The sequence below is a fragment of the Actinocrispum sp. NPDC049592 genome (assembly GCF_040675465.1).
In the GTDB taxonomy this organism is placed as follows: Bacteria; Actinomycetota; Actinomycetes; order Mycobacteriales; family Pseudonocardiaceae; genus Kibdelosporangium.
The window spans coordinates 115,173-172,843 of the sequence record NZ_JBFAPA010000011.1 but is presented as its reverse complement, the minus strand read 5'-3'; the positions used below and the strand labels follow the sequence as shown (position 1 = coordinate 172,843).

At 67.9% G+C, this 57,671-nt stretch carries 47 protein-coding genes (1 of these 47 only partly in view); 32 read left to right on the top strand and 15 right to left on the bottom strand.

Going from position 1 to position 57,671, the window contains the following annotated elements:
• Together AB0J95_RS26875 and AB0J95_RS26870 are read left to right on the top strand one after the other, a co-directional pair.
• Positions 1–7,600, top strand: the 3' portion of a protein-coding gene (locus AB0J95_RS26875) for a LamG-like jellyroll fold domain-containing protein (protein WP_364763312.1). It extends 1,679 nt beyond the left edge of the window; only the last 7,600 of its 9,279 coding nucleotides appear in the window; its start codon lies off the left edge, out of view; its stop codon occupies positions 7,598–7,600.
• 44 nt (positions 7,601–7,644) lie between these two features.
• Positions 7,645–9,885, top strand: coding sequence for a hypothetical protein (locus tag AB0J95_RS26870; protein ID WP_364763309.1), 2,241 nt, complete (start codon positions 7,645–7,647; stop codon positions 9,883–9,885).
• A gap of 439 nt (positions 9,886–10,324) precedes the next feature.
• On the opposite strand, the gene AB0J95_RS26865 is transcribed toward AB0J95_RS26870, so the two are convergent.
• Both AB0J95_RS26865 and AB0J95_RS26860 read right to left on the bottom strand, forming a co-directional pair.
• Positions 10,325–13,483: a LamG-like jellyroll fold domain-containing protein gene (locus AB0J95_RS26865; RefSeq protein WP_364763778.1), complete on the bottom strand. Its 3,159-nt coding sequence runs from the start codon at positions 13,481–13,483 to the stop codon at positions 10,325–10,327.
• 84 nt (positions 13,484–13,567) lie between these two features.
• Entirely contained in the window at positions 13,568–13,777 is a 210-nt protein-coding gene (locus tag AB0J95_RS26860) for a hypothetical protein (protein WP_364763306.1), read from the bottom strand.
• A 78-nt stretch (positions 13,778–13,855) separates the two neighbouring features.
• Here AB0J95_RS26860 and AB0J95_RS26855 point away from each other — a divergent pair, with 78 nt between their 5' ends.
• Positions 13,856–14,287 (top strand): Hsp20/alpha crystallin family protein, encoded by a 432-nt coding sequence (locus AB0J95_RS26855; protein ID WP_364763303.1) that lies wholly within the window; start codon positions 13,856–13,858, stop codon positions 14,285–14,287.
• A gap of 77 nt (positions 14,288–14,364) precedes the next feature.
• On the opposite strand, the gene AB0J95_RS26850 is transcribed toward AB0J95_RS26855, so the two are convergent.
• Genes AB0J95_RS26850 through AB0J95_RS26840 form a run of 3 tightly spaced genes read right to left on the bottom strand, consistent with a single transcriptional unit; the run spans position 14,365 to position 15,783 of the window.
• On the bottom strand, positions 14,365–15,024 hold the full coding sequence (locus AB0J95_RS26850; protein ID WP_364763300.1) for a DUF899 domain-containing protein: 660 nt from the start codon (positions 15,022–15,024) through the stop codon (positions 14,365–14,367).
• The gene (locus AB0J95_RS26845; protein ID WP_364763297.1) at positions 15,021–15,362 is read right to left on the bottom strand and encodes a metalloregulator ArsR/SmtB family transcription factor; all 342 of its coding nucleotides are present in this window, start codon (positions 15,360–15,362) and stop codon (positions 15,021–15,023) included. The genes AB0J95_RS26850 and AB0J95_RS26845 overlap by 4 nt, the downstream gene beginning before the upstream one ends.
• A complete protein-coding gene (locus AB0J95_RS26840; protein ID WP_364763294.1) occupies positions 15,352–15,783 on the bottom strand; it encodes an SRPBCC family protein in 432 nt (143 codons plus the stop codon). The genes AB0J95_RS26845 and AB0J95_RS26840 overlap by 11 nt, the downstream gene beginning before the upstream one ends.
• A 107-nt stretch (positions 15,784–15,890) precedes the next feature.
• On the opposite strand from AB0J95_RS26840, the gene AB0J95_RS26835 reads away from it, so the two are divergent.
• Complete coding sequence (locus AB0J95_RS26835) at positions 15,891–16,520, top strand: endonuclease (protein WP_364763291.1); 630 nt, start codon at positions 15,891–15,893, stop codon at positions 16,518–16,520.
• Here the strand turns inward: AB0J95_RS26835 and AB0J95_RS26830 are convergent.
• Complete coding sequence (locus AB0J95_RS26830; protein WP_364763288.1) at positions 16,504–17,085, bottom strand: TetR/AcrR family transcriptional regulator; 582 nt, start codon at positions 17,083–17,085, stop codon at positions 16,504–16,506. The two genes, AB0J95_RS26835 and AB0J95_RS26830, sit on opposite strands and share 17 nt — an antisense overlap.
• Before the next feature lie 195 nt (positions 17,086–17,280).
• Here AB0J95_RS26830 and AB0J95_RS26825 point away from each other — a divergent pair, with 195 nt between their 5' ends.
• From AB0J95_RS26825 to AB0J95_RS26810, 4 genes are all read left to right on the top strand, one after another.
• Positions 17,281–17,736 (top strand): (2Fe-2S)-binding protein, encoded by a 456-nt coding sequence (locus tag AB0J95_RS26825; protein ID WP_364763286.1) that lies wholly within the window; start codon positions 17,281–17,283, stop codon positions 17,734–17,736.
• Positions 17,723–18,673 (top strand): xanthine dehydrogenase family protein subunit M, encoded by a 951-nt coding sequence (locus tag AB0J95_RS26820; RefSeq protein ID WP_364763283.1) that lies wholly within the window; start codon positions 17,723–17,725, stop codon positions 18,671–18,673. The genes AB0J95_RS26825 and AB0J95_RS26820 overlap by 14 nt, the downstream gene beginning before the upstream one ends.
• Positions 18,673–20,847 carry a xanthine dehydrogenase family protein molybdopterin-binding subunit gene (locus AB0J95_RS26815; RefSeq protein ID WP_364763280.1) on the top strand — a complete coding sequence of 725 codons (2,175 nt, stop codon included), beginning with the start codon at positions 18,673–18,675 and terminating at the stop codon, positions 20,845–20,847. The genes AB0J95_RS26820 and AB0J95_RS26815 overlap by 1 nt, the downstream gene beginning before the upstream one ends.
• 132 nt (positions 20,848–20,979) lie before the next feature.
• Entirely contained in the window at positions 20,980–22,596 is a 1,617-nt protein-coding gene (locus AB0J95_RS26810; RefSeq protein WP_364763278.1) for a DUF3558 family protein, read from the top strand.
• Here AB0J95_RS26810 and AB0J95_RS26805 read toward each other — a convergent pair.
• On the bottom strand, positions 22,590–24,854 hold the full coding sequence (locus tag AB0J95_RS26805; RefSeq protein WP_364763275.1) for a N,N-dimethylformamidase beta subunit family domain-containing protein: 2,265 nt from the start codon (positions 24,852–24,854) through the stop codon (positions 22,590–22,592). The two genes, AB0J95_RS26810 and AB0J95_RS26805, sit on opposite strands and share 7 nt — an antisense overlap.
• A gap of 112 nt (positions 24,855–24,966) precedes the next feature.
• Here AB0J95_RS26805 and AB0J95_RS26800 point away from each other — a divergent pair, with 112 nt between their 5' ends.
• Positions 24,967–25,329, top strand: a complete 363-nt coding sequence (locus AB0J95_RS26800; protein ID WP_364763272.1) for a hypothetical protein — start codon at positions 24,967–24,969, stop codon at positions 25,327–25,329.
• A 94-nt stretch (positions 25,330–25,423) separates the two neighbouring features.
• On the opposite strand, the gene AB0J95_RS26795 is transcribed toward AB0J95_RS26800, so the two are convergent.
• The 3 genes from AB0J95_RS26795 to AB0J95_RS26785 form a co-directional block, all read right to left on the bottom strand.
• Entirely contained in the window at positions 25,424–27,439 is a 2,016-nt protein-coding gene (locus AB0J95_RS26795; protein WP_364763269.1) for a trypsin-like serine protease, read from the bottom strand.
• Positions 27,440–27,530: 91 nt separating this feature from the next.
• The gene (locus AB0J95_RS26790; RefSeq protein WP_364763266.1) at positions 27,531–29,030 is read right to left on the bottom strand and encodes a tachylectin-related carbohydrate-binding protein; all 1,500 of its coding nucleotides are present in this window, start codon (positions 29,028–29,030) and stop codon (positions 27,531–27,533) included.
• Positions 29,031–29,221: 191 nt separating this feature from the next.
• Positions 29,222–29,518, bottom strand: coding sequence for an antibiotic biosynthesis monooxygenase (locus tag AB0J95_RS26785; protein WP_364763263.1), 297 nt, complete (start codon positions 29,516–29,518; stop codon positions 29,222–29,224).
• Between the two features lie 144 nt (positions 29,519–29,662).
• Here AB0J95_RS26785 and AB0J95_RS26780 point away from each other — a divergent pair, with 144 nt between their 5' ends.
• Together AB0J95_RS26780 and AB0J95_RS26775 are read left to right on the top strand one after the other, a co-directional pair.
• The gene (locus AB0J95_RS26780) at positions 29,663–30,688 is read left to right on the top strand and encodes a helix-turn-helix domain-containing protein (protein ID WP_364763260.1); all 1,026 of its coding nucleotides are present in this window, start codon (positions 29,663–29,665) and stop codon (positions 30,686–30,688) included.
• Between the two features lie 136 nt (positions 30,689–30,824).
• Complete coding sequence (locus tag AB0J95_RS26775; protein WP_364763257.1) at positions 30,825–31,928, top strand: AIR synthase-related protein; 1,104 nt, start codon at positions 30,825–30,827, stop codon at positions 31,926–31,928.
• Here AB0J95_RS26775 and AB0J95_RS26770 read toward each other — a convergent pair.
• On the bottom strand, positions 31,925–32,257 hold the full coding sequence (locus tag AB0J95_RS26770; protein WP_364763254.1) for an ester cyclase: 333 nt from the start codon (positions 32,255–32,257) through the stop codon (positions 31,925–31,927). The two genes, AB0J95_RS26775 and AB0J95_RS26770, sit on opposite strands and share 4 nt — an antisense overlap.
• Positions 32,258–32,276: 19 nt before the next feature.
• On the opposite strand from AB0J95_RS26770, the gene AB0J95_RS26765 reads away from it, so the two are divergent.
• Complete coding sequence (locus tag AB0J95_RS26765; RefSeq protein WP_364763251.1) at positions 32,277–32,900, top strand: TetR/AcrR family transcriptional regulator; 624 nt, start codon at positions 32,277–32,279, stop codon at positions 32,898–32,900.
• A 237-nt stretch (positions 32,901–33,137) separates the two neighbouring features.
• Here the strand turns inward: AB0J95_RS26765 and AB0J95_RS26760 are convergent, their stop codons facing one another.
• The 3 genes from AB0J95_RS26760 to AB0J95_RS26750 all read right to left on the bottom strand — a co-directional run bounded on the left by AB0J95_RS26760 (position 33,138) and on the right by AB0J95_RS26750 (position 35,606).
• A complete protein-coding gene (locus AB0J95_RS26760) occupies positions 33,138–33,872 on the bottom strand; it encodes a DUF305 domain-containing protein (protein WP_364763248.1) in 735 nt (244 codons plus the stop codon).
• Entirely contained in the window at positions 33,869–34,795 is a 927-nt protein-coding gene (locus AB0J95_RS26755; RefSeq protein ID WP_364763246.1) for a DUF3105 domain-containing protein, read from the bottom strand. The genes AB0J95_RS26760 and AB0J95_RS26755 overlap by 4 nt, the downstream gene beginning before the upstream one ends.
• Positions 34,796–34,889: 94 nt before the next feature.
• The gene (locus tag AB0J95_RS26750; protein WP_364763243.1) at positions 34,890–35,606 is read right to left on the bottom strand and encodes a DUF3105 domain-containing protein; all 717 of its coding nucleotides are present in this window, start codon (positions 35,604–35,606) and stop codon (positions 34,890–34,892) included.
• A 78-nt stretch (positions 35,607–35,684) separates the two neighbouring features.
• Here AB0J95_RS26750 and argS point away from each other — a divergent pair, with 78 nt between their 5' ends.
• The 7 genes from argS (at position 35,685) to AB0J95_RS26715 (ending at position 45,240) form a co-directional block, all read left to right on the top strand.
• Complete coding sequence (argS, locus tag AB0J95_RS26745; protein WP_364763240.1) at positions 35,685–37,346, top strand: arginine--tRNA ligase; 1,662 nt, start codon at positions 35,685–35,687, stop codon at positions 37,344–37,346.
• 3 nt (positions 37,347–37,349) lie between these two features.
• Complete coding sequence (lysA, locus tag AB0J95_RS26740) at positions 37,350–38,783, top strand: diaminopimelate decarboxylase (protein WP_364763237.1); 1,434 nt, start codon at positions 37,350–37,352, stop codon at positions 38,781–38,783.
• Positions 38,784–40,061 carry a homoserine dehydrogenase gene (locus tag AB0J95_RS26735; protein ID WP_364763234.1) on the top strand — a complete coding sequence of 426 codons (1,278 nt, stop codon included), beginning with the start codon at positions 38,784–38,786 and terminating at the stop codon, positions 40,059–40,061.
• The gene (gene thrC, locus AB0J95_RS26730; protein ID WP_364763231.1) at positions 40,061–41,131 is read left to right on the top strand and encodes a threonine synthase; all 1,071 of its coding nucleotides are present in this window, start codon (positions 40,061–40,063) and stop codon (positions 41,129–41,131) included. The genes AB0J95_RS26735 and thrC overlap by 1 nt, the downstream gene beginning before the upstream one ends.
• Entirely contained in the window at positions 41,128–42,000 is an 873-nt protein-coding gene (gene thrB, locus AB0J95_RS26725) for a homoserine kinase (protein ID WP_364763229.1), read from the top strand. The genes thrC and thrB overlap by 4 nt, the downstream gene beginning before the upstream one ends.
• 361 nt (positions 42,001–42,361) lie before the next feature.
• A complete protein-coding gene (gene rho / locus AB0J95_RS26720; protein WP_364763226.1) occupies positions 42,362–44,386 on the top strand; it encodes a transcription termination factor Rho in 2,025 nt (674 codons plus the stop codon).
• A gap of 674 nt (positions 44,387–45,060) precedes the next feature.
• Positions 45,061–45,240: a hypothetical protein gene (locus AB0J95_RS26715; protein WP_364763223.1), complete on the top strand. Its 180-nt coding sequence runs from the start codon at positions 45,061–45,063 to the stop codon at positions 45,238–45,240.
• Positions 45,241–45,248: 8 nt separating this feature from the next.
• Here AB0J95_RS26715 and AB0J95_RS26710 read toward each other — a convergent pair whose 3' ends face one another.
• The gene (locus AB0J95_RS26710; RefSeq protein WP_364763220.1) at positions 45,249–45,638 is read right to left on the bottom strand and encodes a hypothetical protein; all 390 of its coding nucleotides are present in this window, start codon (positions 45,636–45,638) and stop codon (positions 45,249–45,251) included.
• 242 nt (positions 45,639–45,880) lie between these two features.
• Between AB0J95_RS26710 and rpmE the strand changes: the two genes are divergently transcribed.
• The 13 genes from rpmE to atpD all read left to right on the top strand — a co-directional run bounded on the left by rpmE (position 45,881) and on the right by atpD (position 57,265).
• Positions 45,881–46,093 carry a 50S ribosomal protein L31 gene (gene rpmE / locus AB0J95_RS26705; protein ID WP_364763217.1) on the top strand — a complete coding sequence of 71 codons (213 nt, stop codon included), beginning with the start codon at positions 45,881–45,883 and terminating at the stop codon, positions 46,091–46,093.
• 80 nt (positions 46,094–46,173) lie between these two features.
• On the top strand, positions 46,174–47,229 hold the full coding sequence (gene prfA / locus AB0J95_RS26700) for a peptide chain release factor 1 (RefSeq protein ID WP_364763214.1): 1,056 nt from the start codon (positions 46,174–46,176) through the stop codon (positions 47,227–47,229).
• Positions 47,230–47,251: 22 nt separating this feature from the next.
• Entirely contained in the window at positions 47,252–48,109 is an 858-nt protein-coding gene (gene prmC, locus AB0J95_RS26695; RefSeq protein ID WP_364763211.1) for a peptide chain release factor N(5)-glutamine methyltransferase, read from the top strand.
• Positions 48,110–48,190: 81 nt separating this feature from the next.
• On the top strand, positions 48,191–48,841 hold the full coding sequence (locus AB0J95_RS26690) for an L-threonylcarbamoyladenylate synthase (RefSeq protein WP_364763208.1): 651 nt from the start codon (positions 48,191–48,193) through the stop codon (positions 48,839–48,841).
• A gap of 60 nt (positions 48,842–48,901) precedes the next feature.
• Complete coding sequence (locus AB0J95_RS26685; RefSeq protein WP_364763205.1) at positions 48,902–50,056, top strand: MraY family glycosyltransferase; 1,155 nt, start codon at positions 48,902–48,904, stop codon at positions 50,054–50,056.
• Positions 50,053–50,487, top strand: coding sequence for a hypothetical protein (locus tag AB0J95_RS26680; RefSeq protein WP_364763202.1), 435 nt, complete (start codon positions 50,053–50,055; stop codon positions 50,485–50,487). The genes AB0J95_RS26685 and AB0J95_RS26680 overlap by 4 nt, the downstream gene beginning before the upstream one ends.
• A 185-nt stretch (positions 50,488–50,672) precedes the next feature.
• Positions 50,673–51,455 carry a F0F1 ATP synthase subunit A gene (gene atpB, locus AB0J95_RS26675; RefSeq protein WP_364763199.1) on the top strand — a complete coding sequence of 261 codons (783 nt, stop codon included), beginning with the start codon at positions 50,673–50,675 and terminating at the stop codon, positions 51,453–51,455.
• A gap of 68 nt (positions 51,456–51,523) precedes the next feature.
• Positions 51,524–51,790 (top strand): ATP F0F1 synthase subunit C, encoded by a 267-nt coding sequence (locus tag AB0J95_RS26670; RefSeq protein WP_364763196.1) that lies wholly within the window; start codon positions 51,524–51,526, stop codon positions 51,788–51,790.
• 32 nt (positions 51,791–51,822) lie between these two features.
• Entirely contained in the window at positions 51,823–52,368 is a 546-nt protein-coding gene (locus AB0J95_RS26665; protein ID WP_364763193.1) for a F0F1 ATP synthase subunit B, read from the top strand.
• A 12-nt stretch (positions 52,369–52,380) separates the two neighbouring features.
• Entirely contained in the window at positions 52,381–53,202 is an 822-nt protein-coding gene (locus AB0J95_RS26660) for a F0F1 ATP synthase subunit delta (protein ID WP_364763190.1), read from the top strand.
• A gap of 42 nt (positions 53,203–53,244) precedes the next feature.
• A complete protein-coding gene (gene atpA, locus AB0J95_RS26655; RefSeq protein ID WP_364763187.1) occupies positions 53,245–54,885 on the top strand; it encodes a F0F1 ATP synthase subunit alpha in 1,641 nt (546 codons plus the stop codon).
• An 11-nt stretch (positions 54,886–54,896) separates the two neighbouring features.
• The gene (locus tag AB0J95_RS26650) at positions 54,897–55,835 is read left to right on the top strand and encodes a F0F1 ATP synthase subunit gamma (RefSeq protein ID WP_364763184.1); all 939 of its coding nucleotides are present in this window, start codon (positions 54,897–54,899) and stop codon (positions 55,833–55,835) included.
• A 2-nt stretch (positions 55,836–55,837) separates the two neighbouring features.
• Entirely contained in the window at positions 55,838–57,265 is a 1,428-nt protein-coding gene (gene atpD / locus AB0J95_RS26645) for a F0F1 ATP synthase subunit beta (protein ID WP_364763181.1), read from the top strand.
• The last annotated feature ends 406 nt before the right edge of the window (positions 57,266–57,671 follow it).

The following is a 57,671-nucleotide window of genomic DNA, read 5'->3' as shown; positions in this document are numbered from 1 at the left end:
CGACGGCACTGCTGTGGGTCAGCAGCGTTCCGCGAGCCTTAGCGGGTCCGTGCCGCGCAACGGGAAAGTGACGCTGGACGCCACCATCAAGGCGATGCCGCCCGGCAAGTACTTCCTCGACTTCACCATGGTCCGAACGGGCGGCCCGGTGTTCACCGACCACCAGGTCCCACCTGCCCGGATCGTGCTGCAGGTGTTCGACATCCCGCCGGTCGTGCAGGAACTGTTCCCGCCCAATGGGTATCAGGCGCCGACGCTGACCCCGCAGCTGTGGGCACGTGCGTTGGACATCGACGCGCCGCCGAGCTCGTCGCTGCAGTTCAAGTACGAGATCTGTGAACGGGACGACGCCGGTAAGCCGGTCAACTGCGTCAACTCCGGCTACGGCACGAAGACCGCGTGGACAGTGGGCTCCGGCACACTGAGCTGGTCCAAGCAGTACATGTGGCGCGCGTTCGTGAAGGACGCGACGACCGAGGTGCCGTCGCCGTACTCGGTCCTGCTGACGAACGTGCCGCAGCCGGAGATCACCGCACACGTGTCGTCCGCGCCGGACGGCATGCGGGAGCAGGACTTCGACCCACAGACCGGTAACTACACCACAGCTGCCGTAGATGCGACGGTAGCCACAGTAGGCCCGCAGCTCACGTTGACGCGTACGTACAACAGCGTCGACCCCCGTCGTGACGGGCTGTTCGGCGCCGGCTGGACGAGTGCGTACGACATGAAGCTGGTCGCCGATGACGACGGCTCGGGTAATGCCGTGGTCACGTACTCCGACGGCCAGACCGTCCGATTCGGACGCAACGCCAACGGCACCTACTCCGCGCCTTCTGGCCGGTCAGCGTCGCTGACCACGGACAGCACGGGCTGGAAGCTGCTGGACAAGTCCGGCACGACGTACACGTTCGCGGTCACCGGCAAGCTGACCAAGATCACCGATATCTCCAACCGGTCGGTGAACCTGACCTACACCAATGGACTCCTGAGCAAGGCCCAAGTATCCACCAGCCAGTCCAACACCCAGGGCCGGTCGCTGTTCTTCACCTGGACTGGCAACCACGTCACCAACGTCAAGACCGACCCGGTCAACGGCACCCCGATCGCGTGGAACTACACCTACACGGGTGATCTGCTGAAGCAGGTCTGTGGTCCCACCACGGGGTGCACTAGCTATGACTACAGCCAAGGCTCGCACTACCGCAGCACTGTGCTCGACACGCGCCCCGAGTCGTATTGGCGCCTGGGCGAGAGCGAGGGCACACAGGCCGGTAGTGAGGTCGCGGTCAACCTCGGTAAGGACACGGGTACCTACAAGAACGTCATCCTCGCCCAGCCGGGGCAGCTCGCAGGCACTACAGACACTGCAGCCTCGTTTAACGGCACGACATCGTCCGTGGACCTGCCCAAGGGCACGGTGAAGAAGAGCCGCGACGGTGCGATTGAGCTGTGGTTCAAGAACTCCATCACCGGCACCGGCGGCCCGCTGATCGGGTACCAGGACAAGGCTCTCGGGTCCGCGTCCACTGTGGGCGTACCCGTGCTGTACGTCGGCACGGACGGCAAGCTGCACGGCCAGTTCGCCACGGGGTCGGCCGCGCCGATCAACTCGGTCGCGACGGTCAACGACGGTAAGTGGCACCACGCCGTGTTGTCGTCGATGGGCACAACGCAGACCCTGTACCTGGACGGCGTGAAAGCCGGTGAGTCGACCGGCAAAACCATTGACCACACCCTGTTGACGTTCAACCAGATCGGCGCGGCCTACGCGTCCACACCGGCGTCATGGCCGGGCTGGGGGAGCACGGCACAGCGGTCCTACGACGGCCTGATCGACGAGGTCGCGATCTACTCCGGCCCGCTCGGCGCGGCCTCGGTCGCGGCGCACTACAAGGCCGGCACCATCCAGGCGGACCAGATCAGCAAGGTCACGCTGCCCAGCGGCCGGGTCGACGCGGTCACAACGTACGACACCGCGCGCGACCGCGTGAAGGAGTACGTCGACAGCGACGGCGGCACGTGGAAGGTCGGCGCACCAACGGTGTACGGCGGTGACACGGACCTGCGGCGCAGCGTAGAGGTGCTCGACCCGGGCAACCGCACCAGCCTGTACGAGTTCGACGCCATTGGTGGTCAGTTGCTGCGGCTCGGTATGCCGTTGGGCATGGAGGCCCGGCCGGAGGACGCACCCGGTGAGCCCAAGGAGACCCCGCCAGACCCCGTGCGCACGTGTACCCAGCCCGACCCGAAGGACCCCGCGTTCTGCACGGTGATCCCTAACGACTCCGGCGGCCCCGTGTTCGTGCGGTACGGCGTGGACGGCGTGAGCATCCGGTCGTTCTTCTACGACGACAACGGGCAGCTGAACCAGGTCACCGACGAGAACGGCGACTCCACGTCGATGACGTACGACGCGCGCGGCAACGTGACGTCCACCAAGACGTGCCGCGTCAGCTCCACCAACGAGTGCTACACGTCCTACAAGACCTACCCGACAACGGTCACCAACGCGTTCGACCCACGCAACGACCTCCCCACGGAGTCGCGGGACGCGCGTTCGTCGAGCGCTACCGACACCACCTACCGGACCCAGTACACCTACCACTCCAGTGGTCAGTTGGCGTCGACAACGGCGCCTGACGGCAGCACTAGCTCGAACAAGTACACGACGGGCAGTGAAGCCGCGGTCGGCGGCGGCACCGAGCCCGCCGGCCTGCTCGACTCGACCACGAACGGCCGCGGCAAGGTCACTCGGTACGCGTACTACAGCAACGGCGACGTGGGCAGGGTGACGAGTCCGCTGGGGCTGGTAACCGAGTACACGTACGACGCCATCGGCCGCTTGGCTACGCGCAAGGACACCTCCGACAGCTTCCCGTCGGGTGTGGTCACCACGTACACGTACGACGGCATGTCCAGGCTGCGCACGACCACGTCGCCAGTGACTACCAATGCCGTGACGAACGTGCAGCACCAGCAGAAGATCACCAACAACTACGACCCCGACGGCAACGTGTTGTCCGTTGAGACCTCGGATGCGTTGGGCCACGACACGACGCGCACGACGTCCTCGCAGTACGACGAGCACGGCCGAGCGATCACCGTCACCGACCCTGAGGGCGGTGAGACCGGCTACGACTACGACGTGTTCGGCAACGTCATCTCGAAGACCGACCCGAACGGCAACCGCTACGACTTCGCCTACACCGCTCGCAATGACCTCGCCGAGGTGCGGCTGCGCAACTGGCACAGCGACCCCGAGGGTGTGCCGTCGCCGGGCGAGTACCTCGTGGTGGAGTCGCGTTCGTACGACTTCGGTGGCCGCCTGGCGAGCACGACCGACGCCATGGGCCGGCGCATCGAGTACGAGTACTACGACGATGGCCTGCTGCACCGGTCCGTGCTGAAGAAGTTCCACAACCCGGACGGCAGCACGCGCGACTTCGTGTTGGAGGACCACACTTACGACGCTGCCGGCAACGTGACCAAGAAGGTCACCGACAACGGCAAGACCGTCACCACCAGCAGTCCGGACAAGCTCGGCCGCGTCCAGACCGCGACCGGCGACCCGGGTGGGCTCACCCGTGTCACGTCGTTCACCTACGACGGCAACGGGAACGTCAAGTCCGTCACCAGTACGGGCAAGCCGTCGAACGTGCCGTGGGTGACCGGCAACAGCCAGGAACAGGTGTCGTACGACTACGACGACGGCGACAACCTGATCCAGGAGAGCATCACCAGCGGCTCGACCACTCGCGTCACCAAGACCAAGTTCGACCAGCGGGGCCTGGCAGTGGCCACAACGGACGCACGTGGCACGACGGACCCGACGGCGTACACGTCGAACATCGCGTACGACGAGCTGGGTCAGGTTGTGACGTCGACGGCACCGCCGGTGTCTGTGGAGAGCAACGGCAACCCCGCGAGCGTGCAGCGGCCGACGGCGTCGAGCGGCTACAACACGTTCGGCGAGCTGACCGACTACAAGGACGAACGCGGGTTCGTGTCCACCACGGCATACGACCGCAACGGCCGTGTGGTTTCGAAGGCAGCTCCGACGTACAACGGCCGTACGCCAACGGTGACCACCAAGTACGACGGCAACGGCAACGCCGTCGAGGTCAAGGACGCGCGCGACAACATCGTGCGCAACGCCTACGACCAGCTCGACCGGCTGGTATCGGTCGACGCGCCCGCGTCCACCAACGACGAGCGTGCGGTCACCAAGTACGCCTACACCCGCTCCGGTCAGTTGCTGTCCACAGTAGATCCGATGGGTGCGCGGGTAGAAACGACGTACGACGACTTCGACCGCCCGGTGACCGCGACTGAGATCGAGCGCAAGCCGACGGCGGGCGTATTCACCACGACCACGACGTACGACGACGCGGACAACGTCACGCTCGTGACAACGCCACAGGGCGCCGCCACCCGCAACACGTACGACAACCTCAATCAGCTCACGAAGACCATCGACCCGACCAACGTGACCACCGAGTTCGGCTACGACTACGCGGGCCGGCGGGTGCGGGTCATGGACGGCCTCGGCCGTACCAGCCAGACCGTGTACGACCAGTTCGGCCAGAAGGTCGCGGTGAACGACATCAAGGCCGACGGTTCGGTGCTGCGCACCACGTCGTACGGCTACGACATGGTCGGCAACCTGACCACGATCACCGACCCGAACAAGGCCGTGCGCACGTACGCGTACGACGCGGCGAACAACATGGTCCAGCAGGTCGACCCGGTGGATGCCACCAAGACCATCACCACCTCGTCGGGCTACGACGCCGCTGGCAACCGCACCAGGTACACCGACGGCCGCAACAACGCGACCATCACTACCTACAACAGCTTGGGCCTGCCGGAGTCGACGATCGACCCGAGCACCCAGGCGCATCCCAACGACCGCACGTTCACCGTCGGCTACGACCTCAACGGCAATGCTGTGTCGCTGGCTGCGCCCGGCGGTGTGTCCACGCAGCGCACGTTCGACGCGGCCAACCGGCCGACGCTCGAAACGGGCACCGGCGCGGAGTCCCCGACCGCGAACCGCAGTTGGGGTTACGACCTTGCCAACCACCTGATGTCGGTGAGCGCGGTCAACGGCACCAACACGTACACCTACGACGACCGTGGTCACCTGCTGTCCACAGCGGGGCCTGGTGGCACTGCGACCTACCGCTACGACAGCGACGGCAACCCGTCGAGCCGCACCGACGCGTCCGGCACGGCCACCTTCAGCTACCCGAAGGACCGGCTGGAGTCTGTTGCGGACGGCCTGACCGGCACGACCCAAAAGATCGGGTACGACCCGGCGGGCATGGTCAAGACGGTCGACTACGGTTCCGGCCGGGTGCGGACCGTCGGCTATGACGACCTCGGCCGGCTCACGTCGGACACGTTGGCGAACTCGGCGAAGACCACGGTGTCGTCGATCGGCTACGGGTACAACCCGACTGACACCATTGCCAGCAAGACCACTACAGGCATGGCAGGTCCCGCGAGCACGACGTACGACTACGACGCGTCTAGCAGGCTCAAGAGCAGCACGGTCGGTGGCGTGACTACTGCGTACGAGTGGGACGACGCGGGCAACCGCACCAAGGTCGGCGGAAAGTCGGCCAGCTACGACGAACGCAACCGTCTGCAGTCCGACGGCGACAGCACCTACGCGTACACCGCGCGAGGCACGCTGAAGTCCAAGACCACCAACGGTCAGACGCAGCAGTTCGGGTTCGACGCGTTCGACCGGATGGTGTCGGCGGGTGCGCAGACGTATGCGTACGACGGGTTCGACCGCGTCGGCTCGCGCAACGGCACACAGTTCACGTATGCGGGACAGGGCAACGAGGTCGTCTCCGACGGCTCCGAGACCTACGCCCGCGGACCCGAGGACGAACTGCTCGCTGTGGGCACCGGCGGCGGCAAGCGACTGTCGCTTTCGGACAACCACGGTGACGTGGTCGCCGGGTTCGACCCGGCCGACAACACGCTGTCCGCGCTGTCCGACTCGACCGGGTACGACCCGTTCGGCAAGGTCACCGGGCGCACCGGCAACACCGGTTCCCTTGGCTTCCAAGGGGACTGGACCGACACAGCCACCGGCCAGGTCGACATGGGCGCCCGCTGGTACGACCCGAACACCGGCGGTTTCGCCTCGCGCGACAGCGTCGACGGGACCAACCGGTACGGCTACGGCGCTTCGAACCCGGTGAGCAACAACGACCCCACCGGTAACTACTGCGCCACACTGCCGTACGTGCACAGCCCCATCTGCGCGACTGTGCCGAAGCCCAAGAAGTCGTGGTGGGGCTGGGCCAAGAAGGGCGGCAAGTGGGGCCTGGGCCGGATCTCGCTGGTGGGCACCATCATCATCAACAAGATCACCATCAGGGGTATGCCCGAGTGCACTGACCTGCACAGCTGGGACTACTGCATGACGATGTTCGGCAACTACCCCAGCTACAGCACGAACGCCCGCGACCAGTTCTGCGACACGCACTCCTGGACATCCCAATGCGGTGGCAACGGGCGATCCCCGTGGACCCTGCCCAACGGTGACCCGAGTACGGACACCGACGACGACTCGGACACTGATACTGGACCCGGAACCGACGATGCCGCTAAGCGTGCAGCGGAGGAGCGGTACCGAGCCTGGTTGCGTGCCAAGGCGATCTCCGACCATGCGCGTGCGGAGAACGAGGCCGGGGCCAAGCACACGCCGATCCCGGTGGCCCCGGGCGCGACCAAGCCGGTCACGTTGATGCCGACCCCGGTGTCGTCGTCGCCGAAGCTGCCCGCGGGCAAGGTTGCCACGACACGGGATGTCGTCAAGGACGTCAAGGCGGACGCGGAGGCGATCTACCAGAACGCCGTGCGTGCCGTCGGTCAGCTACAGCAGAACGTGTCGAATGCCGCCCAGGTAATCGTCACGACCATCTCGGCGTTGACGAACCCCTACGGGCCGCGTGTGAACAACGGCGGTCGTAGGCGGCAGGACTGTCGCCAGCAGTTGCCGTCGCCGAACTACATGCCGGTGGACTCCGCGCACGGCAACCGCGCCACGGGTGTGGAGGCGTGCATCACCCAGCTGTCGCCGGACCGCAACGCGGCCATGTACGGGCCTGGCTACCGTTGGACGCAGAACTACGTGAAGCTGAACTTCGGTGTCAAAGCCAGCTCGACGATCAACTCCTGCCATCTGCTCGCCTCGCAGTTCTTCGGCGATGGCAGCAGGCCGGAGAACGTGGCCACATGTAGCCGCGCGGCGAACTACCACGTTCGTGGCGTGGGCCGGTTGCACGACAACATGTACCGGTTCGAGAGCAGGGTCGCGGCCGCCGTGCGCGGTGGCCAGGACGTCTACTACAAGGTCATCCCGAGGTATGCGGGCGAACGGACCGTGCCGGTGTCGTTCGAGGTGACCGCGGAGGGCTACTACCGCGACGGCAGGCCCGGCGGCATCAACGTGCACGACGTGGTGCCGAACATCTTGTACAACCCCCGTGGGCGCCGGGGCGGCACACCCGGCGCGATCAACCTCGGTCTGCTCAACGACCTCAACGGCCGGCCCGCTCCGGTCGGGAACATCCGGTAACCACGCGGAACCACCGCGGATCCACCGCAGAAAAAGGAAGAACCGTGTTGAAGAAAGTCAGTTCGACGCTGGCGGCCGTGCTGGTCGCGGTCGCCGTGCAAGTCACCGGCACCGCAGCGGTCGCCCACGCCGACGCGGCCGCGAAGGGCGGGGACTTCGTGTCCATCCCGTCGGCGCCCGTGGTGCTGGACACAAGATCCGGCATCGGCGCCACCGGCCAGCGCGGCCCGGCCAGCACCACCACGTTCACCGTGACCGGCGGCGCCGTGCCCACCAGCGGCGTCAGCTCGGTGCTGGTCCGGATCGGCGTGCTCAACCCGACCGACTCGACGTTCGTGGAGATGTGGCCGGACGGCCAGCCGCGGCCGAGCATCACCCATGTCTCGGCGGTGAAGGACGAGTCGATCTCCAACTTCGCCATCGTCAAGGTCGGCCCGCTCGGCAAGGTCTCGCTGTACAACAACGCCGGCAAGACCGACATCACCGTCGAGGTACACGGCTACTTCAGCGGCCAGCAGGGCGCGACCGGCGGCGGGTTCTTCCCGGTCACCCCGACGCGGCTGATCGACACGCGGCCGCCCGGCACCGGCACGAACGCCGCCACGATCCCCGCCGGCGGCACCCGGACCGTCACGCTGACCGGTGACCTGATCCCGGTGGGTTCCCCGGCCGCGTTCGTGAACCTGTTGGTGCCTGGCGCTTCCACGGCAGGCTGGCTCGCCGCCGCGCCGGGAACCGGTACGGCCCGGCCGATCCTCAACTACGCGGCCGGTTCCACGCAGTCCGGTGCGGTCGTTCCGTTGTCCTCGGACGGGAAGGTCACGTTCACCAACAAGGGCACGGCGGCGATCAACCTGGTCGTGTCCGCGGAGGGCTACTTCGCGGGCAGCTCCAACCAGGGCGCCGGATACCGTGAGGTCACCAAGCGGCTGTTGAACACCCGCACGGTCGGCAACGCGCAACCGGTTCCCGCCAACGGAACCATCGATGTTCAGGTCGGCGGCACCAACGGTCTGCCGACGCAAGGTGTGGCCGGGGTCGCGGTGAATGTCATTGCCACGCCGGAGAAGGACGGGTACCTCAAGGCGTGGCCGGTCGGCGCGACCGAGCCGTCGGTGTCCATGATGGACTTCAACGCGGGCGACTGGCGGGACAACCTGATGGTGCTCAAGCCCGGCACCGACGGCAAGATCCGCATCCGCAACGGCAGCAGCGGCACCACGCACATCATCGTGGACCTGCTCGGCTGGTTCGCCGATCCCCTTGCGTCGCAGCCGATCGCGCAGAACACCAAGATGGCCATGGTCGCGCTGCCCAAGCCGGAAGGCGCCCAGGCGGGCACCCTGGAACACGCCTTCGTGGACAATGGCGGTGACCTTCGGTGGGGACACCAGAAGAACGTGGACGTCGAAGGCGCGGTGGACTGGTACGTGATCTCCCAGGGGCAGGCCTTCACCGGCCAGCCCGCGATCACCGTACTGCCCGACAGCCGGCTGCAGATCACCGCGTTGAAGCCGAGCGGTGACGTGTGGTCGATCACGCAGAAGACCGTGGGCGGCACGGACTGGAACGACTGGACCAACCTCGGCGGGTACATGGCGGCGCCGCCGCAGGCCGCGAAACTCGGCAACGGCACGGTTGTGCTGTTCGACAGCGACAACGCCGGCAAGTTGTGGGCGTACGCGCAGACCGGCGCGATCCCGTTCTGGCGCAACCTGGGTGACCAGGACTTCGTGGCCGGCACGGTTCGCGCTCTGGCCGTGCAGGGCGGAATCCGGGTGTTCGGTGTGACACCGGGTGGTTCGGTGAAGACGATCGAGTACTACGACGACGGTTCGCTGTCGGCATGGACGGATCTCGGTGGCACCGGCCTGAACGGACAGCCTTCCGTGGTGCTGCGGCCCGGTTTCGTGCCGCAGGTGTTCGTGCGCGGCGCCGACGGCTCGATCCAGTCGAAGCTCCAGGACCAGGGCGGCGCCTGGCCGTCCGAGTGGCAGCAGGTCGGCACGGAGATCTTCGCGGGCGTACCCGACGCCATCATGGACCCGGGCCCGAGCAAGATCGCGATCGCTGTGCGCGGCACCGACAACGAGATCTACATCGTCGGCGAGTCCGCCACGGCCAGCAACACCTGGTTCCCCAAGGTCCCCGTCAGCGACACCTCCGACCCTGCCAACACCGACCCGACCACAACCCAGTTCATCAACAGCGGCGGCTCCACCTACCTGGTCGGCTTCCGCAACGTGAACAACGTCCCCCACTTCTACTCACGCAAGAACAGTTAAGAGCTGGGGGTGAAAGCGGGGCCAGGCAGTGACCTGGCCCCGCTTTCCCATCCCGCCCCACGCTCTCGCCCCCGCATGTCCCACGTTCGTCTCGCGCGTGTTCCACGTTCGGCTCCGGTGTGTTCCACATTCGCCCGGCTGCGGAATCACGATTCGTGAATCTGGACGCATGTGCGGCTCAGGCGATCCATGCCGGTTTTGTTGCGCCGCGCGGCTTTCTCCGGTGCGGATTCGTGATTCGTGGGTCTGGCAATGTCGAATGTGGAATCCTGATCTTCGACACGGGGTGCCGTTCGGCTTTGTGGTGAGGTTTCAGCCGATAGGGTGTTTTGGATTTGGTCGGCGGTCGCGTACGCTTCGCCTTGCGCATGCCGTTCCCTCGAGACAGCTGGGGTTTCCGGATCCCAGGCAGTGAACGGCATGCGCCCTCTTTTTTGTGTTATGCCGCGTTGTCCATGGCCAGGTGGATGGCTGTCACCGGGCCGAGGTCCGCGTTGGTGTCGCGGACGGTCTTCAGTTCGTCGGCGGTCAGGGCTTTGCGGTGGATCTGGAACTCGTCGAGGGCGCCGGTGAGTTTGTTGGTGCCGTCGGGTTCGGCGCCGAGCTGGAAGCCCTGCACGTCGAACATGTCGCCGTAGGTCAGGGATCCGCTGATCGGGGCGCTGGCGTGGCGGGTTCCGTCGACGTCGAGGGTGAGGGTGCCGCCCTGGCGTTTCAGGCTTACGTGGTGCCAGGTGTTGTCGCCGAACGCCGTGGCCGACGTGGTGTCGTTGATCGGGATCTCGGTGGTCTGGGTGTCGGTCTGGACGAACGCGTACAGGCGGTCCTTGCCGGGCTGGACGCGAAGCCACAGGCCGCGTTCGGTCGCTCCGACGCCGTAAGCCCAGAACAGCACCTGGTCGGCCGAACCGGTGTACCTCAGCCAAGTCTCGATGGTGAAATCGTTGTCACCCAACGCGACACTCGGCTTGTACGGAATCCTGACCGTGTCATCCGTGCCGTCGAAGTTCAGGGCATTCCCGAACCGCCCCGGGACGACCGTGGGTGATCCGCTCACCGCCGCGTGGACACAGTGGACGGAGCTGTCCGGCGTCTGAGGGCCGGTGACCGGGGCCGCGATGTCGTGCGCCTGGGTGTTCTGGTTGTTGAACGTCCACCACAGCGCCGGGTTGTCACTCGGGAATCGCCCAGTGGCGGCCTTGGTGATCTCCGCCTGGCTCAGGGCACGGTGGTAGAGCCGGAAGTCATCCAAAGCGCCGGACATCACGTCACTGCCGTCCATCTTGGACCCGAGCCGGAGGCCCTTGATGGCGTCCTCCTTGTCCGCGCTGACCTCACCGGTGAGACCCGTCGCCGAAGCTGTATCGCCGTCCACGCCCAGCTGGACCTGCTGACCCGTTCGCGTCAGAGTGAGGAGGTGCCAGGCGTTGTCGCCGAATGCGGTCCTGGTTGTGCTGTCCACCAGTGGGATCTCAACGTGCGAGGTGTCGGTCTGCACCCACGCATAGAGACGATCTTGCGCCGGCTGGGCGCGTACCCACAAAGATCGCTTGCCGGAAGTCGTGCCGTAGGCCCAGACGATCGCCTGCTGGGCAGTGCCGCTGTACTTGAACCAGGCCGCGATCGTGAAATCGTCGTCCTTCACATCCAACGCGGGACTGAATGGCGCTTCGACACCAGGATGAGTGGCGTTCACCTGTAGCGCCAACGAGTCCGCGCTACGACCGGCGCCGAGCTGAATGCCGCCAAGCACGTTCCCGGTGACACAGTGCCCCGACACATCTTCGGTGATCGGGGTGGTGGTGCGAGTCGGTTTCGCGGCGCCGTCAATTGACAGGAACTTCAAATCGACCGTGGTCACGCCTTGCCTGGTGAGCTGGAAGTCCTTGAGGTGCCCGGTGAACGCGTCCGTGCCGTCCTGCTTGGCCCCAAGCCGTATTCCGCTGGTCCCCTCCGACACCACTCCCACAACCCCGCTGGCTGTGGCGGAAATACCGTCGATCGTGAGGTCAATTCTGGCGCCGGTGCGGGTGAGTGTGAGCTGATGCCATTGGTTGTCCGCAAAGGCAACCCTGGTGGCGTTGTCCTTGACGCTTGTCGTAGCGCCGCCGTCTTTGCCTTGGACCCAAGCCGTGATCTGGTCGCTGCCCGGTTGAGCGCGGACCCATACCTGCGGAATACCCGCCCCGAGACCGTATCCCCAAACCAAAGCTTGGTTGGTTGTCGTTGTGCTGTAACGGAACTTGGTGCTGATCGTGAAGTCCTGCGCCCCAGGGTCGATCGTCCTGGTGTACGGAAGATCCGCGTACCCTTCCAGGCCGTCGTTCACCGTCGCGTTGGCGCTGAGGTAAGCGTCGTTGGCTTCTTTGGTGCTGTCCGGCGAAGTCGGACCCGCCGAGGTGGTCGGCTGGGTTGACGGCGTGCCGTGCGTCGTGCCCGGGATTCCGAGCTGAGCGGTGGTGTAGCGGGCAAAGCGGATCTCATCGGCCGAGAAACTGGTCCCACCCTCATAAACCACACCGATTTCGCCGCCTTGCAACTCGGCCAGATCCGAGTACCCGCTGCGGTCACTGGCGACCAGACCGTTCGCGGCGCTCGCCCACGTGGTGCCGCGGTCGGTGGAGTACCGGATCTTGAGCTGCTTTCGATCGGTGGGATCCGACGGCCCGGAGAACACGACCACATCCCCGGGCGTGGACCGGTAGGTCTGCTTCAGCGGCAGTACCGAGCCCTGAACGTTCGGCGTGACCAGGCTCGGAACCGCGGTGAAGCTCGTCATCGTGGTCCCGCCGTCGGTGCTGGTCGCCTTGGCCCGATGGTCCGCGCCGTCGATCTCGTTGCGGGCGTTGGCATAGACCGTGCCGTCGGGAAGCTCAGCCACGGAGACCTCGCCAGGGCTCAACGAACCGTCCATAAAGGAGTTTGGTACGGCACTGGCCTGCCAGTTCTCGCCGCCGTCATCGCTGTACAGAACCCCGGCCAGAACCGTTGTGTCGTTGGGCTTCTGATGCGCCCCCACGACCAACCGGCCGGCGTGAGCCCCGTTCTCCAGCTGGATCCCATGAGCGGGCCCGGTAGCGAACCATCCGTCATGAGTCCCGTCGAAGCTGGCGGAAACCGCCTTCGGCGCACTCCACGTCAAGCCGTCATCGGTGCTCCGCTGAACCCAAGGCAGCCGCTGCCCAGACGGCGTGGCCTCGTTGGACGTCGTGACCAGCACGACGTCCCCACTCCGCCGATCCACCACCGGAACCGCATTGCCCCGGGTAAAAGGCGAATCCTGGTTCCCAGGCGCCCCGGCGGTCACCACCCGCATCGGCCCCCACGTCCGCCCCTCATTGGTCGACCGCCGCACCACCAGATCGATATCCCCCCGATCCGCACACGATGCGGACTTCCGGGCCTCCGCGAACACCAGCAGCGACCCCGCCGCCGTCCGCACCATCGTCGGAATCCGGTAACACCCATACCCTCCAGTCCCACCCTGGAAGAGCACCTGCTGTCCATTCACCACCGACACCCCACTGGCCTGTGCCGGGGTCGCCGCCGCAGCCGCCAGAAGGAGCGCGGCCAGCGAAGTTCTGAGTAATCTTGCCACGGCCCGCAAAATAGCATTTCCGGCGACGGAATTTCTCCGGAACTCGTTCGGAATCCGGTCGTGTGATAATTGTCGATTATCGAGTCATGGCAGCCGCGCGTGATCCAGTTCCTGGCGCAGGCCCCATTTCGCGCGGTGTGTTTCGCGGAGGGTCCCGGAAGTCGGTCGGCCGGTCGAACAGGCATTCGGGCGCGCGAGGAACCGGTGTGCGCGTTCCCGCCACGCAGGGAACTTCTTGCCCACGGCGGTTTTCAAGGCGTTGTAGGTTTGGCGGACCGGGATTTCGGCGGCCATCTCATGTCCCTGGCCATAACCATGTGTTCCGGCTCGCGGTCGGGGTATCCCCCGTGATGTGAAAGGAGTTGAGGTGAGATGACCCAGCCAGTATCGCGGTGGGATCCGTTCCGCGAGTTCGAGGACCTATACAGCCAGATGGGGCGGTTGTGGGAGACGGCGTTCGGGGCGGGGGCTAGTGGGACGCCCGCGTGGGCGCCGTTGGCGGATGTCAGTGAGACGGATGATGCGTATGTGGTCGAGGTGGATCTGCCGGGGGTCAAGCGCGACGACGTGAACATCAACCTGGACGGCGACGAGCTTTCGGTGACCGGTGAGATCAAGGACGTCGAGCGGGAGGGACAGTTCCGGACGCGGACCAGGCGGACGGGAGCGTTCGGGTACCGGGTCACGTTGCCGCGCAACGTCGATGCCGACAACATCGCGGCCGGCCTCGCCGAAGGCGTGCTCACGATCCGGGTTCCGAAGGCCAACGCCGCCAAGCCTCGCCGGATCCAGATCGACGACTGATACGCGCAAGGGGCAAGGCCCCGGTCTTGCCCCTGCTCTACGTCCCCGCCGCACGCACCGATCGTGGACACCTTGGCTCAGTACGAGTCGTGCCAGTTCCACCACTCATACGGCTTGGTCTGCGGGTAACCCTCGGGGGAGTCCTCCCATTCCTCTTGCCGGCCAAGGGCGGTGATGTCCAGGTACGCCCACGTTCCGCCCATCACCTCGTCGCCGCGGCCATTGATGAAGTACGTGCGATAGACCGAATCGCCGGAGCGGATGAAGGCGTTGGTGCCATGCCATTCGTCGACGCCGAAGTCCTTGTCGAACGAGTCGGTGATGGTCACCCACGGGTGTGTCCACCCCATCCGGGACTTCACGCGGGCGATCTCCGCTTGTGAGCCACGGGAAGCGAACACCAACGTGGTGTCCCGCGCGTTCAGGTGACCGACGTGCGCGACCTGGTCGGCGACCATCGAGCAGCCGACACACGCATGGTCCGGCCAGCCATGCACCCCGGGGTCGAAGAATGCGCGGTACACGATCAGCTGACGCCGCCCCTCGAAAAGCTCGAGCAACGTCGCCGGACCCGAAGGGGTGTCGAAGGAATAGGGCTGGGTGACCTCCACCCAGGGCATGCGGCGGCGCTGGGCGGCCATCGCGTCCCGCGCGCGGGTCAGCTCTTTCTCCTTCACCAGCAGCTCTTGCCGGGCCGCCTCCCACTCGGCGGCCGTCACGACAGCGGGCGTTTTCATTGCGGTACCTGCCTTTCCAGGTGGTCCTTCAACGCGTAGAGCGGGCCGTCCCAGTCACGGGCGAGGGCGGCCAGGAACTGTTGCGCCACTTGCATGGGTGCCGACCGGAGCCGGTAACGCACCCGGCGCCGCTCGCCCGGTTCGGCGGTCACCAGGCCTGCCTCGGCCAAGAGGGTCAGGTGCTTGGCGATCGCCTGTCGGCTGATCGGCAGGCGTTTGGCCAGGTCAGTGGCCGTGGACGGGCCGGCGGTGGCCAGCGCGGCGAGGATGCCGCGCCGGCTCGGGTCGGCCAGGGCGATGAAGACCTGTTCGGCGATCGCCTCGTGGTCAGGCTGCATTGAGATAGTCGACCAGTTCGCCCAGCTCGCTTGCCCACCCCTTGGTGTTGCCGTTGTAGGCCTCGTCGTACGCCTCCTGCGACAGCTGCGAGAAGCCGGACTCGACGACGGTCAGCCGCGTGCCCGAGCCGGTCGGTTCGAGGGTGAACTCGACGTACGTGCGCCGCGTGTCCTCCTCGGGCAGGCCATAGATGTGCCACGTGTAGCCGAAAACCCTTGGCTCCTCGACACGTTCGACCCGCATCTCCGCCCTGTGCCCGTGGTCCCAGGTCATCTCCGCGGCCCCGCCGGGGCGCAGGTCGATCTTCGCCGCGTTGCCGAACCACGAACCCAGCCCCTCGGCGGTGGTGAGCGCCGCCCACACCCGCTCGGGCGAGTGGGCGATGTCGATGGTGCGTTCGATGCGATCCGGGAAAGCCATGATGTGCCTCCAGAAGTGAGTAGCAACTGACTGGTTGCGACATTATTGCAACCCGCCGGTTGCGTCAACCCCGAGTAGGTCCACCCTCCGCGGGTACCCCCAGGCGTATGGCCGATCAGAAGGAAACCGTCCGGCGGCTGCTCGACGCGGCCGGTGACACCTACGCCGAAGAGGCCGGGATCCGGCTCGCCGACAAGCCGTCGCCGCTGTATCGCCTGCTTGTCCTGAGCGTGCTGCTCTCCACGCGGATCAAGGCCGACATCGCGGTGGCCGCCGCCAAGGAGTTGGCCAAGATGACCACCCCACGGCGAATGGTCGACGCGACCTGGCAGCAGCGTGTCGACGCCCTCGGCAGGGCGCACTACGTCCGCTACGACGAAAGCACCGCGACCGCGCTGGGCGAAGGCGCGCAACTCCTGCTCGACGAGTACGGCGGCGACCTGCGGAAGCTCAGGGCCGAAGCCGACGGCGACCGGGACAGGATTCGCCAGCTCCTGCAACGGTTTCCCCGCCTCGGCCCGGTCGGCGCGCACATCTTCTGCCGTGAGGCACAACAGATCTGGCCGGAACTAAGGCCCTACCTGGACGACAAGGCGCTCGACGGGGCGGCCAAGGTCGGGCTGCCGAAGGACCCGGACAAGCTCGCCCGGCTGGCCGGTGACGACGTCGCCGCGCTGGCCGCCGCCCTGGTCAGGGTCAGCCTGGACAAGAAACTGGCGGCTAGCATCCGGGACTAGGGCACCGGCACATGCCGTCCCACAGCAGCTTGGTCAACGCGACCGTCTGAGCCTGCCAGTCCGTCTTCGGGTCGAGGTACATCAGGCCGGCCAGCCCCCGCATCACCGTCTCCGGGTCGAGGTCGGGGCGGACGGTGCCCGCCTCGATGTTGGCCTCCAGGAGGGTGGTGATGGCGCTGAGCATGGCCTTGTTGGTCTTGGCGAACAGTTCCTGGGGGGAGGTGGCGGCGGCGTTGAGGGCCTTGGCCAGGCCACGCTTGGTCATCATGTAGCGGGCCAGGTGGTTGGTCCACTCCTTGAAGGCCAGCTCGGGGGTGTGGGTACGCAGCAGGACCGGGACGACGTCGACGAGGTGTTCGACCTCGCGGCGGTAGACGGCCAGGACCAGAGCCTCCTGGGTGGGGAAGTGGCGGTACACCGTGCCGACGCCGACGCCGGCCTTCTTGGCGATGGCGTTGAACGAGATCTCCTCGCTGCCGGTCAGCGACTCGGCCGCGGCGGCGAGGATACGTTCGTTGTTGCGGCGAGTGTCGGCCCGTCTGGGGCTCACCGATCCCGTCGTCATCGTCACCTCCCGGGGCCTCATCCTAGAAAATAGTGCACCCCGGGGTGGCAAGTTAACGCCTTGCGAAGCGGATAACTATCCGCTAGCGTGGTGAGCGAGGGAAACGGACGCGCGTCCGGTTCTCGTCCTCCCGAACCCGCAGCCACCATGCATTCCACAGTGGACGTGTGGGCGGCTTCGATCGAAAGTATACCAGTGGACATCGCCCTCGAAGTGAATCGAAAGACCGAACATCTCAGCGTCGATCCCGGTGTGACCCTCCTGGACGCGCTGCGCGAGCGCCTCGGCGTCACCGGTCCCAAGAAGGGCTGTGACCGGGGCCAGTGCGGCGCGTGCACGGTGCATGTAGGCGGCCGCCCGGTGCTCTCGTGCCTGACCCTGGCCGCCACCGTCAAGGAGCCGGTGACCACAGTGGAAGGTCTGTCCACTGAGGACGGACCGTTGCACCCCGTGCAGCAGGCGTTCGTCGACCAGGACGCGCTGCAGTGCGGGTTCTGCACCTCCGGCCAGATCATGTCCGCGGTCGCCGCGGTCGAGCAGGACGTCGAGGACGTCCGGGAGTTCATGTCCGGCAACATCTGCCGCTGCTCCGCGTACCCGAACATCGTCGCCGCGGTCGAGCAGGCAAGGAGTGTCGATGCGACCGTTTGAGCTGACTGCTCCCACCACAGTCGAGGAGGCGCTGGCCGAGCCCGGCGCGTTCCTGGCCGGCGGCACCACGCTCGTCGACCTCATGAAGCTCAATGTCATGACGCCCCAGCATGTTCTGGACATCAACGCGCTGCCGCTGACCGGCATCGACACCAGCGACGGGCTCCGGTTCGGCGCGCTGGAGCGGATGGCCGACATCGCCGCCCACCCCGGCGTGTACCCGGTCATCTCGCGCGCGTTGCTGCTCAGCGCCTCACAGCAGCTGCGAAACATGGCCAGCATCGGCGGGAACCTGTTGCAGCGCACCAGGTGCACCTACTTCCGGGACGTCAGCACCCCGTGCAACAAGCGCGAACCGGGCAGCGGTTGCCCGGCCATCAACGGTATCAACCGGATGCACGCCATCCTGGGCACCAGCGACTCGTGTGTGGCCACCCACGCCAGTGACGTGGCGGTCGCCCTGGTCGCGCTGGACGCCGAGATCAAGCTGGAAAGCGCGACCGGCACCCGGACGGTGAAGCTCGCAGACTTCTACTGCGAACCCGGCGACACCCCGCACATCGAGAACGACCTGCGCACCGGCGAGCTGATCACCGAGGTCATCGTGCCGCGCCTGGACTGGGCGCAGCGCTCGACCTACGTGAAGGTCCGGGACCGCCAGTCCTACGAGTTCGCGTTGTGTTCAGCCGCGGTCGCACTGGACATTCAGGACGGTCAGATCGTCGACGCCCGTGTGGCTGTCGGCGGTGTGGCGACCGTGCCGTGGCGTCTGTCGCAAGTGGAGGATGCCCTGCGCGGCAAGCCCGCCACGCTGGAGTCCTTCGAGGAGGCGGCCAAGCTCGCCGTCGAGGGCGCCAAGCCGCTCATGCACAACAGTTTCAAGGTCTCACTGCTCAGGCGGACAGTGGTCCGCGCGCTGGTCGAGGGGAGTCGCTGATGCCCAGCCGCGTTGACGGCCCACAGAAGGTGACCGGCCGGGCCAAGTACGGGGCGGACAACTCCTTCCCGGACATGGTCTACGGGTATGTCGTGACCAGCACCATCGCCCACGGCGAGGTCGTGGCCATGGACGTGACCGCGGCCAAGAGCGCGCCCGGTGTCGTCGGCGTCTACACGCCGTTCGACTCGCTGGAGATCCACACCCCGTCCACCCCGTTCTTCGGGGAGACGTGGGTTCCCTTGCAGAACCGGGATGTCGTGTACTACGGCCAGCCGATCGGCGTGGTGGTGGCGGAGTCGTTCGAGCAGGCCCGGGACGCGGCGTACACCATCGAGGTGTCCTACACCGAGCACCCGGCGGCGACCTCGTTGCGGGACAACCTGGACAACGCCGAGGACTCGCACCCGGCCCGGGACGGCACACCGCCGGTGATCTCGTTCCTCGCCGACGGCGTTGAGTCCATTGAGGACGCCATCGCCGCGAGCCAGGTCGTCGTCGAGCGCGAATACTCGACGGCCACGCAGAACCACGTCGCCATGGAGCCGCACTCCGCAGTCGCGCTCTGGGAAGACGGCGTGCTGACCATGTACACCGGCAGCCAGGCGACCAACATCCAGGTGATGGAACTGGCTCCGGCCATGGGCGTCGAGATGACCCAGGTGCACGCGGTGAACCCGTATGTGGGCGGGGCCTTCGGCGGCAAGGGCCGCACGTCCATCCCCGCTTTCCTTGCGGCGGCGGTGTCCCGGGCGCTCGGCCGGCCGGTCAAGGTCGTGCTCACCCGTGAGCAGGTCTTCACGGTGACCGCGAACCGCCCGGAGACCTTGCAGCGGATGACGATCGGCGCGGGCACGGACGGCACGATCACCGCCCTGCGCCACGAGTCCTGGTCGGCGACTCCGCTGGATCGGTCCTATGTGGAGCAGACGTCGCACACCACGTCCCGCGACTGGTACGCCACCCAGAACCTCGCGCTGGCACAGCGGATGGTGCCGTTGACCATCCCGCCGGCCACGTTCCTGCGCGCTCCGGGCGAGGCGCCCGGGTCGTACGCGCTGGAGAGCGCGATGGACGAGCTGGCCGTGGCGCTGAACATGGACCCGATCGAACTGCGGCTGCGCAACAGTTCCATCGGCCCGATGGGCAGCGACCTGCAGTGGTCGGCCAAGTATCTGGACGACTGCTACCACATCGGTGCCGCCCGGTTCGGCTGGGAGCACCGGACTCCGGCGAAGGGCCGCGAGGACGGCGACTGGCAGGTCGGTATGGGCACCGCGACCGCGATGTTCCCGGCGTTCCGGTTCCCGGCCAGCGTCGACGTCACGTTGAAGGCCGACGAGACCGCGGTGGTCTCGACCAGTGGCGCCGACCCGGGCACCGGCTTGCTGACCGTGCTTTCCTTGGTGGGCGCGGAGTCCCTGGACATCCCGGCCGACCGGATCACCCCAAGGCTCGGCGACTCGGCGTACCCGCCGGGCGGCCTGTCCGGTGGTTCGACGGCCACGGCCAGTGCTGGTTCCGCCGTCCTGATCGCCGCGAGCCAGGTGATCGACGACCTGCTGTCGGTGGCGACCGCGCCAGGCGGGCCGTTCGAGGGCAAGGAAGCCACTTACGCCGACGGGCGCGTGCTGGCCGACGGCCGGTCGATGTCCTTCGGTGAGGTGCTGCGGGCGCTGGGCCGCGAGGCGATCTCCGCGACCGGCTCGTCCGGGCCGGGCGAGGAGATGACCAAGCACTCGTTCAGCTCGTTCGGCGCCCAGTTCTGCGAGGTCCGGGTGCACAAGCTGACCCGCGAGGTCCGGGTGTCCCGGATGCTCGGCGTGTTCGACGCGGGCCGGATCATCAACGACAAGGCGGCTCGCAGCCAGCTGATGGGCGGGATGATCTGGGGCGTCGCGATGGCGCTGCACGAGGGCCTGGAGATGGAGCCCAACGGCCGGTTCGCCAACGCCGACCTGGCAAGCTACCTGGTCCCGGTCAACGCGGACATCCCGCAGGTGGACGTGCACTTCGTCCAGCACCCGGACACGCTGCTGAACCCGGTCGGTGCCAAGGGCATCGGCGAGATCGGCACGGTTGGCATGGCCGCGGCGGTCGCCAACGCCGTGTACAACGCGACCGGGATCCGGGTCCGGCGCCTGCCGATCGCCATCGAGGACCTCCTCGACTGAGTTCGTCGCCGGGGCGGCCTGCCCGCCCCGGCTTCACCCCTTGAGCGGGGATTGAGGCGTTTCGGTTGCGAGCGTGGCCAAGGTTCGCCACGATTCGTAACGGCGTCTGTCCTGCTCAAGGGGGGAAAGATCATGGGGGTCCGGCTCGCGGTCGTCGCTGTTCTGCTTGCGTTGGCAGGATGTAGTACGACTGTACAAGGCACACCGATCTCGGTCTCGGGGGCCACTTCGGCGAAGCCCAAGGGACCGCAGGACATGCCGAAAGGGCCACCGGACCGGGACGGCAAGGCGGTCACCGCGGCGTTGCGGGAGCTGGACGCGTGTGCGTTGATCTCGCCGCAGGCGGGCGCGGGGGTGGGTTATCCCGCCAATGGGCAGCCGTTCGCGTTGGGGCCGCATTTCTGCCAGCTGTTGGCGGGCAAGCAGTTCGACAGCGATGAGCTGACCGTGACCGTCGGCACCCTGAGCGGGCCGGTCGAACGGTTCGTCGAGGTGCCGACCATGATCGGGAACACCAGGACCTACGTCTACACCTCGGACCCCGACAAGCCAGGGGGCCGCTGCCAGGTCAGCATCCCGGTGTCGTTCGTGCGGGCGATCCGGGTGCAAGCGCAGGCCGCATATGGTACGCAGAAAGACACTTGCGCGCAGGCGAAGGCGTTCGCCGTGGCCGCACTGGAAAAGCTGGCCAACCCGGACTCGGTGCGCGTCGACCCGGCGAAACGGCCGCTGGCCGCCTGGGACGCTTGTGCCTTGCTGGCAGCGGGATTCGGCGACGAAGCCGCCGGCCGGAAGTTCGACCCGAGCAGCACGGGCGATGACGGCATCGACAACTGCGCCAGTTCTCAGGACACCCGGGCGGCATCGGGGACGTCCACGGCGCCGAAACCCACTGGCACAACGAAGTACGAGACGCCGGTGATCATGGGCTTCGACTACTCGAAGGACCCGGCCACGCTCAAGGGGCAGCCCAAACCGATCGGCGGCCACCAGGTGCTGGTCAACCAGTCCGGCAGCACCTGTGACATGCAGTGGAGCATGGGCCCGTCCGGGCAGTCCAATCCGGACCTCACCCACACCGTGATCTCGTTGCGGGTCAGCGACTGTGCCAAGGGCGAGTCGATCATCACGAAGGTCCTCGCGGCGGCCGGTGGACAGCCGCCCGCGGACAAACCGCAACGTCCCTTGCTGCTCAAGCAGGACGAGCCGGACACCGGGGCGATCGGTGCGTGCGTCGACTTCAACCCGAACTACCAGGGCTGCATCCCGGCCCACGCCGTCTCGCAGTTGCCGCCCAAGGACAAGCTGGCCCAGGCGGCCGACGACGACCCGGCCATCTCGTGCGCCATGGCCGAAGACCCCGTGCGGCAGAAGTTCGGCGCCGAGGCGCAGCCGGTCGTCTACGGGGAACACTGCTTCTTCGTGCTGCCCGATCATTCGGCGCTGATCGAGATGACGCTGAGCACCAGGTTCCGGGCCGGTGACTACGGCAAGTCCGGCAAGAACCGCCGCGAGGTCACCGTCGCCGGGCACCCGGGGATCGCGTTCGAGAGCGGCGACCCGAAGTTCGCCATCGAGTACGACACCTATGTGGCCCTGGGCAAGGACGTCAACCAGCCCGGCCACCTCGTCGGCGGGGTCCGGCTGACCAGGCCGCGCGGCGCGGGGTCGGACGCTCCCGCGGACGTGTCCCGCGCGGCGCTGATCGAGCCGATCCTCACCGAGATCTTCCAGAAGTACCTTCAGTAGCCGAACACGACGTCGACCCAGTAGTTGGTGTTCTGGTAGGTGCGATCCGGGAAGGCGGTCGAACCGACCCGGAACAGGCCGGTGAGGCCGTTGAGCGGTTCGATGCCCTGCGGTGTGGCGAAATAGCCCGGATCGGCCGCGTAGTGTCCGGTGTTCGTGTGGTACGAGGCCACATACTGGGTGCCCGCGGTGACCGCTACCGGACGGTCGAAGGTCATGGTCTGCCAGCCTTCGGGTGTTTCGTTCGTGAAGGCACCGGTCGCCAGCTGGCGGCCGTCGGCTGTCCACAGTGTTCCGTTGTGCTGGCCGGTGTTGCCCTTGCCCTTGTAAAACCTGATGCCCTGGACTTGTCCGTCCTTTTCGGACTGGAAGCGGATGCCGAGTTCGAGCACGGTCGGGTCGTTGACGTCGGCAGTCGCCGGGGTTCCGGCCAGGATCCCACACGGACACGGTCTCGTGGCCACTGCCAGGGCTTGGCTTTGCGGAGCGCTGAGGTTCGCCGAGTCATCTACCGCACGGACTTTGACTTCGATGTCGCCGGACTTGGCTGGGGTGAAGGTGTAACGCCAGGTGGAGGCGCCGGGTTCCCAGTCGGCCGGGTGCCAGGTGCTGCCGTCCGTCGAGACTTCAACCCCCGCAGGCTGTCCCGCTGTGTCGGTGACCGTTCCCTCGATGGTGTAGGAGGTTCCGACGGTGGGGGTGGTCGGTGACGTGAACGTCGTGGTTGGCGGTTCGATGTCCATGCTGCTGGTGGGGTCTGTCAGGTCTGGGATCAGCTGACCGTGGACGCCCATGTCTGCCAGTAGGTTCACGGTGGCCTGCTGGATTCGGATGTCCGAGGTCGGGGTTCCGGTCGCTCGCAGGTGCTGGTCGTCGAGGCCCCAGGACCACTGGACCGTGCCCGCCGCGAAGACCAGGGCGCCGCTGGGGCTTTTGTACAGCGTGAGGGCGTGGGTCTTCGTGCCGGGGCCGTAGTCGTCGCCATTGTTCCTGAGGACGTAGTTGCCGGTCATCGGCACGGTCGTGCGGGACAGGCGGGCGACTCCCGGCGGCTGGAACCCGTTGTCCTCCACGGAGTCCCATTCGAAGCCGAGCGTGCCGGGCTGGAACTTGAAGCCCTGGCCGATGTTCGTGTTCCGCCAGAGACGCATCTTGCCGTACTCGGCGGGCACAGTGAGCTCGTCGTTGCGCACGCCGGTGACCGTGAAGAGCTGGCCCAGCAGGGCGTTCTCCGGGCGACCGCCGTCCTTCGGTGGGCTGCGGCGGGGGTCGCGCCATGAACCGGTCCAGATCGGCGTCGGGTCGGTCTGACCGGTCTTGGTCTCCTTGTAGGACACCAATGTCCGCCAGTCGTTCTCCCAACGGGTCTTCCAGAAGATCTCGTTGCCGGTGAGGAACGCCAGGTTGACTCCGGCGTCGCGGGCCGCTTCGACGTTCACCCGTTGCTCGTTCGACCAGTACTCGTCGTGACCGACCGGCATGAACACTTTGTGCTGCTTCAGGAGTCCGCCACGCCGAGCGGTGTCCACATCCGTCGTGTAGCTGACGTCGAAGCCGTTGCGTTCCATGAACCGGACCATCGGGTACTCGGCGTTGAACACGAAGTTGTCCGAGTTCCGGGCCAGAATCGGGCGGTTGTAGCTGACCTTGAACGCCGATCCGCCATTTCCGGGACCGGACCCGGTGTAGAGACTGTTCTTGCCGAACGTGTTGTACGCCTGCCAGGTCGCATCCGAGGTCTGGAACAGGACATCCGAGCGGCCGCCGTCATCGCGGACCACGAACACGATCTCGTTCTGCCGTTGGGTGTCCGCGCGTTTCAGAACGGCGTAGTAAATCCCGGAGACCGCGGTGTCCGGCACCTGGTAACTCACCGAAGGCGCCCAATTCCCGCAGTCCACCAACCCCGTTGGATCCGTTGCCACACAGGGAGGTTGTGTCTGCGGCGTCGACCGGCTCACCGCCCCGACCCACCGCGCCCCGACCCCGCCGTAGTACCCCAACCGGTAGATATCGATCTGGTAGGCAGGCGCATCCGTCCGCACCTTGAACGTCACCACATCCCCGGGCGAATAACTGATGTCATCGGTATACCCGACCACCGAATCGTCGACCGACTGCGCCATCCACCCCGGCGACCCCACCAACCGGTTCTCACACACCACCTTGTTGACACACGCCTCTTCCGCCTCCGCCCCCACGGCGAACCCCGCCACCAACACCACCGGAAGCATCCAGCCCAACGCTTTCCGAGGCACGAAAACCCCCTTATGAGTCCGTCCCCAGCCGTTTCACGCTACCAGCCACCCGGCCCAGTCCCGAGGTCCAAATGGCTGATGCCCGGCTCGTCTTGCGGAGTGTCCAGGAAACATGGTCACGGCGTCCGGGGCCGTGCTCGTGGCGACCGCGATCCCGGCCGCGGCGATCGGTTATGCGACGGTCGTCAGCGGTTCGTGGTCGTACATCTATGACACCGGTCCGTGGAGCGATATCTGCAGGTTCGATGTCGACCGCACCGCTCCCGGTGCGGCGCCGGTGGTGTCCTCAAAGGACTACAAGGACAGCTTCCCCGGCACCGGCGGGGTTGGCGTTCCCGGTGAGTTCACCGTTGAGCCCAACGGGGTCGGCGCCTTGTTCCCGCCGACCGTCGCACTCATGCGGCCTACATACGCCACGCCCGTCCGGAACATTGACGGCGTATACGACCACCGCCACCGGGATCAAGTCCGGTGAGACGGAGGAGTACGTCGACGTCGCCGAAGCGGCCGTCAGGTAGCAACGAAAGGGCCCGGTTCCACGGAACCGGGCCCTTTCCTGTCTCACTGGATCATTCGTGGTACGGGCGGACCAGGGTGGTCCGGCCCATCTCCCAGTTGCCGTTCCCGCTGTCCCACTTCAGGCCGCTGTTGAAGCCGGTGGCGGTGCCGTTCCAGTAGAACAGGCGGGTGAGGCCGCCGCCGTAGTCGTAGAAGCCGCCGATGTCGGTGAAGCCGTCGCCGTTGAAGTCGGTGGCGACGAAGCGGGAGCGCCAGGCTTCCCAGTTGCCGGGGCCGCTGTCCCACTTCACCGAGAGGTCCACGCCATTGTCCGGTTTGGACTGGAACACCCACAGCTTGGTGATGGCGCTGCCGTAGTCGTAGAACGCGCCGATGTCGGTGCGGCCGTCGTTGTTGAAGTCGCCGGTGACGATCTTCGCGCTGTCGTTCTCCCAGTTGCCCGCGCCGCTGTCCCAGCGCAGGCCGCTGGCGAAGCTGCCGTCGGCGTTGGCGTTCCAGTAGAAGATGCGGGTCAGGCCGCCGCCGTAGTTGTAGAAGCCGTTGATGTCATCGCGGCCGTCGCCGTTGAAGTCGCCGGTGACGAAGCGGGAGCGCCAGGCCTCCCAGTTGCCGTTGCCGCTGTCCCACTTCATCGACAGGGTGAACGTACCGTCACCCTTGGACTGGAACACCCACAGGGCGGTGCGGGCGTTGCTGTAGTCGTAGAACGCGCCGATGTCGGTGAGGCCATCGCCGTTGAAGTCAGCGGAGACGAACTTCGCCCGGTCGTTCTCCCAGTTGCCGTTGCCGCTCTCCCACACCATTGCCGTCGCGAAACCGCCCTCGGCCTTGGCGGTCCAGGTGAAGATCCGGGTGAAGCCGTTGCCGTAGTAGTAGAACCCGGCGATGTCGGTCCGGCCGTCGCCGTTGAAGTCACCGCTGACGAACTTCGACCGCCACGCTTCCCAGTTGCCCGGGCCGCTGTTCCACTGCTGCTTCATCCCGAACGCGTTCTCGGGCGTTCCGGTGGAGGCGAACAGCGAGGTGTTGGCGTTGCCGTAGTCGTAGAACGCGGCGACGTCGCCCTTCTTGTCACCGTTGAAGTCCGCCACCATCGGCAGGGCGGTCTTCGCGGTGGCGGTGCCCGAGGCGGGCTGGTTCTGGCCGGTGGAGCTGACCGGAACCACGCGGTAGTACCAGGTCTGCTGCGCCGGGAGTCCGGCGTGGGTGAACGACGGCGTGGTCACCGTGCCCAGCAAGGCCGCCTGGGTCAGCGGAACCTCGGGCGTCTGCGACCCGTAGACCTTGTAGGAGGCACTGCCCAAAGAGGACACCGGCAGCCAGGAAAGGTTGATCGCGTGCTGCGGGGCGGCCTTGGCGGTCAACGCGAGCATCTGGCTCTGCAGGGACGAAACGATGTTGTCCACACGGGACTCGGTGGCACCGTCGCGGGTCTCGGTCTCGCCGAAGCAGCCCTTCATCCACGACGCGGAGTGCACGCCCACCAAGGAAACCGAACCGTTGGCCTCACGCAGAGCAGGCCCGCCCGAGTCACCCTTGCAGGTGGTCACGCCACCGGACTGGGACTGCAGGCCCAGCGTTGTGGCGGCGACCGAGGTGACCGAAGTCACGGCGGTGTGCGGCTTGCTGGGCACCCATTCCGTTGCGGTGCGGCCGAACCCGGCGATGCGCACCGAGTCCCCGGCGGCCGGTGCGGTGGTGCCCAGCGCCACCGGCTGAACGTCGGTGACCGCAGTCTCCAGCCGGGCCAGCACCAGGTTCCGGTCGGCTTGGGGGACCAGGTTCACGACCTTGACCGCACGGCCGACCGTCGCGGTCGTGGCCACCGCGGGTGCGCCGCCCTGCGGGTTCTCCGGGAAGCACGACTTGGCGGTCAGCACCCAGTTCGGGTCGACCAATGCACCGCTGCAGCTGCGAGCGGTGCCAACGTCCACTTTGGCCAGGAACGTGTAGGCGCCGTCGGCGGCCGGGGTACCCCCGGTGATCGCCTCGGCGGAGGTGCCCACGACCAGCGTCGCGGTCGTCAGCACGGCGAACAGCGTCGCCGATCTGAGCTTTGTGGACATACATAACCCCCATGAGAAATGGAAATGTGAACACACAGACGCGATCCGGCCGGTTGCCACCACCGGCCAGATCGCGACGCCTATGAAAGTGCTACGGCACCAGCGTGCAGGAGTTCGGCTGCGCCGAGACGTGGATCTCGGTGTTCCAGCCCGACCCCACGGCCTTGCCGCTGCCGTCCGGGCCCGCCGGGGCCCAGGTGTCGGTGTTGTCGAAGTGCCGGTACCAGCGCAGGATCGGGCCCTGCGAGCCGTCCCACGGGTTGGCGCCGTGCGAACCGCGGCCGTAGAGGATGTCCGCGCCCGGCGAGAAGATCTCCGAGAACATCTGCCAGCCCACACCGGCCGGCTTGTTGCGCTGCGTCCAGGCTTTGGCACCGAAGTCGTACTTGAATCGGTACAGGTTTCCGTTGGGCTGCCGCGCGTACAGCACGCCATCGCCCGCCGCGGTGATCGAGTCGAACTTGCCCCAGCCGGTGTCCAGCACCTCGCCGACACCGTTCACCCACGAGTTCGTGGTCTCGTTCCAGAGGTACACCCGCAGTTCGCCGGTGTCGTTGATGGCGAAGATGCGGCCCTTCTCGTCGATCGTGACGCGGTTTTTGAACTCCGCTGTGAGGTAGCGGCTCCAGCCGCTGCCGACCTGCTGGCCACCGGACCAGCTGCTGCCGTTCCAGACCCAGCGCTTGAGCGCGCCGTCCGGGTACGGGTCGCCGGAACCGTTGTTGCGGTGGAAGTCCCAGACCACACCGCCGGTGCCGGCCAGCATGCGGCCGCGCCAGCCGGCGCCGACCGCGCTGGACGGCGTGGTCCAGCTCAGCCCGGCGTCGAGCGGAGTGTGGTGGACGTAACGGAAAAGCCCGCCGTCCGGGCGGACGGTCCAGATCACCGCGCCGCCCGGGCACACCGCCGCGTTCGGCACGACCTGCTTGCGCACCCAGTCGCCGAGGTCGTCCACGCGGACCTCGGTGCTGCCCTGGCGGGTCTCGGCGCTGTCCAGGCAGCCGTGCTGCCAGGAGCGGTCGTTCAACGCGACCAGCTGAGCCTGGCCGTTGACCACGCGGAACGCCGGGCCACCCGCGTCACCCTTGCAGGTGTCGACGCCATCTGCCGAGGTCATGGCCACCGCGGAGCCGGTGACCGACGTCACCGTGAACGGGGCGACCTGCGGCCGGTCCGGCACCCAGTCGGTCTTGGTCCGGCCGAACCCGGCCACCTGCAGGGTCTCCCCGGCGGTCGGCGCGGCGCCGCTGATCGCGATCTGCTGCACGCCAGTGGCGGCGGCCGCCAGCTTGGCCAGGACCACGCCCCGGTCGGTCCGCCGGACGACCTTTGTGACCTTGGTGACATGCCCGGCGCCGCTGCCCACGTTCACGTCGCCCACCGCGACCGTGGCGGCCAGCTCCGGCGCCCCCGATTCCCCAGGTGAGAGGCACTGCGCCGAGGTCAGCACCCAGGACGGGTCGACCAGCACGCCCGAGCACGCCTTGCTGCCCAGGTCGATCCGCGCGACGAACGGATAGGTCCCCACCGGCACGGTCGTCCCGCCCGAGATCGCCTGCGCCACCCCCACGGAAACCAGGCTCGCAGCCACGGCAACGGCTGCTCCAAGCGATGTTCGCATGACGGCAGACGGCGTCGATCGCCGCATTGATACCCCCCAGTTAGGCCTCTTCGGCGGCCCCATAGTGCAACACCGTGACAGCTCCCGTCTATCCCGCCCTTCGTCGTAGCCGAACCGGACGACTGGGGCACCGGGTGCGAAACACCGGTGCCCCTGCGTGGTCAGGCGCTCACGAACAGTTCGTGGTCGATCTCGTTCCACTCGGCGATCAGCGCGCCGAACTCGCCGCGGATCAGCTCGTCGTAGGCGGCCGAGGAGGTGTGCGCGTCGTACGCGGCCTGGTCGGCGAAGTGCTCGACGAACAGCAGGTAGTCGGCCTTGGCCGGGTCGCGGTAGACGCGGAACGACAGCGTGCCGGCTTCCTGCTGGGGACCCCGCGGGGTGAACTTCTCGACGATCCGCTCGGCCGCGGCCTGCGTGCCCGGCTTCAGGCCGATCGGGAAAACTTTGATGAGCACGGGGAATCCCGCCTTTCTCGAACTTTGGATCTTGTGGGTCACCAGCTTCGGGCCCAGGTGACCCGGGTGTCTGGTCAGATCCGGACACACGGCCACGTCCGGATCCGGCCAGTGCGGCGCCGTGTCGTGCGCGAAACTGTTGGCATGACGACGTTCTCGGCGGTGATCACGACCGGTATCTACTGCCGGCCGGGCTGTGGGGCACGACCGAACGCGGAGAACGTGCGGACCTTCGAGCTCGCCGCGGCCGCGGAGGCCGCCGGGTTCCGGGCCTGCCTGCGCTGCCGGCCGTACCGGATCGCCGGCGATCTGCCTTGGGACGCACCGGAACTCGTCTGCCAGGCCGTGCAGCTGATCATCGCCGGAGAGCTGGACATCGGCAGCGAGGCCGATCTCGGCGCCCGGCTGGGCCTGTCCGCCCGGCACCTGCGCCGGCTTTTCCATGAGCACCTGGGACTTACGCCCGACCAGCTGGCCCGTTCGCGCCGCGCGCACTTCGCCCGCCGGCTGCTCGACGACACCGACCTGACCATCGCCGACATCGCGTTCGCGTCCGGGTTCGGCAGCCTGCGCCAGTTCAACCGGGCCATGCAGGAGGTGTTCCGCGATTCGCCGCAGCTGCTGCGGCAGCGCCGCCGGAAGGCCGACCGGCTGGTGGCCGACGGCGGCCTGACGATGCGCCTGCCCCACGTGTCCGGCTATGACTGGCCGCAGGCGGTGAAAACCCTTGCCACGCGGGCGATTCCGGGTGTCGAGTCGGTCGAGGACGGCGTCTACCGCCGGACCATCACCCTCGACGGCGGGCCGGGGCTGCTGGAGATCCGCGACGGCGGCTCAGATCACCTTCTGCTGCAAGCACATCTGCCGTATTGGGAGGGTCTGATCCACGTGGTCGACCGGGTCCGGCTGATGCTCGGCCTGGACGGCACGGCACCGCGCGCATGGGCGCCGTTCGAGGCGGGCGTGGCCGATCTGCTCCGGCGGGACGGCGGTGACACCCGGGCCCGGATGGGCGAACTCGTTCGGGCGCATGGCCCGGCCCGGCCGGGTCTGGGTCACGGCCTGACACATGCCTTTCCTGACGCGGAAACGCTGGCAGCCGCCGCGGACCCGGTGATCGGCGCGTTCGCCAAAGCCGTTGCGGCGGGTGACATTCATCTGAACGACTGATCGTTTCGCCTGCCGGATAGAGTGATCTGGTGCACATCCGTGCATGACCGGACGTTCGGCCGGATGGTGTCGCGCGCGACCCCGGCTAAGGTGAACCCGCAGAGGCCACCGACCGTTCCGATGAGGTGCAATCGCAGTGTCGAACTTGGACGAATACCAGCGCGCGGGCGTGGACTATTCCATTTTGGATCAAGTCAAGCGCAGTGCCGTGCAGCGCGCGGCCGCCACGAGCCCGCTGCTGGCCGCCCATGGCGCGACCGAGTTCCCCGGTTCCCGCGGGGCGACGGCGTATGTGCTCAAGCTCGGCGGCCTGACGCTGGCGACGGTCACCGAGGGCCTGGGCACCAAGTCGGTCATCGCCGAGGACTACCTGGAGCTGACCGGCGAGAGCCGGTTCGCCGATGTGGCCATCGACGCGGTGGCAGCCATTGTCAACGATGTCATCTCGGTCGGGGCGAACCCGGTGGTCGTGACCGCCTATTTCGCCACCGGCGACGCGAACTGGTACGTCGACGAGCGCAAGTCCATGGCCCTGCTGGAAGGCTGGCAGCGGGCCTGTGAGCAGTCCGGGGCGGCCTGGGGCGGCGGCGAGTCGCCCGCGCTGCCGGGCATGCTCACCGGCGCCGGGATCGAGCTGGGCGGCAACGCGCTGGCCCTCGTTCCCGAGGGCCGCGAGCCGGTGTTCGGCGACCGGATCGAGCCCGGCGACCGGATCGTCGTACTGCCCAGCTCCGGCCTGCACACCAACGGCTCCTCGCTGGCCCGTCGCGTCGCCGCCGAGCTGCCCGCCGGGCTGCGGACCAAACTGCCCAGCGGGCGGGACTTCGGCGCGGCTCTGCTGGACCCGTCCGTGCTGTATCCCGCATTTGTGCGGGGTGTGCTGGACTCCTCGGTCCACCCCCGCTTCCTGAACCCGATCACCGGGCACGGGTTGCTGAAGATGATGCGCGCGAACACGAACGTGCGCTACGTCATCGAGCGCGTGCCCGAGGTGCCGGAGGTGCTGGACTTCCTGGCCCAGCAGACCGGGATGCAGCCCGCGGCGTCCTACGCGACGCTCAACATGGGCTTCGGCTACGTCGCCGTGGTCGCGGCGGACGACGCCGACCAGACCGTGGAAATCGCGCAGCAGAACGGTTACGACGCCTTCGTCGCCGGGGAAGTGGTGGCCGGCGACCGTTCGGTTTCGGTGCCCTCGCTCGGGATCGAGTACAAGGGCGAGGAGTTCGCGGTCAGCTAGCTCTTGCGGGCTTTCCTTAGCGCACGGCCCATTTTGATCAGGTAGCCGAGGCTGGGCGGGATCCAGCCCAGCTGGATCGCCATGCCTTGGTCGTCCCGGTTGGCCCGGTGGTCGACGATCTGGCCGTCCCGCAGGCGGACCCAGTGCGTCCGCATGGTGGCGAACGTCCTCCCGGTGGCCGGAAACGCTTGTGCGGGAAGGCCTTCCGGGTCATAGGTGACGAACGTGCCGGTCTGCCGGCCGGTCATGGTGGCGTGCAGTACCACGAGGTCGTCCTCGGCGACGACCTCGTGGACCTCCAAGGCGAACCCGGTTGGAGTTGGTTCCAACGAACTGTCAAGGAGGGTCGTGGCTCGGTACTCGATGGATCTGCGTGCGGAGCAGACCGCCGTTGCGCGGCGCCGGATCTTGGCGGCGGCCGTGGAGTTGTTCACTAGCAACGGCTATCTCGGCACGAAGCTCGCTGAGGTGGCTAAGGCGGCGGGGGTGAGTGTGCAGACGGTGTACAACGTCGTGGGGAACAAGGCTGCGCTGCTCAAGGCGGCTTATGACGTGACTGTCGCCGGGGATGACGAGCCCGTGCCGATCGCGCGGCGGGAGGTGGTGCAGGCCATGCTGGCGGCTTCGTCGGGGCGGGAGTGTTTGGCGTTGTATGCGCGGATGGCGCGGGCTTTGGGGGAGCGGGTGCTGAAGTTGCAGGTTGTGCTGCATGGACAGGCCGCGACTGGAGATCCGGATTTGGTGGCTTTTGTGGCGGTCACTGATCGGGAGCGGCGGGTGGGGGCCGAGAATTTGGTTCGGCATGTTGGGGAGCGGTTTGGGTTGGCGGTTGAGGCTGGGGTTGCCGCGGATATTGTCTGGAATTTGACTTCTCCGCAGGTTGTGGATGGGTTCGTCAGTGGGTGTGGGTGGGGGTGGGAGCGGTTTGAGGGGTGGTTGGCTGGGGCTTTGGCGGATTCTTTGTTGGTTTGAGGGCGGCTGGCTTTCTGGCCTGGGCGCGGGCTAGGGCCGACTTCGGTGCTGGTCAGCCGGGCTTCCGTGTGGTCAGGTCGGCTTTGACGCTGGTCAGGGTGGCTTTTGTGGCTGGGGCGCGGTTCGGTTTGACATGGGTCCCGTCAGCGGCCCGCGGCAGGAGAGCCGGCTTTGCTTCACAAAGAAAAACCCCAGGCCGTTTGGCCCGGGGTTTTGGGTGGTCCTTTTTTTGGGGAGTCAGTTGGCGGGGAGGGGTTGGCCGCCGCGTTCGGTGAGGAGGGTTGTCATGTACTGGACCTCGGCGGTTTGGCCCACGACGATCGTTTTGGCGAGGTTGCGGACGGCTGCCTCTGCTGCGTGGTCGCGGCCGTACTGGGCCATCGACAGGCCGCCGGTGTGGTGGCGGATCATCAGCTGGAGGAAGTAGACGTCGAGGTCCTTGCCGGTGAGCTTGCGCAGTTTCGCCAGCTCCTCCTGGGTGGCCATGCCGGGCATGAGCTCGCCCGGTTGCATGCCCGGGTGGTTTTCCGTGCCGCCGTGGTTGTGCGCGCCTCCGGAGCCCGCTGTGGCCATCCAGCTCATCGCCTGGCGGTCCGGTGGGCGGGTGTCCGGCTGGCCCCACAGCTCCAGGTAGCCCGCGAACCTGCCTACCTGGCCCGTCTGGGTGCCCTCGATGTCGAAGGCGAGGGTTTTGACGGCCGCGTCGGTGGTGTGGTCACGGGTCCAGGCCGCCATCGAGATCGCCTGGAGGTGGTGGGTGGTCATGTCCTGCGCGAACCCGACGTCGACGGAGTCGGCGCCGGGGACGCTGGTGGAGTTCGACGTGGCGAGCGTGACCAGCATCCCGATCGCCGCCCCGACCAGCAGGATGGCCAGGGCCGCGGCCGAGAAGATGATGACCCGCTGCCGGCTGGGCGGCGGGGTGTCATCCTCTTCGGCCAGCTCCTCGGGGGAGGTCACGTCGGTGGTCACTGGCTCGGCTGGGTCGCGGGCGCCTGGCCGGAAGCCGGGGCCTGCCCGGTGGCGGGGGCCGATGCCGGAGCCGAGGCCGGGGCGGAAGCGGGCGCCGACGGCGGGGCCTCCTGGCCGTTCTGCATCTGCGCCTTGGTGGCGCCGGTGCCGTCCATCTTCACCGCGTCCGCGGGCAGCGGGCTGGAGTCGAACTTCGGCGGGTTGTTCGGGTCGAACCCGTCCTGGGTGTCACACCGCGCGTCCGGCTCGGGGAACTGGTAGGTGTTGCGGCGCAGGGACTTGATGAACTCGTCCACGCGCTCGTCGTTCACGTTGTCCAGCTTGAGCTGGTGGCCCCAGGACTGCAGCGACAGCGGGTGGTCCAGGTTGGGGTACGGCGACATGGCGATGAAGTCCTGGCCCTGGACCTTGCCCTTCAGCACGTCCAGGTCGGCGCCCTTGACCTTGTCCGGGTTGTAGGTCACCCAGACCGCACCGTGCTCGAGCATGTGCACCATGTTCTCGGAGCGCACCGGGTTCGGGTACACCATGCCCTCGCAGCTGGCCCAGACCCCGTCGTGCGGGCCGCCGAACGGCGGCGACTGGTCGTAGGCCACGCGCTGGGTCGCGGTGACGTGGATGCCCTGGTCGTACTTGACCTTCACGATGCCCGGGATGTCGTCCGACGGGTCCTGGTTGGACTCGGTCGGCTTCCACGCGTTGGCGTCGGCGATCTTGATGTACGCGTACCCGAAGACCACACCGGCCAGCGCGACGAGGGCCACGATGATGCCGATCGTGCCCCACGGCTTCGGCTTCTTCACCGCTGCGGCCGACCTCGCGGCTTTGAGGCTCTTGCTGCTCTTCCCCTTGGAGCCACCGGACCTGCCGGTCGGCTTGCCACCGGACTTCCCGGCGTTCGTGCTCTTCGTGCCGCTGGCCATGCCGCTCTCGGACCTCGTTTCCGTTACTTCGTGACCCACTACCGCCTTGGATCGCGCCCGGTGGACAGTGTAGGGACCAGGTGTCTGCTTGCTGTCAACTGCCGACCGGTGTGGAACCCGCAGGTGCGGGCGACGGGTCGAATGGTGGCGGGTTGTCCGGGTCGAAGGTGGGCGAATCGCACATCGCGCCCGGTTCCGGGTACTGGTACTCGTTGGTGCGCAGGGCCACGATGAACTGGTCCACCCGGGGGTCGGCCGGGTCGTCGAGCTTCAGCCGGTGGCCCCATGACTGCAGCGAGACCGCTTTGTCCAGGTCCGGGTAGGGCGACATGACCATGTACGGCTCGCCCTTGACCTTCTTGGCCAGGTTCGCCAGGGCCTCGCCGGTGACCTGGCCGGGGTTGTAGGCGATCCACACCGAGCCGTGCTCCAGGGTGTGCACCATGTTCTCGTTGCGGACCGGTTTGGTGTAGACCACACCGCTGCACGCGGCCCAGACCGCGTCGTGCGCTCCGCCGAACGGCGGCGACTGGTCGTAGGCCACCCGCTGCGGCGCCTGGATGTGCAGGCCGGTGGCGTACGCCTTGATCTCGATGTCCTTGATCTTCTTCGACGGGTCCTGGTTGGTCTCGCTCGGCTTGAACGCCGCCAGGTCCTGGGGCTTCGCGGATGACGACGTCGACGTGCCGGTCTTCGGTGCGGCGGACGAGGAAGCGGCGGACGAGGCGGCGGTGGGCTGGCCCTGGGTCGTGGTCCCGCAGGCGGCGAGCAGCAGGACGGCCGCGCCTAGCAGGATCCGGGGGGTACGCACGCTGCAGACACCCTTTCGTCACGTTGACATCACGAGCCGGTTCGTCCAGGTCGAGGGGTTCTACCTAGACTTCGCGGAGTGAACCCCGCCGCGCTGGCCAGCCTTGTTCGTGCCACTGCAGTCGAGGTCCTCGCAGACCGAGGACTCGACAGTACCGTGCTGCCGGAATCCGTGACCGTGGAGCGACCGAGAAACCCGGAGCACGGCGACTACGCGACCAACCTCGCGCTGCAGGTCGGCAAGCGGGTCGGGGTCGCGCCGAGGGACCTGGCGACCTGGCTCGCGCAGGCGTTGAGCGCCAGCGACCAGATCGACGAGGCGCAGGTCGCGGGCCCGGGCTTCCTCAACGTCCGGCTGGCCGCGGCCGCACAGGGCGGCATCGTCGTGGACGTCGAGACCGCCGGTGCGGGCTACGGCCACGGCACCGAGCTCGGCGGCAAGCACATCAACCTGGAGTTCGTCTCGGCCAACCCGACCGGCCCGATCCACATCGGCGGCACCCGGTGGGCGGCGGTCGGCGACGCGCTGGGCCGGGTGCTCGCAGCGCGCGGCGCCCAGGTCACCCGCGAGTACTACTTCAACGACGCGGGCGCGCAGATCGACCGGTTCGTCCAGTCGCTGATCGCCGCCGTGCAGGGCGAGCCCGCCCCGGAGAACGGCTACGCGGGCGCGTACATCGCCGACATCGGCGCCGAGGTCCTCAAGCGCGAACCCGACGCGTTGTCGCTGCCCCCGGCCGAACGCGACGAGACGTTCCGCCGGATCGGCGTCGGCCTGATGTTCGACCAGATCAAGGCCTCGCTGCACGACTTCGGCACCGACTTCGACGTGTTCTTCCACGAGGACTCGCTGCACACCTCGGGCGCGGTCACCCGCGTGGTGGAGCAGCTCAAGGAGTCCGGCCACCTGTACCTGAAGGACGGCGCGTGGTGGCTGCGGTCGACCGACTACGGCGACGACAAGGACCGTGTCGTCATCAAGAGCGACGGTCAGCCCGCGTACATCGCCGGTGACATCGCCTACTTCGAGGACAAGCGGGCCCGCGGCGCCGACCTGTGCATCTACATGCTGGGCGCCGACCACCACGGCTACACCGCCCGGGTGAAGGCCGCCGCCGCGGCTCTGGGCGACGACCCGAACACGGTCGAGGTGCTGCTGGGGCAGCTGGTGAGCCTGGTCAAGGACGGCAAACCGGTGCGGATGAGCAAGCGCGCCGGGACGGTCGTGACCATGGAGGACCTGGTCGAGGCGGTCGGCGTGGACGCTGCCCGGTACGCGCTGATCCGGTCATCGGTGGATGCCACCCTTGAGGTCGACCTGGACCTGCTGGCCCAGCGGGTGCGCGCGAACCCCGTGTTCTACGTGCAGTACGCGCACGCGCGCATCTGCCGAGTGGTGGAGAACTCCACGAAATTCACCATGGATCCGGCCGGGGCCGATCTAGGGTTGTTGACGCACGAGCGCGAGGGAACCGTGATCCGGACCCTCGGCGAGTTCCCCAAGGTCGTCACCACGGCCGCCGAACTGCGTGAACCGCATCGGGTCGCCCGCTACCTGGAGGAGCTGGCCGGCGCGCTGCACAAGTGGTACGACGACGAGGAGAACCTGCGCATCCTGCCGCGGGGCGACGAGGAGGTCGCCCCGGTGCACCTGGCCCGGCTGCGGCTGGCCCTGGCGGTGCGGCAGGTCCTGGTGAACGGCCTGGAGATGCTCGGCGTCTCGGCCCCTGAACGGATGTGAGAAGTGAGAGCCCACCCCGCTGGACCGCGGCACGCGGACGTCCTGCTGCCGGCCAACACGGCCGGCCCGCGCCCGGCAGGCGTCGCCGAGCTGGATGAGCTGCCCGAGGCGGTCTGGCCGCGCAACGCCGCCCGCGGCGAGGACGGCGCCGTCCGGCTGGCCGGTGTCGACGTGCGGGAGCTGGCCGAGGCGTACGGCACGCCGCTGTTCGTGATGGACGAGGACGACTTCCGGTCCCGCTGCCGCGAGCACGCCCGTGCGTTCGGCGACCCGTCCCTCGTGCACTACGCGTCCAAGGCGTTCCTGTGCGTGGAGATCGCCAAGTGGGTCGCCGAGGAGGGGCTGAGCCTGGACGTGTGCAGCGGCGGCGAGCTGGCCATCGCGTTGCGCGCGGGCTTCCCGCCGGAGCGGATCACGTTGCACGGCAACAACAAGTCCGTCGCCGAGCTGACCGCCGCGGTGCAGGCCGGGGTCGGTGCGATCGTGGTCGACTCGTTCTTCGAGATCGCCCGGCTGGACCAGGTCGCCCGGGAGAACGACGTGATCCAGCCCGTGCTGATCCGCGTGACGGTCGGCGTCGAGGCGCACACCCACGAGTTCATCGCCACCGCGCACGAGGACCAGAAGTTCGGCTTCTCGCTGGCCTCGGGCGACGCCGCCGAGGCGGTCCGGCGCACGCTGAAGTCCGGCAACATCAGGCTGGTCGGCCTGCACAGCCACATCGGCTCGCAGATCTTCGACGTGGACGGCTTCGAGGTCGCCGCGCACCGCGTGATCAAGCTGCTGGCCGAGCTGCGCGACGAGCACGGCGCCGAGGGGCTGGCCGATCTGTCCACTGTGGACCTCGGTGGCGGCCTCGGCATCGCGTACACGCCCCAGGACGACCCGCCGCCGCCTTCGTGGCTGGCCGAGCAGCTGCGCACCATCGTGACCAAGGAGTGCGAGCACGAAGACCTTGCGGTGCCTCGCATTGCCGTCGAACCGGGCCGCGCGATCGTCGGTCCTGGCACCGTCACGGTCTACGAAGTGGGCACCATCAAGGACATCACGCTCGGCGCGGGTTCGGCTCGCCGGTACGTGAGCGTCGACGGCGGCATGAGCGACAACATCCGCACCGCCCTGTACGACGCGGTGTACGACGCCCGCCTGGTGTCGCGTGCGAGCGACGAGGGCGCGGGCGACACGCAGGCGACGCTCAGCCGGGTGGTCGGAAAGCATTGCGAGGCAGGCGATGTGATCGTGCGCGACTGCTGGCTGCCGTCGAACATCGCGCCCGGCGACCTGATCTCGGTGGCCGCCACCGGCGCGTACTGCTACGCGATGGCCAGCGGCTACAACCGCCTGCCGCGCCCGGCCGTGGTGGCCGTGCGCGACGGGCAGGCGCGGCTGCTGCTGCGCCGGGAGACCGTCGACGACCTGTTCGCGCTGGAGGTCTGAGTGAAACCGATCACGGTCGCGCTGCTGGGCTGTGGGACCGTCGGCGGCCAGGTGGTCCGGCTGCTCGACGAACAGGCCGACGACCTGACCGCGCGGATCGGCGCCCCGATCGAGCTGGCCGGGATCGCGGTGCGCCGCCCCGACCGGCACCGGGACGTGCCCAAAGAGCTGCTGACCGCGGACGCCGCCGCGCTCGTCGCGTCCGATGTGGACGTTGTCGTCGAGGTGATCGGCGGCATCGAGCCGGTGCGCACGTTGCTGCTGGATGCCTTGCGGGCGGGGAAGTCCGTGGTGTCGGCGAACAAGGTGCTGCTGGCCGAGAACGCCGGTGAGCTGTTCGCGGCGGCCGACGAGTCCGGCGCGGACCTCTACTTCGAGGCCGCCGTCGCCGGGGCGATCCCGTTGATCCGGCCGCTGCGCGAGTCGATGGCCGGTGACCACATCACCCGCGTGATGGGAATCGTCAACGGCACCACCAACTTCATCCTGTCCGCGATGGACGAGACGGGCGCCGGCTACGGCGAGACGCTGGAGGAGGCGAGCCGCCTCGGGTACGCGGAGGCCGACCCGACCGCGGACGTCGACGGCTACGACGCCGCTTCGAAGGCCGCGATCCTTGCCTCCATCGCGTTCCACACCCGTGTGACGGCCGGAGACGTTTACCGGGAAGGCATTTCCGCGGTGACCGCCGCGGACATCGCCGCGGCGCGGACTTTGGGCCGCACGATCAAGCTGCTGGCCATCTGCGAACGCGTCGACGACGCCGTCACCGTGCGCGTGCACCCGGCGATGATCCCGCGCAGCCACCCGCTGGCGAGCGTCGGCGGGGCGTTCAACGCGGTGTTCGTCGAGGCGGAGTCGGCCGGGCAGCTGATGTTCTACGGCCAGGGCGCCGGCGGCGCGCCGACCGCGAGTGCCGTCCTCGGCGACCTCGTCACCGTGGCGCGCAACCGGGTCGCCGGTGGCCGCGGGCCGCGCGAGTCGGCGTACGCGGACCTGCCGGTGCGCCCGATCTCCGAGGTCTCCACGCGCTACCACCTGAGCCTGGACGTGGCGGACAAGGCCGGTGTGCTGGCCAGCGTCGCCGCCGTGTTCGCCGAGCACGACGTGAGCATCGCCGCCGTGCGCCAGGAGGGGCGGGTCGAGGACGCCAGCCTCGTCATCGTCACGCATGCCGCGCCGGACGCGGCCCTGCGGTCCACAGTAGACAAAGTCGCCGGCCTCCCGGCCGTGCGCGAGGTCGTGAGCGTGATGCGTGTAGAGGGCGAGGAGTCCTGATGACGACGTCGATCGCGCGGTCTTGGCCGGGGATCGTGCAGGCCTACCCGGACCGGATCGCCGTGCCGCCCGGCGCGAGGATCATCACCCTCGGCGAGGGCGGCACGCCGCTGGTCGAGGCGCCGCACCTGTCCGAGCTGACCGGCAGCCGCGTGCTGCTCAAGGTCGAGGGCGCGAACCCGACGGGCTCGTTCAAGGACCGCGGCATGACGGTCGCGATGACGTACGCGCTGGCCGAAGGCGCCAAGGCGGTCATCTGCGCGTCGACCGGGAACACCTCCGCGTCGGCCGCCGCGTACGCCGCCCGAGCGGGCCTGACGTGCGCGGTTCTGGTGCCACGGGGCAAGATCGCGCTCGGCAAGCTGGCCCAGGCGGTCGTGCACGGCGCGCGCATCCTCCAGGTGGACGGCAACTTCGACGACTGCCTCGAGCTCGCCCGCAAGACCGCCGCCGACCACCCGGTCGCGCTCGTCAACTCGGTCAACCCGGTCCGCCTGGAAGGACAGAAGTCCGCCGCGTTCGAGATCTGCGACGCGCTCGGCCGCGCTCCCGACGTGCACTGCCTGCCGGTTGGCAACGCGGGCAACATCACCGCCTACTGGCTGGGCTACCGCCAGTACGCCGAGGACGCCGTTGTCCCTGCCACGCCAAGGATGTTCGGCTTCCAGGCGGCCGGGGCGGCGCCGCTGGTGCACGGGGCGCCGGTGGCGGACCCGGAGACCATCGCGACCGCCATCCGGATCGGCAGCCCAGCGTCCTGGACGGGCGCCATCAAGGCGCGCGACGCCTCCGGCGGCCTGATCGACGCGGTCACCGACGAGCAGATCCTGGCCGCGTACCGCCTGCTCGCGGGCCGTGAGGGCGTGTTCGTCGAGCCCGCGTCCGCGGCGAGCGTGGCCGGCCTGCTGGCGTCCGCGGACGACGGCCGGCTGCCGCGCGGCTCGCTCGTGGTGTGCACCGTCACAGGCCACGGCCTGAAGGACCCGGACACGGCTTTGTTGGAAATGCACGAGGTTGAGCCGATCCCGGTGGACGCCGGCGCGGTGGCCGGCGCGCTGGAGCTGCGATGACATCCGTTCGGGTGAAAGTTCCCGCTTCGACCGCCAACCTGGGCTCGGGTTTCGACACGCTGGGCATGGCTTTGGGCCTGTACGACGAAGTCGAGGCCCGTGTCATCGACGACGGGCTCAAGATCACGGTGGCCGGTGCGGGCGCCGGGGACGTTCCGTGCGACGAGGGGCACCTCGTGGCACGAGCCATCCGGACCGCTTGCGAGGCCATCGGTTTCCCGCTGCCCGGGCTCGAATTGGCCTGCCGCAACGCGATCCCGCACGCGCGCGGGCTCGGCTCGTCCGCCGCCGGGGTGGTCGCCGGGGTCGCGGCCGCATACGGCCTGGCGGGAATGGAAACCGACGACCGCGCGTTGCAGCTTGCTGCAGAGTTCGAAGGCCATGCCGACAACGCCGCCGCCAGCCTCCTTGGCGGGCTTGTCGTGACGTGGACCGAGGGTGAGCGCTACCGCGCGTTGCGGCTGGACCCCCACCCGGATGTCCGGCCCTTGTTGCTCATTCCGGGTGAATCCTCGTCAACCCACGTGACCAGGCAATTGTTGCCCGATCGTGTTCCGCACGCGGACGCGGCGTTCGCGGCCGCGCGCACCGCGCTGGCCGTCCAGGCCATCACCCTCCGGCCGGACCTGCTGCTGCCGGGCACCGCCGACCGGCTCCACCAGGAGTACCGGGAAGCGGCCTGGCCTGCGAGTTTGCGGGCCGTGCGGGCACTGCGCGAGCAGGGCGCCGCCGCCGCGATCTCCGGAGCGGGACCGACAGTGATCGTGCTCACCCAGGACGGGAAGCTGCCCCAAGGGGTGGACCTGACCGGGTTCGACGTCCGTGAGCTGCCGGTAGACCGCGAGGGAGTGCAGGTCAGCGCGATCTGAGCCGATCGCGACGCGCCGGGGGGTGGTTGTTGCACGTTGAAGCGGCGGCGTCTACCCTCGGGGGCGTTCAGTCACCGCGCGCACGGGCGCCCGGTGTCGTTCCCGGGGAAATCTTTTCCTGGGTCGCATCTGCCGTAGGGATGTCGGCTAGGTTCCATACCGAGGTCGACGGCCCCAGGTTTCCCGACAGCCGTGGTGACCGATGCTCCGTATTGGCGACCAAGTTCTGCGTCTGGTCCAGACCGTGGCCGGCGTGGTGACGAGAGTTCGCCGAGGGCGGAGAGACAAGCCGTTCCGCGTTCCGTCGGGCGGCGGTCCGCTGGTCCGCGTAGGAGGCGGGGACCGGTCAGGAAGGACATTAGTGAGCAACACCGATCTGTTGAGCAGCGATACGGCTGCGGGCACTCCCGACAAGTCCCAGGTCGCCGGCTCCAACGGCGGTGCCCCGCGCCGCCGTGCAGGGCTGTCCGGCATGGTGCTGGCGGAGCTGCGCGAGTTGGCCGGCCAGCTCGGCATCACCGGCACGACCGGGATGCGCAAAGGAGACCTGATCGCTGCGATCAAGGAGCGGCAGGGCGGGTCCGGCGGAGGGACCGCCGACACGCTGCCGCTCACCGACCTGCCGGCCGCCAAGCCGCCCAGGTCCGCCGCCAGGGAGCCCAAGCCGGCCATCGAGAAGAAGGCCGCGGCCGCGGAGAAACCCGCCGCCGCCGAGGAGGAGCCGGCCCAGAGCCGCCCCCGCCGCCGTCGCGCCGGCCGCCCCGCGGGCAGCCCCGAAGCCGCCGCCGTCGTCGAGACCAAGGCGGAGCCGAAGGCCGAGGAAGTGAAGGCCGAGGTGAAGCCGGAGCCGCAGGCCCGCGAGGAGCGTGCCGAGCGCCCGGAGCGTTCGCAGGGGGACCGCCGTCAGGGTCGCGGCGACCGTGAGCGCAACAACGACCGCGGCGACCGCGGTGAGCGTTCTGACCGCAGTGACCGTTCGGACCGTTCGGACCGGGGCGACCGCAATGAGCGCGGTGACCGTTCCGACCGGGGCGAGCGTGCCGACCGCGGGGACCGTGCCGACCGGGGTGACCGGCAGCAGGGCCGCGGTCAGCAGCAGAACCAGAACCAGGGCAACAACGGCCCGGACGACGATGACGACGACGAGCGCGGTGGCCGTCGCGGCCGCCGGTTCCGGGATCGTCGCCGCCGTGGGCGTGACGGGACCACCGGTGGCGGCGGGGGCGACACCGAGGTCCGCGAGGACGACGTCCTGCTGCCCGTCGCGGGTGTGCTGGACGTACTGGAGAACTACGCGTTCGTGCGCACCTCCGGCTACCTGGCCGGCCCGAACGACGTGTACGTCTCGCTTTCGCTCGTGCGCCGCTACGGCCTGCGCCGCGGTGACGCGCTGACCGGTCTGGTCCGCCAGCCGCGTGAGGGCGAGCAGCAGCGGCAGAAGTTCAACCCGCTGGTGCGGGTCGAGACCGTCAACGGGATGGACCCCGAGCAGGCCCGCAACCGGCCGGAGTTCACCAAGCTGACGCCGTTGTACCCGAACGAGCGACTGCGCCTGGAGACCGAGCCGCACATCCTGTCGACCCGCGTGATCGACCTGGTGATGCCGGTCGGCAAGGGCCAGCGTGCGCTGATCGTGTCGCCGCCGAAGGCCGGTAAGACCACCGTTCTGCAGCAGATCGCCAACGCGATCGCCAAGAACAACCCCGAGTGCTACCTGATGGTGGTGCTGGTGGACGAGCGGCCGGAAGAGGTCACCGACATGCAGCGGTCGGTGGACGGTGAGGTCATCGCCGCCACGTTCGACCGTCCGCCTGCGGACCACACCATGCTGGCCGAGCTGGCCATCGAGCGGGCCAAGCGCCTGGTCGAGATGGGCACCGACGTCGTCGTGCTGCTCGACTCGGTCACCCGCCTGGGCCGTGCGTACAACCTCGCCGCGCCCGCCTCCGGCCGCATCCTGTCCGGTGGTGTCGACTCGACCGCGTTGTACCCACCCAAGCGTTTCCTGGGTGCGGCGCGGAACATCGAGAACGGTGGCTCGCTGACCATCTTCGCGACCGCGCTGGTCGAGACCGGCTCCGCCGGTGACAGCGTGATCTTCGAGGAGTTCAAGGGCACCGGCAACGCGGAGCTCAAGCTCGACCGCAAGATCGCCGACAAGCGCACCTTCCCTGCCGTGGACGTCGACCAGTCCTCGACCCGCAAGGAGGACCTGCTCCTGTCGCCCGACGAGCTGGCCGTCACGCACAAGCTGCGTCGCGTCCTGCACGCCCTCGAGCCCCAGGCCGCGATCGAGCTGCTGCTCGACCGCCTCCGCAAGACCCGCACGAACATCGAGTTCCTCATGCAGGTCGCCAAAACCACCCCCGGCACCGGCGACGACTGAAGTCCGAGCCACACCCGGTAGCCGAACCGCCCCCGATCCCCACCGGATCGGGGGCGGTTCGCATATCCACCCACATAGCCCGCAGGCTCTATCCACGTGGAACAAGGGGGGTCTGCCGGTTTGCCGCCACCCCGCACAACATCGAACCGCGTGCGTGCCTACTGGGCGCCGCGATGGGTACATGGGTGCGCACCAGGCGCGGCCCCGGAAAGGCGCCGCCTAACCCCGTTGGGCTCCCTTCGGATGCAGCCGTGCTCCCGAATGCCCTCAATTACGATCGGCTCATCGGCGAAACTGAAGTTCGCCGCGGTGAAGCTGCCTCCCACCCTCTCCCCTCACACCCGCCCCTAGCGGAGTCCGAGTCACTCCGGTGCGCCCCGGGCGGATCTCTACCCGGTCGAGTCGAGGGACGACCTGATCCTACCGTTCCGTGTCCGACCCGTGACTGTGTGTGAGATTGGATCGCCCGACCGGTTAATTGCCGTCCGCCTGCTCGGCTCCGTACGTTCGGATTGGTGTTGGTTCGGCGAAAGGGAATGGTTGTGCGTAGGTTTATCGCCTTTGGTGTGGCTTTCGTGTTTTTCCTGACGGGCTTGGTGGGTAATGCCGTCGGTGCGGTGCCGCCTAGGTGTGACGCGCATTTCTACGGGTTGGGGAATGGGGAGGGTGTGTCGGTGTTCTGCTCTCAGGGGCCGTCGGACAGGTTCCGGGTCGTCGCCTACTGTGAGTCGGGGCTGGCCTCGTGGAACGAGTACGGGACGTTCGGCTCCACGGCCTTCGACGACTCCGACGCGCAGTGCCGTGGCCTGGTCGGGACGCCGCATGTCGCCGGGCATCGCGTCGACTGGCTATAGCGGCGGAATCAACCGACCGGCGTTGCCCTTCGGGTTTCCTTCGAAAAACGGTGCACCCACGAAATACGCGCCAGAATTGCCGAGCTGGGCAACCCCATGGCCATCGCAACCACTCCGGGCACGACAACCCCGTGCAGTGCGACGCCTATCCCGAGAATTACCACCGCATACACCCACCGTGTCCCACGCCACCGCGGCGAAGGCCAGTCCATCGAGAACCCGATCACCACGGTCACCCCCGCCGCGGCACCAAAGTGGGCGCTGGTCACTGTGGTGTCCGTGGGCAGGGCGAGGAGGAACTCGCCCACGGATGTGAGGCCGAGCACAGCCGCGATGAACAGTAGTGGCACCGCTGCCCAGGACAGCAGCGGGAAGGGGCGGTGCACGGCGCATTGCACGAGGTCAGTGTGGCGGGCGGGGCCGAAGTGGTACCCCGGGGGTCGGCAAAGGCCCGCCGTGGTGCGGTGGGTGGCCCCTGAGCGGCGGTGAACGGGCCAGCGGGGACAACGGCGGAACAAACCCGACCGGATGGGTGTTGTACGGGCTGGTCAGCGCGTCTGGCACACTAGACAGTCGAGTCCGGCTCCGGTTCACCCCAGTTTCCACGAGGGGACCCGGCGGCCACAACGAGAGGCGAGACATGAAGACGGGTATCCACCCTGAGTACGTCACCACCGAGGTGACCTGCGGCTGCGGCAACACCTTCACCACCCGCAGCACCAAGACCTCCGGTTCCATCCACGTCGAGGTCTGCTCCAACTGCCACCCGTTCTACACGGGCAAGCAGAAGATCCTGGACACCGGTGGCCGGGTCGCGCGCTTCGAGGCTCGCTACGGCAAGCGCAAGAAGTAGCTTCGTCGGCGGCGCCTGGTCCCAACGGGGACCGGGCGCCGTTTTCGTGCTCGGGACGACACCAAGCGAAGGGGTGAACCGTGGAAGATCTGCTGCAGGAGTACGCCGAGCTGGAGCGTGAGCTGGCCGACCCGGCCGTGCACGCCGACCAGGACCGGGCGCGCAAGCTCGGCCGGCGGTACTCGGAGCTGACCCCGGTCGTGAAGACCCTTCGCGAGCTGGAGTCCGCGCGCGACGACCTGTCGGCGGCCAAGGAGCTCGCCGCGGAGGACCAGGCGTTCGCCGCCGAGGCCGAGGCGATCGAGAAGCGCATCCCCGAGCTGGAGGAGCGCCTGTCCGAGCTGCTGCTCCCGCGTGACCCGCACGACGGCTCCGACGTGCTCGTCGAGATCAAGTCGGGGGAGGGCGGCGAGGAGTCCGCGCTGTTCGCCGGCGACCTGTTCCGGATGTACACCAAGTACGCCGAGCGGCGCGGCTGGAAGTTCGACGTGCTGGACGCCACCGAGTCGGATCTGGGTGGCTACAAGGACGTCACGCTCCAGCTCAAGGCCAAGAGCGCCGACCCTGATGGGGTCTGGGCCCGGATGAAGTTCGAGGGCGGCGTGCACCGCGTGCAGCGCGTGCCGGTCACCGAGTCGCAGGGCCGCATCCACACCTCCGCCGCGGGTGTCCTGGTCTACCCCGAGGTCGAGGACGTCGAGGTGGAGATCGACGAGAAGGACCTGCGCGTCGACGTGTTCCGCTCCTCCGGTCACGGCGGGCAGAGCGTGAACACCACCGACTCGGCCGTGCGCATCACGCACCTGCCGACCGGGATCGTGGTGTCCTGCCAGAACGAGCGGTCCCAGCTGCAGAACCGCGCCCAGGCCATGCACGTCCTGCGGGTCCGCCTGCAGGCGCTGGCCGAGGAGGAGGCCGCCAAGAAGGCCTCGGACGCGCGCCGCAGCCAGGTCCGCACGGTGGACCGGTCCGAGCGGGTGCGCACCTACAACTTCCCCGAGAACCGGATTTCCGACCATCGGGTGAACTACAAGGCCTACAACCTCGACCAGGTCCTGGAAGGCGACCTGGACGGGGTGCTCGACGCGCTGGCCAAGGCCGACCGCGAGGAACGGCTGGCCCAGTCCGGCGGGTGACCGGCCACTAAGCTGTGACGCCATGACGCGAACGCCGCTCCGGCTCGCCCTCAAGGCGGCACAGGAAAAACTCGCCGAGTCCGGTGTGGACAGTCCGCGCGTGGACGCCGAGCTGCTCGCGTCCCATGTGCTCGGTGTGGAGCGCAACCGCTTGCCGCTCATACCCTTGGTCGATCCGTCCGTTGTGGACGCTCTGCACCGGCTGGTGCTGCGCCGGGCCGGCCGCGAGCCGCTGCAGTACATCATCGGCACCGCCTGGATCGGCGACATCGAACTGGCCGTCGGGCCGGGCGTGTTCGTGCCCCGGCCGGAGACGGATCTGTTGCTGGACTGGGCGATCAAGGTCGCCCCACCGTCCTGTGTGGTCGTTGACCTGTGCACCGGATCGGGCGCGCTGGCGCTCGGGTTCGCGCACGCGCGGCCCGACGCGAAGGTGCACGCGGTCGAGATCGACCCGGTCGCGCTGTCCTGGGCCCGCCGCAACGCCGAGGCCCGCGCCGACGCCGGGGATCGGAGGATCCGCCTGCACTCCGGTGACGTCACCGACCCGAAACTGTTGGCCGACATGGAATCCACGGTCGACGTCGTGCTGTGCAACCCGCCGTACGTGCCCGACGACACACCCGTCCCGCCAGAGGTCGCCGAACACGATCCGCGCAAAGCGGTCTTCGGCGGACCGGACGGCCTGGACGTCATCAAACCGGTCATCGCGTGCGCCGCGCGCTTGCTCAAACCCGGTGGCTGGGTGGGTATCGAACACGACGACAGCCAGGGCGAGTCCGTGCCCGCGTTGCTGGCCGCCCGCAAGGTTCTCTCCGAGGCCACCGACCATCGCGACCTCGCCGGGCGGCCGAGGTTCGCCACCGCCCGCCGCGGCTGAGCGCTAACGCTCTGAAATGCGGTGATGCACAGGTGGTGTCCACAAGTCGCGACCGGATGGGCAAGGGATAGAGTTCGCAGTGTGAGCACCCTGTACGACTGTTCCTTGCGCGAGGACCGTCAGGACGGACTCGCCGCGGCCGCCGGTGCGGTGCGGTCTGGGCGGCTCGTGGTCATCCCGACCGACACCGTGTACGGCATCGGCTGCGACGCGTTCGACAGCGGCGCCGTGCGGGCGCTGCTGGAGGCCAAGAACCGCGGGCCGGACATGCCGGTCGGCGTGCTGGTGGGCTCCTGGACGGCGGTCGACGGCCTGGTGCTGTCCGTGCCGGACGACGCCCGCAAGCTGATCGAGGCGTTCTGGCCGGGTGACCTGTCCATCGTGCTCCCGCACGCGCCCAGCCTGGCCTGGGACCTGGGGAACACCCGGGGCACGGTGATGCTGCGCATGCCGTTGCACCCGGTAGCCATCGAGCTGCTGCGTGATGTCGGCCCGATGGCCGTCTCCAGCGCGAACCGCTCCGGCCACCCGCCGGCCGCGACCGCGCAGGAGGCCCGCGACCAGCTCGGCGAGTCGGTGGCGGTGTACCTGGACGGGGGACCGACCGGGGACCCGGTCCCGTCGTCCATCGTGGACCTGACCGGCAGCACCCCGATCCTGTTGCGGGAGGGCGCGGTCAGCCGCCAGGAGGTCGAGGACGCCCTCGGCACCGAAGTCGCGAGTCCCGCTTGAGCAACAGACGTTGAAGGAGTTTTCCCGGTGACCATCGCGAGCCGGCGGGGCTGATCGAAGGTGCCGAGTACGGCCATCCCCCTCGCCGGACTGCCGATCCGCGAGTACCTGCTGGTCGCGTTGACCAGTGTGGCGCTGACCTTTCTGCTGACCGGGCCGGTGCGGCTGCTGGCGTTCAAGATCGGTGCGGTGGCCGTGCCCCGCGCCCGCGACGTGCACGTCACCCCGATCCCGCGGCTCGGCGGCCTGGCCATGTACCTGGGCGTGTGCGGCGGGATGCTGCTGGCCCACCAGCTGCCGCTGCTGCGCCGCGCGTTCGAGTTCACCCTCGACCCGCTCGGCGTGATCGTCGGCGGCGGCGTGATCATGGCCATCGGCATGCTGGACGACCGGTTCGAGCTGGACGCGCTGACCAAGTTCGCCGGGCAGACGCTGGCCTCCGGGATCATCGTGCTGTTCGGCATCCAGTGGGTGCTGGTCTGGGTGCCGTGGGGCGGCAACGACGCCAGCGGCGGCGGGTCGCTGCTCTCGCTGGACATGAACCAGGGCGGCCTGCTCACCGTGGTGCTGTGCCTGGTGCTGATCAACGCGATGAACTTCGTCGATGGCCTGGACGGCCTGGCGTCCGGGATCGGGGTCATCGCGTCGGCCGCGACCTGCACGTTCTCCATCCACGTGCTGTCCGAGAGCGGCAACGACGTGATCAACTACGCGCCCGCGCTGATCTCGGTCACCCTGGCCGGCGCGTGCATCGGCTTCCTGCCGCACAACTTCCAGCCGGCCCGGATCTTCATGGGCGACTCCGGGTCGATGCTGATCGGCCTGACCCTCGCCGCGGCCAGCACCTCAGCCGCGGGCAAGCAGCTGCCGAACCAGAACGGCCCGACCAACACCATCGCGCTGCTGTCCCCGCTGATCGTCGTGGCGGCGGTGCTGTTCGTGCCGACCCTCGATCTGCTGATGGCGGTCATTCGCCGAACTCGCCGCGGCCTGAGCCCGTTCCACGCCGACAAGATGCACCTGCACCACCGGCTGCTGGAGATCGGCCACTCGGTCCGGCGTGCGGTGCTGCTCATCTACTTGTGGGCCGCCGTGCTGGCGTTCGGGGCCGTCGCGCTCAGCCTGTTCGACGGGCTCGTCGTGGGCTGGGTGATGGCGATAGGCCTCCTGATCGCGTTGATCGTTTCCGCGGTACCTAGACTCAGATCACGATGAACAGCGAAAAGTATCCCGAGACGCACGGCGAGATCGTGCTGAAGCTGGCCGATGCCCAGCTGCGCTACCAGATCCGGCTGGTGCTGCCGGTGCTGGCGGTCGCGGTGGTCATCGCGACGGTGCTCGCCGGACCGCACGGGTTGTGGGGGTCGCTTGTGGGGGCGGCGGTCGCGGTGGCGTCGTCGGCCTTCACGATGTGGCTGATGCGGATCAGCGCGCACCAGGGCCCGCATCTGGTGATGGCCGCCGCGTTGGGCGGTTTTGTCGGGAAGATGGTCATTCTGCTGATCGTTCTCACCCTGTTGGGCGACGTCACGGTGCTGCACCGGCAGTCGCTCGCGTTCACTATGCTCGCCGGGGTGATCGTCGCCGCGGTCGCGGACGGGGTGGCCTTCAAGAAGACCAAGCTGCCGACGATTATCCCCAGTTAGACGCCAACAGTACGGGCGTTCTACGAGCTGGTAGCCTGCCCGCCGAGGGGCACCGTCGCCTTCCCGCGAGCCTTCCGGGGAGCCGCTGCGAAGTGCCTCCAGTACGTCAGGTACGTTAAGTCCCGAACGTGACGATTCCCCCGGCAGTGTGAAACGGCCGGCCGGGAGAACCGGAAGGAGCCCACTTGCGCGCGCTGCTGCTGGCTGCGGATGGCGAGTTCATACCGCCCGGCGCGGGTGACTTCGAACTGCCGCCGATCTTCGGCCAGGTCACCAAGCCGATGGTGCTGCTCGTGCTCTCGGTGATCATCATCATGGCGTTCTTCCTGATCGCCACCCGCAACCTCAAGATCGTGCCGGGCCGGTTCCAGTTCCTCGCCGAGTCGGTCTACGACTTCGGGCGCAACAACATCGCCCGCGACCAGATCGGTTCGAAGGACTTCCGCCCGTTCGTCCCGCTTATTCTCTCGTTGTTCACCTTCATTTTGGTGAACAACCTGTTCGCGCTGATCCCGATCATCCAGTTCCCCACGCTCTCGCACTTCGGGTTCCCGCTCGCGTTGTCGGTCCTGGTGGTCTACCCGACCTACCACTTCGTCGGGTTCAAGCGGCACGGCTGGCACTACCTGAAGAAGGAACTGATCCCGCCGAGCGCGCCGAAGGTCATCGCCTACGGCCTGATCGCGCCGGTGGAGTTCTTCCTGAAGTTCTTCATGAACCCGATCACGCTGGCGATCCGGGTGTTCGCCGCGATGTTCGCCGGGCACCTGATCCTGCTGCTGTTCACGCTGGCGGGCGAGTACCTGCTGATCGAGGCGAGCGTCGCCTTGAAACCGGTGTCGATCATCTCGTTCGCCTTCGCCATCGCGATGACGTTCCTGGAGGCCCTGATCCAGGTCGTCCAGGCCTACATCTTCGCTCTGCTGTCGGCCAGCTACATCGGCATGGCACTGGCGTCGGACCACTGATTCACACCAATGACAAAGGCTCCGATCCGCGGCGCACGCCGCGGACCGAGTGAAAGGGAAGTTTCAAAGTGAGTGCTGCTCTTGTTCTCGCCCAGGCCGCCGAAACGACCGCGCCGATCAACATCAACAAGGGTCTGTCGCTGATCGGTTACGGCCTCGGCGCCATCGGCCCGGGTATCGGCGTGGGTCTGATCTGGGCCGCGGTCATCAACGGCACCGCCCGCCAGCCGGAGGCGCAGGGCAAGCTGATGGGTATCGGCTGGTCCACCTTCGCCCTGGTCGAGGTGCTCGCCCTGATCGGCCTGGTGTTCTACTTCCTCGCGTCCTCCGTCTGATCGTCGCGTCACCGATCTTCTAGGGAGACGACGTGGTCAATCTCTATCTCGCAGCGGAGTCATCGCCCAACCCGGTGATCCCGCACCCGGCCGAGATCATCCTCGGCCTGGTCACCTTCCTGCTGCTGCTGTTCGTGGTGTGGAAGTTCGTCGTCCCGCGCTTCGAGGCGCTCTACTCCGAGCGTGCCGAGAAGATCGAGGGCGGCATCGAGAAGGCCGAACGCCTGCAGGCGCAGGCCGAGGAGAACCTCGAGAAGTACAAGGAACTGCTCGCCGACGCGAACGCGGCCGCCGCGCGCATCCGTGACGACGCGCGCATCGAGGCCGAGCAGATCCGTGAGGAACTGCGGGTGCAGGCCCAGGAGGAGGCCGCGCGGATCGTCGCGCAGGGCCGCAACCAGCTCGAGGCCCAGCGCGCCCAGATCGTCGCGGAGCTGCGGGCCGACCTCGGCCGTACCGCGGTCGAGCTGGCCAGCCGGATCGTCGGCGAGTCGCTGGAGGAGGAGGCCCGCCGCCGCGGCACGGTCGACCGTTTCCTGGAAGAGCTGGACTCCGTTTCGGCGCCCGCGAAGAAGTAGGGGACGGCGAAGATGACGCTGCTGCACGCCGCGAGCCGGGAGGCGCTCGCCTCGGCCGAGCTGAAACTGCTCGACCTCGCCGAGTCGGGCGCCACGCTGGACACCGTCGGCGACGAGCTGTTCGGCGTGGTGGGCCTGCTCACCCGCGAGGCCGGGCTGCGCCGGCCGCTGGCCGACTCGTCGGCCGAGCCGGAGCGCCGCGCCGACCTTGTGCGCAGGCTGCTGAGCGGCAAGCTCTCCGACGACACCGTCGGGTTGCTGGTCTCGGTGGTCAGCGCGCGCTGGTCCAACCCGCGTGAGCTGGTCGACGGGGTCGAGTCGCTGGGCCGCACGGCCCTGCTGGTCGCCGCGGAGCGCGCGGGCACGCTCGACACGGTCGAGGACGAGCTGTTCCGGCTGGGCCGGATCGTGGCCGCCGACGGCGAGCTGGAGCGGCTGCTGTCCGACTCGGCCGCCCCGGCCGAGGCCAAGCTGTCGCTGCTGCGCTCGCTGACCGCCGCCAAGGTGGACCCGACCACGGAGAAGCTGGCCGAGGCGCTGGTGTCCTACCCGCGCGGCCGGCGGGCCGTGGAGGGCCTCGAGGAGCTGGCCGACCTGGCCGCCAAGCGCCGCGAGCGCTCGGTCGCCCACGTCACCTCCGTGGTGGCGCTGTCCGAGCAGCAGCAGGACCGGCTGGCGGCGACGCTGACCCGGATCTACGCGCGGCCGATCGCGCTGCACATCGAGGTCGACCCGGACCTGCTCGGCGGCATGGTCATCAAGGTCGGCGACGAGATCATCGACGGCAGTGCGGCGGGCCGCCTGGACGCCATCCGGCGCCGGCTGGCCGGCTGACCCAGAGCATTTGTGAAGTAACGAAAGCGAGAGCGGGAAGACATGGCGGAGCTGACGATCTCGTCGGACGAGATCCGCAGTGCGATCGAGAACTACGTCTCCGGTTACACGCCGGACGTGACGAAGGAAGAGGTCGGCACCGTCACCTCGACCGGTGACGGCGTCGCCTACGTCGAGGGCCTGCCCTCGGCGATGGCCAACGAGCTGGTCGAGTTCCCCGGTGGCGTGCTCGGCGTTGCGCAGAACCTGGACGTCCGCGAGATCGGTGTCACCATCCTGGGTGACTACGAGACGATCGAGGAGGGCCAGGAGGTCAAGCGGACCGGCCGGATCCTCTCGGTGCCGGTCGGCGACGGCTTCCTCGGCCGGGTGATCAACCCGCTGGGCCAGCCGCTGGACGGCCTCGGCGAGATCGTCGCCGACGACAGCCGCGTGCTCGAGCTGCAGGCGGCCACGGTGGTGCAGCGCCAGCCGGTGAAGGAGCCGCTGCAGACCGGCATCAAGGCCATCGACTCGATGACCCCGATCGGCCGCGGCCAGCGCCAGCTGATCATCGGCGACCGCAAGACCGGCAAGACCACGGTCTGCGTGGACACGATCATCAACCAGAAGCAGGCGTGGGAGACCGGCGACCCGAAGCAGCAGGTGCGCTGCATCTACGTCGCCGTCGGCCAGAAGGGCTCCACCATCGCGGCCGTCAAGACCGCGCTGGAGGCGCACGGCGCGATGGAGTACACCACCATCGTGGCCGCCCCGGCCTCGGACTCCGCCGGCTTCAAGTGGATCGCCCCCTACACCGGCTCGGCCCTCGGCCAGCACTGGATGTACCAGGGCAAGCACGTCCTGATCGTGTTTGACGACCTGACCAAACAGGCCGAGGCCTACCGCGCGCTGTCGCTGCTGCTGCGCCGCCCGCCGGGCCGCGAGGCCTACCCCGGTGACGTCTTCTACTTGCACTCCCGCCTGCTGGAGCGCTGCGCCAAGCTGTCCGACGACCTCGGTGCGGGCTCGATGACCGGTCTGCCGATCATCGAGACCAAGGCCAACGACATCTCGGCCTACATCCCCACCAACGTCATCTCGATCACCGACGGCCAGTGCTTCCTCGAGTCGGACCTGTTCAACCAGGGCCAGCGCCCGGCCATCAACGTCGGTGTGTCGGTGTCCCGGGTCGGTGGCTCGGCGCAGATCAAGGCCATGCGCAAGATCTCCGGCTCGCTGCGCATCGACCTGTCGCAGCACCGCGAGCTGGCCGCGTTCGCCGCGTTCGCCTCGGACCTGGACGCCACCTCGAAGGCCCAGCTGGACCGCGGTGACCGGCTCTACCAGCTGCTCAAGCAGGGCGCGTACTCGCCGGTGCCGGTCGACGAGCAGGTCATCTCGATCTTCATCGGCACCCGCGGCTACGCCGACTCGGTCCCGGTGGAGGACGTGCGCCGGTTCGAGCGCGAGCTCATCGACCACATCCGCCGTCAGCACGGCGGTATCCTCCAGGAGATCCGTGACACGAAGGACCTCTCGGACGAGCTGATCGACCGCCTCGGCGAGGTGGTCGACAAGTTCAAGGAGCAGTTCACCGCCTCCGACGGCTCGTCGGTCGTGGACACGCCGGCCGACGCGATGGAGGCCGACAAGGTCGGGCAGGAGTCGGTGAAGGTGCGCCGGCCAGCCCCGAAGAAGTGATCGGGTAGCCAATGGCCGCACAGCTTCGCGAACTACGCCAACGGATCCGTTCCACCCAGGGCCTTGGGAAGATCTTCAAGGCCCAGGAGGTCATCGCGACCACGCGGATCAGCCGGGCGCAGGCACGGGTGCAGGCCGCCCGGCCGTACGCGACGGAGATCACCAACGTGCTCTCCGCGCTGGCCGGGGCCGCCGCGTCGCTCAACAACCACCCGCTGCTCACCGAGCGGCCCGAGCCCAAGCGCGCCGCCGTGCTGGTGGTGACCAGTGACCGTGGCCTGTGCGGCGGTTACAACGCCAACGTGCTGCGTGCCGCGGAGGAGCTCATCTCGCTGCTGCGCAGCGAGGGCAAAGAGCCGCTGCTGTACCTGATCGGCCGCAAGGCGGTGTCGTTCTACACGTTCCGGCAGCGCGAGTTCGTCGCCTCGTGGAGCGGGTTCTCCGAGACCCCGCGCTACGAGAACGCGCAGGAGGCGGGCGAGCTGCTCGTCCAGGCCTTCATGCAGGGCGAGGACGACGGCGTGGACCACGGCGGGGCGGACGGCGTGCTGGGCGTGGACGAGCTGCACATCGTCTACACGGAGTTCCGCTCGATGCTGTCCCAGGTGCCGACCGTGAAGCGGATCGCGCCGATGGAGGTCGAGTACTCCGAGGAGCAGCCGGAGACCACGCCGGTCAGCTACACGTTCGAGCCGGGCGCGGACCAGCTGCTGGCCGCGCTGCTGCCCAAGTACGTCAACACCCGGATCTTCGCAGCGCTGCTGGACTCGGCGGCCTCGGAGTCGGCCGCCCGCCGCACCGCGATGAAGGCGGCGTCGGACAACGCACGTGATCTGGTCGCGGCCCTGTCGCTGGAGGCCAACCAGGCGCGGCAGGCCCAGATCACCCAGGAGATCAGCGAGATCGTCGGTGGCGCCAACGCGCTCGCCGCAGCAGGAAGTGATGACTAGCGATGACTGCCACCCAAGAACCCACTGCCACCGGTCGTATCGTGCGGGTGACCGGCCCGGTCGTCGACGTCGAGTTCCCTCGCGGCGCGGTGCCTGAGCTGTTCAACGCCCTCAAGGTCGACATCGAGTTCGAGCAGCTGAAGAAGACCGTCACCCTGGAGGTCGCCCAGCACCTGGGGGACAACCTGGTCCGCACGATCTCCATGCAGCCGCAGGACGGCCTGGTGCGCGGCACCCCGGTGCGCGACACCGGCCAGGCCATCGCCGTGCCGGTCGGTGACATCGTCAAGGGGCACGTGTTCAACGCCCTCGGCGACTGCCTCGACGAGCCCGGCTACGCCGCGGACGCCGAGCGCTGGACCATCCACCGCAAGCCGCCGGCGTTCGACCAGCTCGAGGGCCGCACCGAGGTGCTGGAGACCGGCCTCAAGGTGATCGACCTGCTCACCCCGTACGTGCAGGGTGGCAAGATCGGCCTGTTCGGCGGTGCCGGTGTGGGCAAGACGGTGCTCATCAAGGAGATGATCACCCGTGTCGCCAAGAACTTCGGTGGCACCTCGGTGTTCGCCGGGGTCGGCGAGCGCACCCGTGAGGGCAACGACCTCATCCTGGAGCTGGGCGAGGACGGCACCATCAACGACACCGCCCTGGTGTTCGGCCAGATGGACGAGCCGCCCGGCACGCGTATGCGGGTGGCGCTGTCCGCGCTGACCATGGCGGAGTACTTCCGCGATGTGCAGAACCAGGACGTGCTGCTGTTCATCGACAACATCTTCCGGTTCACCCAGGCCGGTTCCGAGGTGTCGACCCTGCTGGGCCGCATGCCTTCGGCCGTGGGTTACCAGCCGACGCTGGCTGACGAGATGGGTGAGCTGCAGGAGCGGATCACCTCCACCCGTGGCCGGTCGATCACCTCGATGCAGGCCATCTACGTGCCCGCCGACGACTACACCGACCCGGCACCGGCCACCACCTTCGCCTTCCTGGACGCCACCACCGAGCTGTCGCGCGCGGTGTTCCAGAAGGGCATCTTCCCGGCGGTGGACCCCCTGTCCTCCAGCTCCACCATCCTCGACCCGACCATCGTCGGCGACGAGCACTACCGGGTGGCGCAGGAGGTCAAGCGGATCCTGCAGAAGTACAAGGAGCTGCAGGACATCATCGCGATCCTGGGTATGGACGAGCTGTCCGAAGAGGACAAACTGACGGTCAACCGGGCGCGGCGCATCGAGCGGTTCCTCTCCCAGAACATGCTCGTCGCCGAGATCTTCACCGGCCAGCCCGGCTCTACCGTCCCGGTCAAGGAAACCGTCGAGGCGTTCGACAAGATCGCCAAGGGCGACTTCGACCACATCCCCGAGCAGGCGTTCCTCGGCATCGGTGGCCTCGAAGACCTCGAGAAGAAGGCCCGCGAACTCACCGGCAAGTAAGCATTCTCGATATCCGTAAAAGGTCTTCACGAGTCTCTCGTGAAGACCTTTTACGTTGTCCGGCGAAATATGGCCCTGGCCCTGCGCGATCACGTCCGCTGTCGTATGATCTTGCGCATATTTGACAATTGTTGAAAGGTCAGGTGTCCCTCGCGATGACGTCTCATGTGACGCCGGTTGTCGTTCTCGGTGGGGAGAACGGAACGGACGGCTAGACATCTGACCTACTGGCGACTTGCCAGTAGTCCGCAGCGCTCACGGCCGCCGTGTGATCGTTCGCCGAACGGTCCACGGCGGCCGTGATCGTACTCGGGACCATTCTGCTCGCCCGTTCGTATCAATTCTGTCCACCGGCGGCCCGGCGGCCGGTACCCTGTGAAGAAGTCGGGCAAGGGGCGCTCAGCTT

Excerpts from the sequence above, each read along its gene's own strand:
- AB0J95_RS26820 (WP_364763283.1), top strand. The coding sequence starts at position 17,723 with ATGCGACCGTTTGAGCTGACTGCTCCCACCACAGTCGAGGAGGCGCTG.
- AB0J95_RS26810 (WP_364763278.1), top strand. The coding sequence starts at position 20,980 with ATGGGGGTCCGGCTCGCGGTCGTCGCTGTTCTGCTTGCGTTGGCAGGA.
- thrB (WP_364763229.1), top strand. The coding sequence starts at position 41,128 with ATGACATCCGTTCGGGTGAAAGTTCCCGCTTCGACCGCCAACCTGGGC.
- AB0J95_RS26680 (WP_364763202.1), top strand. The coding sequence starts at position 50,053 with ATGAACAGCGAAAAGTATCCCGAGACGCACGGCGAGATCGTGCTGAAG.
- AB0J95_RS26850 (WP_364763300.1), bottom strand. The coding sequence starts at position 15,024 with ATGAAAACGCCCGCTGTCGTGACGGCCGCCGAGTGGGAGGCGGCCCGG.
- atpA (WP_364763187.1), top strand. The coding sequence starts at position 53,245 with ATGGCGGAGCTGACGATCTCGTCGGACGAGATCCGCAGTGCGATCGAG.
- thrC (WP_364763231.1), top strand. The coding sequence starts at position 40,061 with ATGACGACGTCGATCGCGCGGTCTTGGCCGGGGATCGTGCAGGCCTAC.
- AB0J95_RS26855 (WP_364763303.1), top strand. The coding sequence starts at position 13,856 with ATGACCCAGCCAGTATCGCGGTGGGATCCGTTCCGCGAGTTCGAGGAC.
- AB0J95_RS26815 (WP_364763280.1), top strand. The coding sequence starts at position 18,673 with ATGCCCAGCCGCGTTGACGGCCCACAGAAGGTGACCGGCCGGGCCAAG.
- AB0J95_RS26835 (WP_364763291.1), top strand. The coding sequence starts at position 15,891 with ATGGCCGATCAGAAGGAAACCGTCCGGCGGCTGCTCGACGCGGCCGGT.
- prmC (WP_364763211.1), top strand. The coding sequence starts at position 47,252 with ATGACGCGAACGCCGCTCCGGCTCGCCCTCAAGGCGGCACAGGAAAAA.
- AB0J95_RS26650 (WP_364763184.1), top strand. The coding sequence starts at position 54,897 with ATGGCCGCACAGCTTCGCGAACTACGCCAACGGATCCGTTCCACCCAG.
- AB0J95_RS26795 (WP_364763269.1), bottom strand. The coding sequence starts at position 27,439 with ATGTCCACAAAGCTCAGATCGGCGACGCTGTTCGCCGTGCTGACGACC.
- AB0J95_RS26830 (WP_364763288.1), bottom strand. The coding sequence starts at position 17,085 with ATGACGACGGGATCGGTGAGCCCCAGACGGGCCGACACTCGCCGCAAC.
- AB0J95_RS26840 (WP_364763294.1), bottom strand. The coding sequence starts at position 15,783 with ATGGCTTTCCCGGATCGCATCGAACGCACCATCGACATCGCCCACTCG.
- AB0J95_RS26755 (WP_364763246.1), bottom strand. The coding sequence starts at position 34,795 with ATGGCCAGCGGCACGAAGAGCACGAACGCCGGGAAGTCCGGTGGCAAG.
- AB0J95_RS26800 (WP_364763272.1), top strand. The coding sequence starts at position 24,967 with ATGGTCACGGCGTCCGGGGCCGTGCTCGTGGCGACCGCGATCCCGGCC.
- AB0J95_RS26780 (WP_364763260.1), top strand. The coding sequence starts at position 29,663 with ATGACGACGTTCTCGGCGGTGATCACGACCGGTATCTACTGCCGGCCG.
- rpmE (WP_364763217.1), top strand. The coding sequence starts at position 45,881 with ATGAAGACGGGTATCCACCCTGAGTACGTCACCACCGAGGTGACCTGC.
- AB0J95_RS26845 (WP_364763297.1), bottom strand. The coding sequence starts at position 15,362 with ATGCAGCCTGACCACGAGGCGATCGCCGAACAGGTCTTCATCGCCCTG.
- AB0J95_RS26860 (WP_364763306.1), bottom strand. The coding sequence starts at position 13,777 with ATGGCCGCCGAAATCCCGGTCCGCCAAACCTACAACGCCTTGAAAACC.
- AB0J95_RS26660 (WP_364763190.1), top strand. The coding sequence starts at position 52,381 with ATGACGCTGCTGCACGCCGCGAGCCGGGAGGCGCTCGCCTCGGCCGAG.
- atpD (WP_364763181.1), top strand. The coding sequence starts at position 55,838 with ATGACTGCCACCCAAGAACCCACTGCCACCGGTCGTATCGTGCGGGTG.